General features: G+C 50.0%; 47 protein-coding genes and 1 pseudogene (2 of these 48 only partly in view). 29 read left to right on the forward strand and 19 right to left on the reverse strand.

The features are described 5' to 3' along the window. Together AC1S52_RS09105 and AC1S52_RS09110 are read right to left on the reverse strand one after the other, a co-directional pair. Nucleotides 1–2101 carry the 5' portion of a ComEC/Rec2 family competence protein gene (locus AC1S52_RS09105; protein WP_482028673.1) on the reverse strand. Its footprint begins 155 nt before the window's first position, so the window shows 2101 of its 2256 coding nt (coding positions 1–2101); its start codon is at nt 2099–2101; the stop codon falls past the left edge of the window. Between the two features lie 751 nt (nt 2102–2852). Beyond that, complete coding sequence (locus AC1S52_RS09110) at nt 2853–8513, reverse strand: trifunctional serine/threonine-protein kinase/ATP-binding protein/sensor histidine kinase (protein ID WP_482028674.1); 5661 nt, start codon at nt 8511–8513, stop codon at nt 2853–2855. 356 nt (nt 8514–8869) lie between these two features. Here AC1S52_RS09110 and AC1S52_RS09115 point away from each other — a divergent pair, with 356 nt between their 5' ends. Next, complete coding sequence (locus AC1S52_RS09115; RefSeq protein WP_482028675.1) at nt 8870–9808, forward strand: glycine betaine ABC transporter substrate-binding protein; 939 nt, start codon at nt 8870–8872, stop codon at nt 9806–9808. On the opposite strand, the gene AC1S52_RS09120 is transcribed toward AC1S52_RS09115, so the two are convergent. Both AC1S52_RS09120 and AC1S52_RS09125 read right to left on the reverse strand, forming a co-directional pair. Further along, nucleotides 9768–11588, reverse strand: a complete 1821-nt coding sequence (locus tag AC1S52_RS09120) for an alpha/beta hydrolase (protein ID WP_482028676.1) — start codon at nt 11586–11588, stop codon at nt 9768–9770. The genes AC1S52_RS09115 and AC1S52_RS09120 overlap by 41 nt on opposite strands. Before the next feature lie 253 nt (nt 11589–11841). Then, the gene (locus AC1S52_RS09125; protein WP_482028677.1) at nt 11842–12327 is read right to left on the reverse strand and encodes a DUF4168 domain-containing protein; all 486 of its coding nucleotides are present in this window, start codon (nt 12325–12327) and stop codon (nt 11842–11844) included. A gap of 227 nt (nt 12328–12554) precedes the next feature. On the opposite strand from AC1S52_RS09125, the gene AC1S52_RS09130 reads away from it, so the two are divergent. Both AC1S52_RS09130 and AC1S52_RS09135 read left to right on the forward strand, forming a co-directional pair. Continuing rightward, complete coding sequence (locus AC1S52_RS09130) at nt 12555–12686, forward strand: hypothetical protein (RefSeq protein WP_482028678.1); 132 nt, start codon at nt 12555–12557, stop codon at nt 12684–12686. 49 nt (nt 12687–12735) lie between these two features. After that, the gene (locus AC1S52_RS09135) at nt 12736–13293 is read left to right on the forward strand and encodes an NUDIX domain-containing protein (protein WP_482028679.1); all 558 of its coding nucleotides are present in this window, start codon (nt 12736–12738) and stop codon (nt 13291–13293) included. Nucleotides 13294–13458: 165 nt separating this feature from the next. Here AC1S52_RS09135 and AC1S52_RS09140 read toward each other — a convergent pair whose 3' ends face one another. Further along, complete coding sequence (locus AC1S52_RS09140; protein WP_482028680.1) at nt 13459–13917, reverse strand: YbhB/YbcL family Raf kinase inhibitor-like protein; 459 nt, start codon at nt 13915–13917, stop codon at nt 13459–13461. A 138-nt stretch (nt 13918–14055) separates the two neighbouring features. Here AC1S52_RS09140 and AC1S52_RS09145 point away from each other — a divergent pair, with 138 nt between their 5' ends. The 5 genes from AC1S52_RS09145 to AC1S52_RS09165 all read left to right on the forward strand — a co-directional run bounded on the left by AC1S52_RS09145 (nt 14056) and on the right by AC1S52_RS09165 (nt 20928). Further along, on the forward strand, nt 14056–15129 hold the full coding sequence (locus tag AC1S52_RS09145) for a glycosyltransferase family 2 protein (protein WP_482028681.1): 1074 nt from the start codon (nt 14056–14058) through the stop codon (nt 15127–15129). Nucleotides 15130–15172: 43 nt separating this feature from the next. Further along, a complete protein-coding gene (locus tag AC1S52_RS09150) occupies nt 15173–16750 on the forward strand; it encodes an NAD(P)/FAD-dependent oxidoreductase (protein ID WP_482028682.1) in 1578 nt (525 codons plus the stop codon). Between the two features lie 104 nt (nt 16751–16854). Continuing rightward, on the forward strand, nt 16855–18345 hold the full coding sequence (locus tag AC1S52_RS09155) for a lipopolysaccharide biosynthesis protein (protein ID WP_482028683.1): 1491 nt from the start codon (nt 16855–16857) through the stop codon (nt 18343–18345). Nucleotides 18346–18350: 5 nt separating this feature from the next. Beyond that, nucleotides 18351–19277, forward strand: coding sequence for a glycosyltransferase family 2 protein (locus AC1S52_RS09160; protein WP_482028684.1), 927 nt, complete (start codon nt 18351–18353; stop codon nt 19275–19277). 82 nt (nt 19278–19359) lie between these two features. Then, complete coding sequence (locus tag AC1S52_RS09165) at nt 19360–20928, forward strand: glycosyltransferase family 39 protein (protein WP_482028685.1); 1569 nt, start codon at nt 19360–19362, stop codon at nt 20926–20928. Between the two features lie 25 nt (nt 20929–20953). Here the strand turns inward: AC1S52_RS09165 and AC1S52_RS09170 are convergent, their stop codons facing one another. Further along, the gene (locus tag AC1S52_RS09170) at nt 20954–21391 is read right to left on the reverse strand and encodes a hypothetical protein (protein WP_482028686.1); all 438 of its coding nucleotides are present in this window, start codon (nt 21389–21391) and stop codon (nt 20954–20956) included. A 73-nt stretch (nt 21392–21464) separates the two neighbouring features. On the opposite strand from AC1S52_RS09170, the gene AC1S52_RS09175 reads away from it, so the two are divergent. Next, nucleotides 21465–22457 (forward strand): ligase-associated DNA damage response exonuclease, encoded by a 993-nt coding sequence (locus AC1S52_RS09175; protein WP_482028687.1) that lies wholly within the window; start codon nt 21465–21467, stop codon nt 22455–22457. Between the two features lie 28 nt (nt 22458–22485). Here AC1S52_RS09175 and AC1S52_RS09180 read toward each other — a convergent pair whose 3' ends face one another. Next, nucleotides 22486–22617: a hypothetical protein gene (locus tag AC1S52_RS09180; RefSeq protein WP_482028688.1), complete on the reverse strand. Its 132-nt coding sequence runs from the start codon at nt 22615–22617 to the stop codon at nt 22486–22488. 490 nt (nt 22618–23107) lie between these two features. Between AC1S52_RS09180 and AC1S52_RS09185 the strand changes: the two genes are divergently transcribed. From AC1S52_RS09185 to AC1S52_RS09200, 4 genes are all read left to right on the forward strand, one after another. Further along, nucleotides 23108–23566, forward strand: a complete 459-nt coding sequence (locus AC1S52_RS09185) for a gas vesicle protein K (RefSeq protein WP_482028689.1) — start codon at nt 23108–23110, stop codon at nt 23564–23566. A gap of 194 nt (nt 23567–23760) precedes the next feature. Next, nucleotides 23761–24498: a gas vesicle protein GvpF gene (gene gvpF / locus AC1S52_RS09190; protein ID WP_482028690.1), complete on the forward strand. Its 738-nt coding sequence runs from the start codon at nt 23761–23763 to the stop codon at nt 24496–24498. Between the two features lie 122 nt (nt 24499–24620). After that, nucleotides 24621–24875: a gas vesicle protein GvpG gene (locus AC1S52_RS09195; RefSeq protein WP_482028691.1), complete on the forward strand. Its 255-nt coding sequence runs from the start codon at nt 24621–24623 to the stop codon at nt 24873–24875. Nucleotides 24876–25160: 285 nt separating this feature from the next. Continuing rightward, on the forward strand, nt 25161–26489 hold the full coding sequence (locus AC1S52_RS09200; protein WP_482028692.1) for a hemolysin family protein: 1329 nt from the start codon (nt 25161–25163) through the stop codon (nt 26487–26489). On the opposite strand, the gene AC1S52_RS09205 is transcribed toward AC1S52_RS09200, so the two are convergent. Together AC1S52_RS09205 and AC1S52_RS09210 are read right to left on the reverse strand one after the other, a co-directional pair. Further along, nucleotides 26486–26608: a hypothetical protein gene (locus AC1S52_RS09205; RefSeq protein WP_482028693.1), complete on the reverse strand. Its 123-nt coding sequence runs from the start codon at nt 26606–26608 to the stop codon at nt 26486–26488. The genes AC1S52_RS09200 and AC1S52_RS09205 overlap by 4 nt on opposite strands. Nucleotides 26609–26620: 12 nt before the next feature. After that, on the reverse strand, nt 26621–28063 hold the full coding sequence (locus AC1S52_RS09210; RefSeq protein WP_482028694.1) for a sensor histidine kinase: 1443 nt from the start codon (nt 28061–28063) through the stop codon (nt 26621–26623). A gap of 362 nt (nt 28064–28425) precedes the next feature. Between AC1S52_RS09210 and AC1S52_RS09215 the strand changes: the two genes are divergently transcribed. Continuing rightward, a complete protein-coding gene (locus tag AC1S52_RS09215) occupies nt 28426–29898 on the forward strand; it encodes a TldD/PmbA family protein (RefSeq protein WP_482028695.1) in 1473 nt (490 codons plus the stop codon). Nucleotides 29899–30208: 310 nt separating this feature from the next. On the opposite strand, the gene trpB is transcribed toward AC1S52_RS09215, so the two are convergent. Next, on the reverse strand, nt 30209–31462 hold the full coding sequence (trpB, locus tag AC1S52_RS09220) for a tryptophan synthase subunit beta (RefSeq protein WP_482028696.1): 1254 nt from the start codon (nt 31460–31462) through the stop codon (nt 30209–30211). Nucleotides 31463–31642: 180 nt separating this feature from the next. Between trpB and AC1S52_RS09225 the strand changes: the two genes are divergently transcribed. Beyond that, nucleotides 31643–31834 carry a hypothetical protein gene (locus tag AC1S52_RS09225; RefSeq protein WP_482028697.1) on the forward strand — a complete coding sequence of 64 codons (192 nt, stop codon included), beginning with the start codon at nt 31643–31645 and terminating at the stop codon, nt 31832–31834. 427 nt (nt 31835–32261) lie between these two features. On the opposite strand, the gene upp is transcribed toward AC1S52_RS09225, so the two are convergent. The 3 genes from upp to nfi form a co-directional block, all read right to left on the reverse strand. Then, a complete protein-coding gene (gene upp, locus AC1S52_RS09230) occupies nt 32262–32897 on the reverse strand; it encodes a uracil phosphoribosyltransferase (protein WP_482028698.1) in 636 nt (211 codons plus the stop codon). A 289-nt stretch (nt 32898–33186) separates the two neighbouring features. Continuing rightward, nucleotides 33187–33624 carry a DUF4079 domain-containing protein gene (locus tag AC1S52_RS09235; RefSeq protein ID WP_482028699.1) on the reverse strand — a complete coding sequence of 146 codons (438 nt, stop codon included), beginning with the start codon at nt 33622–33624 and terminating at the stop codon, nt 33187–33189. An 8-nt stretch (nt 33625–33632) separates the two neighbouring features. Beyond that, nucleotides 33633–34346, reverse strand: a complete 714-nt coding sequence (nfi, locus tag AC1S52_RS09240; RefSeq protein ID WP_482028700.1) for a deoxyribonuclease V — start codon at nt 34344–34346, stop codon at nt 33633–33635. A gap of 387 nt (nt 34347–34733) precedes the next feature. Between nfi and AC1S52_RS09245 the strand changes: the two genes are divergently transcribed. The 5 genes from AC1S52_RS09245 (at nt 34734) to AC1S52_RS09265 (ending at nt 39128) form a co-directional block, all read left to right on the forward strand. Further along, entirely contained in the window at nt 34734–35714 is a 981-nt protein-coding gene (locus tag AC1S52_RS09245; RefSeq protein ID WP_482028701.1) for a COX15/CtaA family protein, read from the forward strand. Between the two features lie 35 nt (nt 35715–35749). Beyond that, entirely contained in the window at nt 35750–36748 is a 999-nt protein-coding gene (locus AC1S52_RS09250; protein ID WP_482028702.1) for a heme o synthase, read from the forward strand. A gap of 32 nt (nt 36749–36780) precedes the next feature. After that, nucleotides 36781–36912, forward strand: coding sequence for a hypothetical protein (locus AC1S52_RS09255; protein WP_482028703.1), 132 nt, complete (start codon nt 36781–36783; stop codon nt 36910–36912). 260 nt (nt 36913–37172) lie between these two features. Then, on the forward strand, nt 37173–38192 hold the full coding sequence (locus AC1S52_RS09260; RefSeq protein WP_482028704.1) for an ABC transporter ATP-binding protein: 1020 nt from the start codon (nt 37173–37175) through the stop codon (nt 38190–38192). 54 nt (nt 38193–38246) lie between these two features. Continuing rightward, nucleotides 38247–39128, forward strand: coding sequence for an ABC transporter permease (locus AC1S52_RS09265; protein WP_482028705.1), 882 nt, complete (start codon nt 38247–38249; stop codon nt 39126–39128). Between the two features lie 118 nt (nt 39129–39246). Here AC1S52_RS09265 and AC1S52_RS09270 read toward each other — a convergent pair whose 3' ends face one another. Further along, on the reverse strand, nt 39247–39477 hold the full coding sequence (locus tag AC1S52_RS09270) for a hypothetical protein (RefSeq protein ID WP_482028706.1): 231 nt from the start codon (nt 39475–39477) through the stop codon (nt 39247–39249). 388 nt (nt 39478–39865) lie between these two features. On the opposite strand from AC1S52_RS09270, the gene AC1S52_RS09275 reads away from it, so the two are divergent. The 4 genes and pseudogenes from AC1S52_RS09275 (at nt 39866) to AC1S52_RS09290 (ending at nt 45711) form a co-directional block, all read left to right on the forward strand. After that, nucleotides 39866–40228 (forward strand): hypothetical protein, encoded by a 363-nt coding sequence (locus tag AC1S52_RS09275; protein WP_482028707.1) that lies wholly within the window; start codon nt 39866–39868, stop codon nt 40226–40228. A gap of 411 nt (nt 40229–40639) precedes the next feature. Next, a complete protein-coding gene (locus tag AC1S52_RS09280) occupies nt 40640–42553 on the forward strand; it encodes an alpha-amylase family glycosyl hydrolase (RefSeq protein ID WP_482028708.1) in 1914 nt (637 codons plus the stop codon). Nucleotides 42554–42906: 353 nt separating this feature from the next. Then, a pseudogene (locus AC1S52_RS09285) lies at nt 42907–44271 on the forward strand (TrkH family potassium uptake protein); the annotation flags it as partial. A gap of 174 nt (nt 44272–44445) precedes the next feature. Next, a complete protein-coding gene (locus AC1S52_RS09290; protein ID WP_482028709.1) occupies nt 44446–45711 on the forward strand; it encodes a metallophosphoesterase family protein in 1266 nt (421 codons plus the stop codon). 70 nt (nt 45712–45781) lie between these two features. Here AC1S52_RS09290 and AC1S52_RS09295 read toward each other — a convergent pair whose 3' ends face one another. Further along, nucleotides 45782–47200, reverse strand: a complete 1419-nt coding sequence (locus AC1S52_RS09295) for a hypothetical protein (RefSeq protein ID WP_482028710.1) — start codon at nt 47198–47200, stop codon at nt 45782–45784. 403 nt (nt 47201–47603) lie between these two features. On the opposite strand from AC1S52_RS09295, the gene AC1S52_RS09300 reads away from it, so the two are divergent. Continuing rightward, nucleotides 47604–49259: a FecR domain-containing protein gene (locus tag AC1S52_RS09300; protein WP_482028711.1), complete on the forward strand. Its 1656-nt coding sequence runs from the start codon at nt 47604–47606 to the stop codon at nt 49257–49259. A 413-nt stretch (nt 49260–49672) separates the two neighbouring features. Here AC1S52_RS09300 and AC1S52_RS09305 read toward each other — a convergent pair whose 3' ends face one another. After that, nucleotides 49673–50176, reverse strand: coding sequence for a Tic20 family protein (locus AC1S52_RS09305; RefSeq protein ID WP_482028712.1), 504 nt, complete (start codon nt 50174–50176; stop codon nt 49673–49675). 291 nt (nt 50177–50467) lie between these two features. Here AC1S52_RS09305 and AC1S52_RS09310 point away from each other — a divergent pair, with 291 nt between their 5' ends. Both AC1S52_RS09310 and AC1S52_RS09315 read left to right on the forward strand, forming a co-directional pair. Next, on the forward strand, nt 50468–50647 hold the full coding sequence (locus tag AC1S52_RS09310) for a hypothetical protein (RefSeq protein WP_482028713.1): 180 nt from the start codon (nt 50468–50470) through the stop codon (nt 50645–50647). A gap of 267 nt (nt 50648–50914) precedes the next feature. Then, nucleotides 50915–51184, forward strand: a complete 270-nt coding sequence (locus AC1S52_RS09315; RefSeq protein ID WP_482028714.1) for a hypothetical protein — start codon at nt 50915–50917, stop codon at nt 51182–51184. 198 nt (nt 51185–51382) lie between these two features. Here AC1S52_RS09315 and AC1S52_RS09320 read toward each other — a convergent pair whose 3' ends face one another. Together AC1S52_RS09320 and AC1S52_RS09325 are read right to left on the reverse strand one after the other, a co-directional pair. Beyond that, complete coding sequence (locus AC1S52_RS09320; RefSeq protein WP_482028715.1) at nt 51383–52885, reverse strand: serine/threonine protein kinase; 1503 nt, start codon at nt 52883–52885, stop codon at nt 51383–51385. Nucleotides 52886–53026: 141 nt separating this feature from the next. Next, nucleotides 53027–56035, reverse strand: a complete 3009-nt coding sequence (locus tag AC1S52_RS09325) for a CBS domain-containing protein (protein WP_482028716.1) — start codon at nt 56033–56035, stop codon at nt 53027–53029. A gap of 351 nt (nt 56036–56386) precedes the next feature. On the opposite strand from AC1S52_RS09325, the gene psbZ reads away from it, so the two are divergent. Together psbZ and ribH are read left to right on the forward strand one after the other, a co-directional pair. Beyond that, the gene (gene psbZ, locus AC1S52_RS09330) at nt 56387–56575 is read left to right on the forward strand and encodes a photosystem II reaction center protein PsbZ (protein ID WP_482028717.1); all 189 of its coding nucleotides are present in this window, start codon (nt 56387–56389) and stop codon (nt 56573–56575) included. 228 nt (nt 56576–56803) lie between these two features. Next, nucleotides 56804–57385: a 6,7-dimethyl-8-ribityllumazine synthase gene (ribH, locus tag AC1S52_RS09335; protein ID WP_482028718.1), complete on the forward strand. Its 582-nt coding sequence runs from the start codon at nt 56804–56806 to the stop codon at nt 57383–57385. A gap of 131 nt (nt 57386–57516) precedes the next feature. On the opposite strand, the gene gloB is transcribed toward ribH, so the two are convergent. Continuing rightward, nucleotides 57517–57671, reverse strand: the end of a protein-coding gene (gene gloB / locus AC1S52_RS09340; RefSeq protein WP_482028719.1) for a hydroxyacylglutathione hydrolase. Its footprint extends 619 nt past the window's final position; only the last 155 of its 774 coding nucleotides appear in the window; its start codon lies off the right edge, out of view; the stop codon is at nt 57517–57519.

The following is a 57671-nucleotide window of genomic DNA, read 5'->3' on the forward strand; positions in this document are numbered from 1 at the left end:
AGGCGATCGCCACTTCTGGCTTCAACGCTGCAAGCAACTTTGGATTGAGAACTTTTCCGTTCCACCAGAGTACCTGGATTTTAGGGAGAGTGCCTGCGATTAGCCAGGACTCCTGTTGCTCTGCCGAAGCCGCACCTAACCAAAGCCATCTCTGATTTTTTATCTGTAACTCAAGGATGAGGGGAACCTGGCTAACCTGACGAAACTGAACTGCTCCAATTTGGGCAGGCTGTTGGGATGGGATAGGCTGTGGCTCTAATTGGGCAGCACTTGTGCTTTTTGAGTCCTTTGGACGAGATGGGATAGCGTAGAATTCCCTGACTGGAATCCGATTTGCGATCGCCCCATTGAGTGGACTGGTTTGAGGTTGGGTCAATACTGCCCCCTTGAGTTCATTGACCCCCTCCTTTTGCAAAAACGGCAGGACACTAAAGCGGGTTGTGGATTGATCTGCACCGCTAACCAGGGCAGTTTGCCCTCCATCCTGAATTACCATTACTGGTTGCCCAGTCGTTGCCAGAACAGTCACCCGAGACAACGCTATCCTTGCCTGCCAAGCTGGAACCACTATCAGCCCCACTCCTAGCAACAGTGCCAGCCACCACTTTCGCCGCCACCAGGGTTGCAGCCAGGTTAGCCCCAGTAGAGCATAAAGGGAGATCGCCGTCAGTGCTGAAATAGTGCCTACTGCATAGGCATTTCCAGGTAACTGGCTAAACCCATCCGCGATCGCAACTAGTGCCTGAGCCGGATACTTCAGGAGCCATGCTAGAGCACTCCCTGCTGGAGACCAGATCAAAGCTGCCATCCCGCTTACCATTCCGCCCAGACTCAACACAGAGATCAGAGGAGTCGTTATCAGGTTGACTAGAATACTGTAGGGCGACAGTACTCCAAAGGCGTAAAGTTGAACGGGCAGGGTCCATAGATAAGCCGCAATCGGAACCGCAATCAGAGGAGTGATCACACTGGGCATCCAATCCAGTTGTTTTGTCAGGGGAGGTACCGTTACCATTAACCCCATCGTTGCTAGAAAGCTAAGTTGAAATCCCAGGTTCCAGATCCAGAGCGGATTGTAAATTAGTAGCAGGGTTGCAACAACTAGCAGCGACCCTAGGGGTTTGATCTTACGCTGGAGCAACAGTGCTCCTAACCCTCCAAAACCCATTAAGGCTGCCCGTAACACCGAAGGCTGCAATCCAGTCAGCCCAACAAAAATGATTAAAGCCAGCGTTCCCAGAATAAATTGGATGCGTCCTGGGAAACGACGAGTCAGGGCAAGCACAACTCCCAAAATCAGGGATGTTTGGAAACCGGAAGCCGCCAGGGCATGGGCTAATCCAACCTGGGTGAACTGGTCTTTTAAGTCATAGGGTAAGTCTACCCCCCGACTACCCAGCACCATTGAACTGACCAGGGGACCTTCAGGGCTACCTAACCAGCGCATTTGCGATCGCACAATCTGCTGCTGCACTCTCCACCATCCCCAGCCAGTCGTCTTCTTTGGCAGGTCAACCTGCTTCCCTCGCAAGCCTGCAAAACACTCTTCCTGAGCCAGATAATTGGCAAAATCAAATCCACTGGGATTGCTTGCAGGCTTGGGTTTGTAAAGAGAACCCATGACGCTAATCCGCTGTCCCGGGTAAATGCCAGTTGCCTGCAAACTGGGAACCGTGACATAAAGCTTTCCTGTCTGAGGTTTGCCAGGATCCCCCGCCGCCCTGCCGCGAAGCACATCTACCTTTTGCACCTGAAACCAGAACTGAGCTTTTTGGCTACGGGTCAGGCGAGGCAAACTCTCCACTTGTCCCTGAACCTTGACCACCAGTTCTTGCCCATTCCCTTCCGCCGAAATTAGCCTGCTGATATCATTAGCCGCAGGCTGAGGGACTCTGAACTGAAAGTACAAACTTGCAACTAACCCCACAACACCCGCAATCAGCCACACCCTTGAGCGAGGTGCCATCCTCCAATAGCGGGGAATTACCCATGCACACCCAATTCCCAATCCCAGAACAACCCAGTTTCCCCCTGCTACGCCTGTCGAGAATAAACCCAAAATGTATGCCAGACAACAAATGACCCCATGTGCCAGACCCATAATGCACCCTGCTTTGCCCCAAAAAGCCCCATTAAAGAAGCCTCAAGTCATCCTTGAAGCTCAACTAAGAGTGCCCATTACCCAAATTATTTTCACTGGGAGAAGAAGAACTCATTAGAACTCAAGCCGCGAAAACTCAATGGGGGAGGTTGAGCGGAGTCCAAGCCCGACCAATCACGCCATGATTCAACTGCAAAGCGGTTAGTTCAGCAAGACGGAAGTTTGGCAACCGTAGGGCAGGCATCTTGCCTAGATTTATGTCACAGACTGTTAAGTTGCTTGCGTCCCCGGTGGATGCGGTATTGACAAGTTACCTGTATGTAGTGACATATTCTGTGGAATTGCTATCTTGGAGTTATTTTTAGTGGCTTAAGCAAATTGACCCAGTTCTAGGATTTTATAGAAAGACATCTAGGTGACTGCATGGTTGGAAATAGAACAGCTCAGATTGCAAGCATTATTGAAAAAAGGCAACCTCTCGCAACAAAAGTTGAAGAGGTGGAAAATAATCTTCAAGCTCGCAGGAAATCAACCTCACAACAATCCAAAGCGAAATCAATACTGAATTAGCTGCATTAAGTAAGCTGAAGACTCGTTTTTCACGTAAGACCTTGAATATGGTCGTGTAAGGCTTGTTCTTATTCAGGAGTCATGGTGGTGTGAGGAATTAACCCTCTTATTCTCCCTATAACCCTAGACTTTTGCAAAAGTGACATGCTCCCCACCAGCAACTTGAGTTAGTAGTCGCTTGCTATAAAGGAATCGAAATTAAAAATTCAGATCCTTGACCTAATTCAGATGCCACGGAAAGCTGTCCCCCGTGCTTTTCCACAATTGAATAGCTAATTGATAAGCCCAAACCCGTTCCCTTACCGACTGACTTTGTAGTGAAGAATGGGTCAAACAAACGCTGCCTCACCTCGTCTGACATACCAGGACCGTTATCTGCAATCTGAATCGCTACGGTATTGGCATCTGTCAACTGAGTCCGAATCCAAATCGTTGGTGCCTGTTCTTGGGCATTGACTTCATTACCAATCATTTTTTCATCCAGTGCATCAATCGCATTGTTCAGAATATTCATAAACACTTGGTTTAACTGACTGGCAAAGCAGGTTACGAGGGGCAACTGGCTATACTCTTTAACTATTTTGAGCGCAGGGTGTCCGGGTTTCTCCTTGAGACGATGTTGCAAGATCAGTAAGGTGCTATCGATGCCTTCGTGAATATCAACCGGCTTCATTTCTGCCTCATCTAAGCGGGAGAAATTGCGCAGGGAAAGTACTAGTTGACGAATCCGATCAGCTCCCACTCGCATCGATTGAAACAATTTCTTCAAATCATCTCTGAGAAATTCAAAGTCCATCTCTTCCATTTCCTGCTGAATAGTAAAGACGGGTTGAGGATAGTAATGCTGGTACTGATTAATCAGATGCAGTAGGTTTTTGCAATACTCATCAGCATGATTCAGGTTGCCATAAATAAAATTAATTGGGTTATTTATCTCATGGGCAACCCCGGCAACCATTTGCCCCAGGGACGACATTTTTTCAGTCTGAATTAGTTGAGTTTGAGTTTGCTTCAGCTCACTTAGAGTTTCAGAAAGATCCTGGTTTTTTTGGTTAAGTTCCTGGGTTCGCTGTTCTACTTTCTGCTCTAGTGTGTTGTAAAGCATGGCATTCTGTAGGGAAATAGCCGCCTGGGTTGTCAACAATTTGAGGACTTCCAGGCGATCGCGAGTAAACGCTCTGATCGTCAAATTATTTTCCAGATATAGAATGCCAATCATCCGCCCCTGGTTATGAATGGGAGTACATAAAATACTTTTGGGTTGTTGAGCGAGAATATAAGGATCGGTAATAAAACCTGTTTCAGTCCTTGCATCATCCAGGACTAAGGTTTCTGAGGTTCGGATGACATAGTTAATGATGGATTGGGGTACTGCTTGACCAGAATGGGTTAATTCTGTTTGTAAAATGGTGTGGTCAATGGCTTGACTAATGACAACCCATCGACCATTTTCTGGTAAAATCAGCTTGCATTGGTTCGCTCCAGCATTTTCAACTACTACCTGGATTAAGGTTGCAAGCAATTGCTCAAACTGAATTTTTTCAGATAGGGCTTGCGAAGCTTTGAGTACAGCAGCAAGGTCTAATGCCTGGAAAAGATTGCTACTACTGCTGGCAAGAGATGTGGAGAGTGACATCGGAACACTATCCACTTGATAGCTCAGTTTTTCAGGATTTAGGATAGAACTTAACAGTTGAGGATAGCGGGTTTCTAAATCGTAAGTTTTGGCGATCGCTCCCCAGTGGGCATAGCTATAGTAGGCATCTATCAAATAAACCTGAGCAATTTTTTCCTTACCCCATGCCAGATAAAACTTAGCTGTCAGTTCATAAATTAAGGCTTTGTCATTGGGATAGCCATTGTTTTCAACTTCAGCGATGGCGCGATCGTAGCACTCAATTGCCTCAATCTTTTGTCCTAGAATTCGGTAACGCTCAGCCTCAACCAGATAGAATTTGTGCAAGTAATTCATCGGAGCATGGTGTGCCCAATGTTGTAATTTATGCTGATTCTCTGCTACCTGGTCGAGCAATTTATGGTCAAGATTACTCTCAGATTGAGCCGCCAAATGGGCAAGTGAATCATAAAAGTAAAAGATTGGAACGGTGGCAAAGCCAGTTCCTCCTGCCAGAAATTCCTTTGTTTTCTGGGCATTGACTACTGCCTCGTCAATATGGCCAAAAATGTAAGATAGAATCAGGCGATGCAGGTAGAAATAATGAAGCCCGGTAATATCATTTGCTGCCAGAAGTTGAGATAGGGACTGCGCTTCATTCAAAGCTTCCCCCGTTAACGGGCAGGTATCGGATGGGTTGCCTAACAGGGTCAGAACGGCTTGCCAGTAAATTTGACAATAGTTCAAGGTTGTTACCTGTTTCAGAGATGCCAAAACCTGACTGTAGGTTCTAATTTCTTTCTCTAAAACAGGCAATTCTCGACCAGACAGATAGGAATATTGACAAATATCTTTGACACAGTAACCAACAAATTCCAGGTTGCCTGCTTCCAGTCCGGCTTGATAGCCTTCTATCAGAAAAGGAAGCGTTTCTTTGAGATGGGATTTGCCATGAATAATAAAGGCTCCCAACACAAAATAGGTGCGAGTTTTGATTTCTTTGCAGTCAGATTGGGAGACTAAACTAAGCCCAAGTTGACCAAACTGATCGGCGGCTGCAATATCTTGCAGAATGTTGGCTAGAAGAATGCTGTAACTGGCGTAAAAGAACGCAGACTGGGGAGCATTGCCAAATTGAATTGATGCGTTGACTTGAGACAGTATGACCAGGGGAAACAGCGTGGGTGCCGCCAGGAAAATAGCTGGAATAGCCGTGGAAACCAGCCCCATCACGGCTAGTTTGGCAGCATCTGTCATCGGCGGCAGATGGCTCAGATCTGCAACCTCTCGTCTGGCAACCAGCGTTGCGGTTTCCAGGAGTGCTGGTTGAATGTGCTCAGGTCCAGGTTGATCAGGAAACTGAATGCCAAACTGTTGAAGTGCCTGACGAGCGATCGCAATGGCATCCAACAGTCGGTTCTGTGATGTATACGCCTGGATCTTGACCTGATAAATTTTGACTTGATCCAGCAACGTATGGGCTTTCTGCAATAGAATGGCTGACCACTGTTCCATCTGCTCCAGGTCGCCGCACAGGTAAGCGGCTTCTGTGGCAGACTCATGCAGCGCCAGGGTTTGCTCGTACTGAGTTTGCCAGCAGTCAACCCGCAGCAGTTTAATCCCGGTGGTTAAATACTCTAGAGCGGTTGCATAAGCCGTAGCGGCTTTGGCTTTCTGTCCTGCGTGTAAGTTCAGGTGAGCCAGTTCATCCTGTTCTGCTTCAGTCAACCCTTGAAATTGGACAGTTTTGCCTTTAGGAGTGCTGCCCTGAGAACTTCTACCCTGGGAGGGTTTTCCATCCATCAGGGAGTGCGCTTCGGTTTGACCCGTCAATCCTGCACCATAGTTCAACTGGTTTACGATCTCAAAAATTTTCTCCTCTCGCTCTGCTTCAGGCGTGTTGGCTAACAGTTGCCGACCAATTTGCAGGTGGGTGGACTGTTTTTGTACGTCTGGAATCAAGCCATAGGCTGCTTGCTGGACGCGATCATGGAGAAACTTATAGCTGGGTGTGGGGTGTGGGGTGTGAGGTGTGGGGTATTCTGTGGTTGTCTGGGACTTTGTGCGGGTCTTTTCTACAGCTTGAAACAGTTTATAGCCTTCACCCTGCGGTAGAATTAGCCCTTCTTTGACCGCTTCCCAGAGGTCAGAAGCGGTTTCGGCTTTTGATTTGCCATAGACGATCGCCAGGGTTGCCAGGTCAAACTGATTACCGATACAGGCAGCCAGTTTTAATACAGATTGGGTACTGGGAGCCAATTTCTGCAATTGCTCTCCCATGAATTCCATCACATCATCCGTGAAAGACTGTGCCTTAATTCGATTCAGGTTGTACTGCCAGCAGCCAGCCAGGGGATCAAAGGAAATCAGGCGTTCTTCGTAGAGGGATTTGAGAAACTGACTGGTAAAGAATGGATTCCCTTTGGTTTTCTGACAGATCAGTTCAGAGAGGGCATGGGTTTGGTCAGGTAAGCAATGAAGGGTATCGGCAATCAGGTGATTCAGATCGGTTAGCTGGAGGGGTGCCAGGGCGATCGCGCTAACGGGTATTCCTGTTTGACAAATTTCATCAATCGTTAACATGAATGGATGGGCAGCCGAAACTTCATTGTCCCGGTACGCCCCGATCAGCAGGAGATGGCGGCTCTCAGTATCCCCCATCAACAGATGCATTAGCTTTAACGAGGCAGAATCTGCCCATTGGAGGTCATCCAGAAAAATAACGAGGGGATGATCGATGGCGGCAAAGACTTGAATGAACTTTTGAAACAGCAGGTTAAATCGATTTTGCGCGGCTGCGCCTAGTAACTCTGGTGCAGCGGGTTGGGGACCCAAAATCGTTTCCAGTTCTGGGATGACATCGATCAAAACCTGCCCGTTTTCACCCAAAACCCTCAGAATTTTTAATTTCCATCGCTCAATTTGGGCATCACTTTCGGTTAATAGTTGTCCCATCAAATCTCGAAAGGCTTGCACAAAAGCAGACAGCGGTACCCCGCGCTGAAGCTGATCAAACTTGCCTCGAATAAAGTAACCCCGCCGCAGGGCGATCGGCTTGTGAACTTCATTTACAACCGCTGTTTTACCAACCCCCGAGAATCCGGCAACCAGCAAGAGTTCACTGCGGGAGGAGGGAGGAGAGGGCAGGGGAAGGGGGGAAATAGAGGAATGGGGAGAGGGGAGAGGGGAGAGGGGCGCGTTATCTTCGTGCTGTTCTCTTTTCCTGTAGTCTCTACTCTTGCCTCCCGGCTCCTCTCCGGCTACTCGATCAAAGGCTGCCAGCAATGCTGCAATTTCCTGTTCACGTCCGTAGAGTTTCTCAGAGACGGCAAAGCGATCGGAAATATCTTTTTGCCCCAGTTTAAAGGGAGGGATGGTGCCGGTTTTGCCCCACTGATACCAGCATATTTCTAAGTCGTGTCGTAGCCCAAGGACACTCTGATAGCGGTCTTCTGCATTCTTTGCCATCAATTTGCTGACGATGTCAGACAGCGGCGCAGGAACGCTGGGATTGAGGCTATGAACCGCAGGAGGCTGTTTGGCGATGTGGCAGTGAACCAGTTCTACGGGATCTTCAGACTGGAAAGGAAGTTGCCCGGTCAACAGTTCAAAGAAAGTAACTCCCAGAGAATAATAGTCTGCCCGGTAGTCAATCCCCCGGTTCATTCGCCCGGTCTGCTCTGGTGACAGGTACGCCAGCGTGCCTTCCAGAACGTTGGGATTGGTCAGAGTTTGGGTTTCTTTGGGCAGCAGAGACGCGATGCTAAAGTCAGCCAGTTTGACCTGTTGAGTGGTGGGGTTAATCAAAATATTGGCGGGTTTGATGTCTTTGTGGATAACCCCGTGCTGATACAGACCTTCCAGGATGGTGGTGAGTTGAAGCGCGATCGCTAGAAATTCCGTCAGTTCTAATTGATGCGTCTGGCGATAGTCCCTTAGGGAAACGCCCCCAAAATCTTCCATGACTAACAGGTAGCCGTTACGAAAACTCTCCAGGCTGTAGGGCTTGACAATACCCGGCAAATCTAGAGTTTTGGCAATGGTGTACTGGTTGCGGAATTGAACCAGGTCACTGATGGTAGGATACTCTGCCTTGAGCAGTTTAATGACAACAGGTTTGCGATCGTCATCCTGAACTGCCTGGTATACAACGGTTCTAGAACTAATATAGAGGCGGTTAGTAATACGATAGCCTGGAATCAAAGTCGTCAACTCAACCAGATTCATCAGTGTCATCCTACAATCAACATAGTTTTAATCAGAATGCCCAGCGATTGTTTACACTACCCTGGGGACAATGCCCAAACTCAACGATTCGACACGTTCATTGCCCAGTAAATGTACGGTTGCTTCTGAAATTAGCCAGGTAAATTACCTAGATCTCCGACTTTTCAAACTTACTCAGATTCCTTACTTTGTCAATCAGTCGCGGTTCTGAAAGCCATCTATAGCAATTCTCAGCTTTGTGAGGTACATTTTTGGTCGTTCTTGGTCATTGGTCATTGGTTGCCCATAAAGGACTAATGACTAATGACTCATAACAAACCACCAGCTTAGTATTACATCAGCATGAGAACCGCTGTATGATCCCCTCCTTGAAGCGTTTTTTTGCCCTTTTTCTGATCAGTTTTGTACTGACAACAGGTATTGCCAGTTGCTTTTCTGGTAGCCAGATCAGTGGTGGTGGGGATATTATCCTGGCTTCTAAGGATTTCACAGAACAGGATATTTTAGGGGAATTGCTGGCGCAGCAAATTGAAGCTAAAACCGGACTCAGGGTTGATCGCCGTCCCCGGTTGGGAGGGTCCTTTGTCTGTCATCAGGCAATTACCAGCGGCAAGATTGATGTTTACATCGAATACACGGGCACTGCATTTACCGGCATCCTGAAGCAAAAACCGATCGCCGATGCTGGGGAAGTTCACAAACAGTTGAAACAGTTATATAACAACCAGTTCAACTTAGAAGTGATGCCTTCTCTAGGGTTTGAAAACACGTTTGCAATGATTGTTCGCGGTGAGGATGCCCAACGATACAACCTTAAAACGCTTTCGCAAGCAGCTCAGTATACTCCCCAGTGGCGGGGTGGATTTGGCTATGAATTTCTGGAGCGGGAGGATGGCTTTCCTGGGCTTGCCAGGGCTTACAACCTGGAGTTTTCCAGACCGCCCCAAATTATGGATCTGGGTTTAATTTACCGAGCGCTGATCCAGAAACAGGTCGATCTGATTGCTGGAAATTCCACGGATGGACAGATTGCCCGTCTGGGTCTGGTGGTGCTGAAGGACGATAAACACTACTTTCCACCCTATGAGGCGGCTCCCATTGTGCGTCAGGAAACGCTGAACCAATATCCCCAGTTACGGGATGCAATCAATTCCCTGGCAGGCAAAATTTCAGCCGATGAAATGCAGCGGATGAACTATCTGGTAGAAGGGGAGTTGGGCGATATCAAAGAAGTAGTACGGGAATTTTTGCAGGCTAAGGGACTGAGGTTTGCGATCGCCGGTTCCCCTCCGTGACCTCCGTTATTTGCTCTGCCCCCAGCGACCGCACCAGGCTCAACGGCATAAAAGGCTCACTCAGAAACCGACCATAGGTGGCGCTCAAAAAAGGGCGGTAGGCAGGCTGATTGCCAATGTAGGTCTTAAAAAAAGCCAGACTGAGGGCACTGACATACCGACGGGCGATCGCAGGGTTGGCACCCACAACTTCCTGGGGAAGCGCCACAACCCCTGTGGCGAGATCCGCACCGCTCAGGGCTGAAAAGTGAGTACCGCCATCAATCATAGCCAGATATTTATTGGGGGTTTTCAGCCAGGTAAATGGCTTGATTTGCTCTAGTAAGGCTGGTGCAACCGTATCCGCATTGCCGCTGACCAGCATAGTGGGCACCTGGATCTGGCTCAGTCCCTCCTGTCCAAATACGGCGCTGGTGATCGCATTCAGCGCAATGACTGCCTTCACCCGGTTGTCTTGTAGATTTGTCTGCCTCTGGTCCAGGAAAAGTGATTCAGCCCGACACTGAAGCAATAAGGATAAATTAAAAGTATTTTCCAGATCGCGGCAGTCGGTTTGCAACTGTTTAACATTGATGGATGCCCCACCTAGAGCCAGGGCAGTATACCCCCCCAGGGATTGACCAATCACCCCCACGTTTTGCAAATTTAACCGATCTTTCAAGACCACATCACCCGCTGTCTGCCGCCCAATCTCGTTCAGCATGTAAGTGATATCAAGCGGACGGTCTACAAACTCACTGGGTTCTGCTACCTCACTGACAATGCCACGAATTAACGCTTCTAGCTGCTTTGAGTTACTGCCAGGGTGTTCTGGGATCAAAACGGCAAAGCCGTGGGAAGCCAGATGTCGGGCAATGTACGCGAAGGTGGTGCGGTCCGAACCCAAGCCGTGGGAAATGACCACAACCGGAGCCAGTTTCATGGCTTCAGGAAGGATGCTTTCTGGCAGATAAATATCTACAGGAATGACCCGCCCAATTGCCCCGGTTTGAGGCGGACGGTTTTGGGCAGCACTGGTTTCCGGCGGGTTTGCCACACTTTTGCGACTGGCATCTATCAGCGTAATGCTCAGTTTTTTAGGTATGAAGGGTCCGGGAACACGCGGGTCGTCCAGTCCACCGAGGGCGATCGCCCCATCCGTCTGCTGCTCTATTCCTGCCTGTTGAGTCACTATCGTCGTTGCCCGCTTAGTCTGGTTGACCAATCTTTCCAGAGTGGCAGCAATCCCCAATCCCTGTTTAATGTTGACTCGCAACCCTTTACTGGGAAACTTACGCAGAAAATTCAGGACGGTCAACCCTTCAGGATCAGTCGCTGCCAGCAACGCGGCTGCCCGGATGAATTGCTGACCAGACTCCCGCGACTCAGGCTGAATCACCTGTCCAACTCGCTTCAGCAACTCTTCCCCCTGGGGGCTGTAGAGAAACTGAGCAAGGGCGATCGGACTCAAGTCTGCCCGCGATTTCAACACATTCCGAATCTGCTCAAGCTCTGCCGCATCGCCATACTGGGCATAAACGGCAATGTTCTCATCCATCGTGCCATCTCTGGCATAAGCCTCCAGCGCAGATACGGAAACGGAACGCTCTAAAATGCCATAGGTCACGTAAATTTTTTCCGCTGCACAGACGGGATCTGCAATAGAGGCTAACAGGCAGCCTGCTGCAACTCCCCACCATTTCAGCCGATAGAGACTAAATGGAAAAACCCGATTGATTAGAGAGAACGAACCTGAGTTAAAAGAAATCCTTGTCTCAAGAGCAAGCCGCAAATCACGCATAAACCTCATCCACGTTGAGAACTGGAGATTTTTCCCAGGAACAACTACGGGTTTCTAAGTTGGTGAGGTTTAACTGTCTCAACCCCACTGATTTAACCCCACTGAGGAGGAGCAATGTAAATTCCCTTGTTCCTACATACTCAATTGCCTCTATTCTGGCTCAACCGGGCGATCGCTAACAATCGGTAGGCGTTATGGGGTGGGTACAGGGTATCAGGAGTCACCCATCATATCCCGTACCCTGTCTTGCCTCCTACTGCTGAATCAGCTTCCTGACCTCCTGTTGCAGTGAGGGATCTTTCTGTACAAGAGCGAGAATTTGGTTAAACCGCTCAACATTCATCCCTTCAGCCTGAACCGCTTTTTCCATCTTGGACTGGGTACTTTTCTCAATCTCAACGAGTTGAGAAAATGCCTGCTTATAGCTCTGCTCTTCCTTAGAAGTCACCTGCTGGGTTGGTTTTTTAGCTGGATCTTGCCGTGACTGATGAATTTCGTTGAACCGCTCCTCAGTCAATCCTTGTTTTTGGACTGCCTGCACCATCTCGCTATCTCTCTCTTGCATAATCACCAGCGCTTTTTTGAGGGCACCCGTAAACTTTTGCAATTCTTCGGTACTAACCTTGGCTGGAGCCGTTGTTTGAGCTGGAGCAGGGGATGGGTTTTGCGCCTGGACTGGTAAGCTACTAACTCCTAACAGCAAAAGAAGTGAGCAGCCTGCCAAAATGTGTTTCACCATAAGTTAATTCCTGAATCAGTACAGTGGATTCTCAACTGTTTACTCTGCAATGAGAGGAAGTCGCATTGTCCGGGCATCAGCACGAACCCATCCCTAGTTTAATCAGGTCAGAAATTTCTGCAATTTACAAGATTACTTCTTGACCAGAAGCAATCCTGCAAATAGCACCAGCAGGACTGCTACAAATCCCAAAAGTCCATAGATGGTTTGTCGCTGCGCTGCGGTGAATGCAAAGGTATCAATGGCTTTTCACCCAACTCGGTCAGATTGGCGTAATGAATGATCGCTCTGTAGGCAATGATGAAGGCAACAATTCTCAGGTATATGCCCATCCAGGGATGTTCTGGGATTTGTCGTAATGCAATAGCGTAGTAAGTTTCTTGAACTGACTTGGATAGAAGGTGCTATATGCCACAGCCGATGCCGCAACCTGATGTTCCCCATTTTGAAGAAGAAGGGCGATTGCATTTCATCCAACCGGGCGACAAAATGCCCGCTCAAGAATACGCCACAGCCTTAGACTATATTGTTTTTACCTGTGTAGACCTTGCCTTTACTTGCAAAAAGCAGGTTCTATTGGCAAAGCGCAATCGACAGCCCAGACAATCCTGGTGGATTGTGGGTGGCAGAATGATGGCAGGAGAAAGCCCCCTGAATGCTGCCAGAAGAAAAGCAGCGGAGGAAGCTCAGTTAGAGGATTTATCGCCGGAGCGTTTTCGGTACATCGGAGCCTACTCCACTTGTTTTGCCCTGCGGCATCAGGAGCCTGTTGAAAATGGCTCCCACAGCGTTAACTTAACCTACCAGATTGACCTATCAGAAATTGAAAAGGAGCACTTGGTACTCAATCAGGAAGAGTTTGATTCTGAATGGAAATGGGTTGAGTTCAATCAAGTCCAGCCGTTACTAGAGTCCCACCAAGTTCTTGATCAGTGCTTGCTACATATCGTTCAAAGCCTCGAATAGAGATCGCAGGTGATTGGGGATGTGCCCCAAAATAAAGTACCCGCTAGACAAGCTGCTCCACGATGGATTCCCGCCTGCGCGGGAATGACGTTGGGACTTTATTAATTTGCGAGTCCCTTAGGAAGTCGTGGCTATAATTCTTCGGTTAATTCAGGTACACCTCAGCTATCTCTGGCGGGCATAGCGCCCCATCAATTCAGCGGTATCCAATACATGACCGTCCATTGCTTTTAACAGATCCCTTTTGGTTGCGCCTGGGGGCAAATTTAATGCCTGACTGAGTGCAAATAGTTTGAAGAAGTAGCGATGGGTACCGCTGGGTGGACAGGGACCTCCAAAGCCCAGGTTGCCAAAGTCGTTTTTACCCTGTACAGCATCCCTCAGTAAATTGGAGGCTTTAGCAATATTTTCTGGTAGCTCACTGCATTCAGCCGACAGGTTGTACAGGATCCAATGGGTAAAGGTTCGGTTGGGTGCGTCCGGATCTTCGACCACCAGAGCAAAGCTCTTGGTTCCTGGTGGTGATGCATCCCATTGCAATGGCGGCGAAATGTCCTCTCCATCGCAAGTGTACTGAGTAGGAATTAGATTGCCGCTTAAAAAAGCAGGACTTTTAACTTCCATATTGCCTCCCAGATAAGAAATTATCTCCGTCTGTGCTGATTGAGTATTCCTGGCACCTGGCACCTGGCACCAGATACCTTTAGGGACAGAAGGCTGTAGTGTTGTATTTAGCCCAAAAAGCATAAATACCCAGTCCCTATGCAGTCCTCTTCAGAGAATCGTGTCAAGCATGATGAATCAATCAACCCTGGGCAGTCAGCCCCATCTGCACCGACTCTTTCTATCGTAGTTCCGGTACACAATGGGGGTGAGTATTTTCGTCAATGTTTGCATAGCCTATCTGCTGTAGTTTCTAAGGTGTTAGAGATCATCGTGGTGGATGATGGAGGCACTGACGATTCCAGCCTTTTAGCGGAGCAGTTGGGCGCAAAGGTAATCAAGTTGCCCTCAGCCGGGGGACCCGCCCGTGCCCGAAACCGAGGTGCCCAGGTTGCCAGAGGAGATATTTTGCTTTTCGTCGATGCGGATGTCACCCTTACGGTGGATACCATTGACCAGGTCATTGCAACCTTTCGTGATCGCCCCACTCTGGCTGCCCTGATTGGTTCCTATGATGATGCGCCCGGATCGCCCAATTTTTTGTCCCAGTACAAAAATCTATTCCATCACTATACCCACCAAACGGGATGGGAAGAGGCTTCGACCTTTTGGGGAGCCTGTGGAGCGATTCGGCGTGAGGTATTTTGGGCAGTGGGGGGCTTTGATGAGGGCTACCGCTATCCCTCCGTGGAAGATATTGAGCTTGGCTACCGTTTGAAGCGGGCGGGCTATCCGATCCAACTGTGTAAGCGGGTGCAGGTGAAGCACCTGAAGCGCTGGGAGGTTGTTTCGCTGCTACGGGCAGAATTTTTTTATCGTGCCCTGCCCTGGACGGAACTGCTCTGGCGCGATCGCCAGTTCAACAATGATCTCAATCTGCGCCAATCCAGTCGCGTCAGCCTGATTTTGACCTACACGTTAGTCGCCTGTCTAATTGGGGGTTGGTGGTGGGTACCGGCATGGCTGGTCGGTATTGGCGTTATGCTTATCCTGCTGGGGCTAAATTTGCCACTGTACCGATTTTTTTATCAAAAGCGGGGGTTATTATTTACGCTTCAGGTGATTCCCTGGCATTGGCTGTACTTCCTCTATGGGGGTTTAGCGTTTGTGATTGGCACAATCCGTTATCACCTGTACCATAAGCTCAAAAGGAGTTCAGTTCATGAATTCTAAATTTGGTCGCTGACTTTAGGCAAGCTAAATTGAGGGGTGAGAAGTGGAACATTGTCCCGTTGTGGTTATTGGCGCTGGTCCTGCGGGATTAACAGCCGCTTACGAGTTGATGAAGCGAGGGACACGCTCGATTGTCCTGGAACATGCTGATAAGGTCGGTGGCATTTCACGTACAGAGGTTTATAAGGGCTATCGCTTCGACATTGGTGGCCATCGATTTTTCACCAAGGTCGATCAGGTTCAGCAGCTTTGGAAGGAGATTTTGGGGGACGACTTCATCAAAGTTCCCCGGTTGTCACGCATCTACTACCAGGGCAAGTTTTATAACTATCCTCTGTCTCTCCTCAATACCCTATCCAATCTTGGTGTCGCTCCCAGTGCCCTGATTTTAATGAGCTATTTGCAGGTACGCTTGAAAGCGAAGTTGAATCCTGGGCAAGAGGCAGAAACCTTTGAGGAATGGGTGACTGAGCGATTTGGGGAGCGGCTCTATCGCATGTTCTTTAAAACCTATACAGAAAAGGTCTGGGGGATTCCATGCAGCAAAATTCGAGCAGACTGGGCAGTCCAGCGGATCCAGGGGATGTCGCTCAAGAGTGCGGTGATTAACGCGCTGTTTGGTAGCCAGAATGCGAAAAGCCTAATCAAGGAGTTTGACTATCCCAGGTTGGGACCGGGCATGATGTGGGAACGCTGCCAGGAAAAGCTGGAGCAAAAGGGTACCCCGGTTCATTTGAATGCAACCGTGACACGAATTGAACGAGCCGGAATGCGAATTAAGCGGGTCACTGTGCAACAGGGCGATCGCACCTTTCACTTAAGTGCTGATCATTTTGTCTCAACCATGCCTGTCACTGCTTTGCTACGTTGCCTTGACCCGTTGCCTCCCCCGGAAGTGATGCAAGCAGCACAGGGGCTTAAGTATCGAGATTTCTTGATCGTGTCCCTGATTGTCAACCGGGAGCATCTCTTCCCCGATAACTGGATTTACATCCACAATCCAGAGTTTAAGGTGGGACGAATTCAGAACTTTAAAAACTGGAGCGCTGAAATGGTGCCCGACCCCAGCAAAACCTGTTTGGGGATGGAGTATTTTTGTAGCCAGGGCGATCCACTCTGGGAAATGAATGAGTCCGAGTTGATTGAACTGGCAAGCCGGGAGGCGATCGCCCTGGGTTTAGGTGTACGGGAGGGCGATGTAGAAGATGGCGTAGTGATTCGTCAGCGGAAAGCCTATCCGGTTTATGACGATGAGTATCGCCAGCATCTCCAGGTGATTCAAGACTATCTGGAAACGTTTGACAACCTGCAAACCGTTGGGCGGAATGGAATGCACCGCTACAACAACCAGGATCACTCGATGTTGACGGCAATTCTAGCGGTTCGTAATATCTTTGGCGAAAAGCACGACCTCTGGGCGGTGAATACCGAGCGTTCTTACCATGAAGAGTTCACAGTTCGGGATACACCATCCAAGCCAGTCGTGGTTGAGTTGCGTCCGCCTGTGCGTGTGATAGCATCCGATCCTTCTCCCGCCTCCGTTCCCAAGTTTCTATCCGAGGATGAGAGTCAGACCGTGCCAGTCATGGCTCCTTCTCATAGAAGTGAACAGGTTCATTAATGAGGATTGGGGGTTGGGGGTTTGAGGTTGGCTGTCTTCTAACAACCAACAACCAACAACTCTCCTTACTCCTCACCCCCTCACTCCTCACCCCTCACCTCCCCATGACTTCTGCCTCCCAAAAGAATTCTGTTCCCTCTGGGAGCCAGATGGCAAGCGGAACGATTCAGGTTTTCCTGGCGGAGGCGCTCCTGTTGCCGACTGGGCTGTTAACGGCTGCTTTTTTGACGCGGCAGTTGGGTCCCGATGGCTATGGCTTGCTGATGCTGGCAACCACCCTAGTTTCCTGGATTGGTTGGAGCATTACGTCTGCTTTTACCCGCACGACCATTAAGTTTGTAGGTGAAACTGAGAACTGGGAGACAGTGGCAACCACGGTTATCCAATTACATTTGCTATTGGGAATGGTTGCCGTGGCAGTGGTCTGGGCGATCGCCGATCCCCTAGCCAATGCCCTGGGTGAACCGACGCTGGCAAACTACCTGCGGCTTTTCATTTTAGAAGTGCCCATTTTTTGCCTGACCTATGCCCATCGCAGCGTGTTGGTGGGTCTGGGCAGGTTTTCCCAGCGGGCGATCGCTACAGCGATTCGGTGGATTGCCCGTGCCCTGTTGATGGTGGCGTTGGTTGCCGCCGGACTATCACTTTGGGGGGCAATCCTTGGCAGTCTGAGTGCTGCCCTGGTTGAACTACTGGTCTGTCGGTTGTTTGTCCATCCCCCGTTTATCAGTCGCGCTCGTTTCCCAATGCAGAAATTATGGGGATACGCAGTGCCCCTGTTTTTGCTGGCACTCAGTCTGCGGTTCTATGACAAGCTCGACCTGTTGATGCTAAAGCTGTTGGGTGGAACAGCAGCAGAGGCAGGGTTTTACGGCACGGCACAAAATCTGTCCCTGATTCCCAGTCTGTTTACGCTGTCGTTTGTGCCCCTGCTGCTGGCGACCCTGACGCGCACCATCAGTGCTGGAGGGGTCGCTAAAGCTAAACAGTTCAGTCGGGATGCGATGCGTCTGGTGCTGATGCTATTACCTTTTGCAGGCTTGGGGGCGGGGGCAGCCGAGGAGATCATCCAGTTGGTTTTTAGCCCCACCTTTTTACCCGCTGCTCCGCTGTTTGCTGTGCTAATTTTTGCGGCGATCGCAATGGCGATGATTGCTGTCACCACCTGTATTATGACCGCTGCCAGTAAACCAAACTGGACGATCGCCCTGACAGGTCCCATGGTGCCTGTGGCGATCGTAGCTCATCTATGGGTGATTCCCCGCTTTGGTTCGTTGGGAGCCGCCCTCGTTACCACCACCGTTGCCAGTGTGGATGCTCTGGCAACGGTGGTGGCAGTCTACTCCCTGTGGAAAATCATTCCCCCCCTCTCCTCCCTGGGGCGAAGCTTGCTGCTGGCAGGGGGGGCGTATGGGGTTGCCAGTTTGTGGGGCACCCCGGGTTGGTTAATTGTCCTAAAGCTTTCGCTTGTAAGCTTACTAATTCCGTTAGGATTTCTAGTCCTGGGCGAATTTAGCGATCGCGAGATCGAGCGGATTCAAGCAATGGTTCGCTCAGCTTACGGATATCTTGTCAGGAAACACCGCCCCAGCTAACGTGCATGACTCAACCACTGCCTTTTGTTTCAGTCATTATTCCTGTCTTTAACGATGCCATTGGGTTAAAGCGGTGTTTGGAGGCACTGGAACAACAAACCTATCCCAGACCCTTGTATGAAGTCATCGTGGTAGACAATGGCTCCTATGTAGATCAGGATATCGCTGGCGTGGTTGCTTCCTATGAGCAAGCGGTGTTAGCCAATGAAAGCCAGCCTGGTTCCTATGCGGCTCGTAATCAAGGGATTGCTCTGGCAAAAGGAAATATACTTGCGTTTACGGATGCAGACTGTATCCCTGCTGCTGATTGGGTCGAGCAGGGTGTTCAGACGCTGGGACAAAATCCTGACTGTGGGTTTGTGGCTGGCAATATTCAAATTTCCTTTCAAGACCAGAATCAACCGACGGCGATCGAACTCTATGAAAGTCTGTGGTACCCCCTCCCCCAAGCAGAATTTGCTGAGAAGCATCATTTTGGTGCTACAGCCAATATATTTACCTTTGCCCAGATTATGGGGCAGGTAGGAGTTTTTGATAGTACGTTAAAGTCCAACGGGGACAGGGAATGGGGGCAGCGTGTCTATGCAGCAGGGTACCGACCGTTGTATGCAGAAACGGTATGTGTTACCCATCCAGCGCGGCATTCTCTACGCCAGCTTTATGCCAGAGCCAGACGAATTATGGGGGGGCGCTATGATTTACAGCAAAAAAGTGAGCCTTCTTACTTAAAACGAAATGGCATTTTTGTTATCAACTTAATCAAATACAGTATTGCGCCGATCCTGATGCTAGGATTCAATCTTTTTCTAGACAGACGGTTAAAGACCTTTAATCAAAGAGTGCAGGTGTCTCTAATCATGTTTTTTGTTTCTTATGTTTATGTTTGGGAGATGCTACGCCTTAAAGCGGGAAAAGCATCCTATCGGGGTTGAGTTTAAAAGTATTCACACGATGCAAGCCTGTGGTAAAGTCATTCCTGTATAAAAACGGCACAAGCGAAAAACCCTGAATCACGTGTTTATCCAAGTCAAAGAGCCTGAAAGCTATCAAGGAAAGAGCCATCAAGAAAAGAGCTATCAAGAAAATTCCTTTCGCTTTCTTGATACCCTATCTAAACTGATTATTCTGTTTGGTATTTTTATTCGTCTGAGTCAGTATTTGAGCAATCGTTCCCTCTGGGGAGATGAAGCAGGCATTACGCTAAATATTGTCAATCGTTCCTACTTGGAACTGCTGCAACCGCTGGATCATAATCAAGCAGCCCCACCAGGATTTCTTTGGGCTGAGAAGCTGGCTGTTCAGCTATTTGGACAGAGTGAATATTCTCTGCGCCTGTTTCCATTAATTGCTGGCATTGTTTCTTTGATTGCGCTCTACCAATTAGGCAAATGGAGTGTATCTGCGATCGCCCTACCGATTGCGTTAACGCTAATGGCTTGCTTAAAATATCCCCTTTACTACGCTACGGAGGTGAAACAATACTCCAGTGATGTCATGGTGGCATCGCTGCTCTGTTTAGTCCTGGTTTCACTACGAGACAAAATTCTGGGAAGAAAAGGGATTGTTTTGCTGGCGCTCTCTGGCATCGCTGCCATCTGGTTCTCGCACCCTGCCATTTTTGTATTGGGGGGAATTGAACTTGCAAACCTGGTTACGGTTTCTGGTAAACGACGAAAAGCTATTTTGATTAACCGTTTACCTGTCTATGTGATTTGGGCGGTTAGCTTTGTCAGCCTCTACTTCTTAGTAACCGCAACCTTAATGAAAAATACGGCTCTCAAAAGTGCGTGGAGTCCTGAGTATCCAAAATCTATCTTTGATGTGGTTTGGTTACTAGACTCGTTGGGCAGATTTTTCTACCGACCGCTAGGCTTTCTCAATGATATGGATGCGATCGCGGTTTTTGCCTTCATTATTGGCTGTGTTGTTTTTCTAAGACGAAATAAGATAAAACTATTGATTTTAATCTCTCCAATCATTGCAACCTTAATCGCCAGTTATCTTCACAAATATCCTTTCCGTTCTCGTCTAATCCTGTTTCTGATCCCATTTTTTATTCTAATTCTTGCAGAAGGAACCGCCTTTCTGCTGTCTCATTTTAATCAGAAGAAACATCGGTCTTTTGCCGTGGTAGGAGTACTCGTTACCTGTTTACTTCTCTTACCCCCGCTATTTCGAGCCAGCAGCTTTGTGTTTTATCCAGAAACCCGGCAGGAACTTCGACCCGTGATGGAATATATCAATGCCCATCAAAGTCCAGCGGATGCCATTTATGTCGGTGGCGAAACCTCTGACGACCAGTTCAAATATTACGCCACCCTACACGGATACTCGGCAGCAGATTATGTGTTTGGCTATCCAGGATTCTTCAGCCCACAGGGTTTTTCCGAACAAGCCTGGAAAACCTTCTGGAGCGAATCAAGCGTACTGAAGAACAAAAAGCGGGTATGGTTTGTTTTCTCCGGGCTAAAGCGGCCCCCCAAACTTCAGGTCAAGCCTTATCTGGATCAGATGGGGCAGGAAATTGATTTCTTCAGTCAACCAGGTGCCTTCACCTATCTCTATCAGATTTCCCCCACCTGACCTCTGGCAGATGCTTGTCAATGCCTCAATAGACCCTCACCCATCCATCAAAGTTGAACTGAACCCAACCATCGCCCCTTGCTGAACGCTCACTTGGGCGTAGTTCTATCTGAAAAGTTGTAGCATTTGGTTTAGTGACCACCGCTTGCAGCGATCGCGCCGCCATACTCCAGAAAGCAAAGGAAAAATCATCAGGCACACCGCCTGCCTTGGCCCAGTTGAATTGAGTTTGCTGTCCTGGACGCAAAGAGATATAACCGGAGCTAATGGAAGATTGAAGCGTAATGTCATTAGGGGTTCGGTTAATTACCCGCAAGAGAAGCCGTTGCCCAGGGGTATACCTCACAGTCCGGCGTCCGCCAAATTCATCCCGTGTCTGGGCAGCCACTTGAGGGGGATAGCCACTCTGCCCACCGCCCAACAGAAACGTAAGGGTTGCACAAGCTATAAGGGGTTTCAGCAATTTTTAACCTTAACTCTTCACATTTATTCTTCCCACACCCTTTATACAGTGACCATAGGATAAAGATAAACCTATGCCATTAATTACAGTTTTGCCAGAAGGACTTTACTGCCAACCTGGAAACTTTTTTATTGACCCCTGGAAAGCAGTCGATGTTGCCCTGATAACCCATGCTCACTCTGATCACGCCCGCTCTGGCTCCAGCCTTTACCTTGCCACCCAAATTTCAGAAGGGATCCTGAGAAAACGCCTGGGAGAATCCGTTAACCTGCAAGACGTTGAGTATGGCGAGAAGATTAAGCTTGGCGATACCTGGATCTCCTTTCATCCTGCCGGACATGTTTTGGGATCTGCTCAGATTCGGATCGAACATCGAGATGAAGTTTGGGTTGTTTCTGGTGACTATAAGCGCTGCGCCGATCCCACCTGTAGCCCTTTTGAGGTTGTCCCCTGCGATACCTTCATTACCGAGGCAACCTTTGGTTTACCCATCTACCAATGGGACTCTGGCGCAGAAATCTGCCGCACAATCTATAACTGGTGGCAAGGTGATTTAGACAGACCCTCCCTTTTGTTTTGCTATGCCTTCGGTAAAGCACAGCGAGTTTTAGGCGAACTGCGAAAATTCACCGATCAGCCTATTTATGTTCACGGTGCCATTCATGGACTCACGGAGATCTATCGTGGGGTTGGAGTAGAAATGGTGCCAACAATCCCCGCGTCTGAGATGCCCCGGAGCTACAAATTTAAAGGAGATTTAGTCCTGGCTCCTCCCTCAGGGCACCGTTCCAGTTGGATGAAGCGCTTCCAGCAGCCCCAAACCGCTTTTGCCTCTGGTTGGATGGCGGTTCGCGGTGCCCGTCGTCATCGGGGGTATGAGCGAGGATTTGCCCTGTCTGACCATGCCGACTGGCAAGGTCTGGTGAATACGGTTTTGCAAACAGGCGCTAAAACCGTCTATGTCACCCACGGACAAAGTGAAGTTCTGTCTCGTTACCTGAGCGAAGTTCACAGACTGAATGCATTGCCTTTGAAGACCCTGTTTGAAGGAGAAGGGGATATCTAGAAGACTGGAATTTTTACACCAGGCGCTCTTAGCGATCGCCCTTGGGCGCGTTATAAATCCAGAAATCCAACTCCCGGCGAATCGCTTCCCGGTCGGATCCTGGATTGCTGTAGTAAAGTTGGTGGCGAAGTTCACGAATGATGGCTGCTCGATTTCTCATGGCTTGTCATTCCCATAGTGGAATGTAGACGGTTTGTTTATATATTCATAGTAGCTAAATGTCGGCAGGCAATCTTCACCAGATTGAATGAACCCTATCAGGTGAGAGGGAGACTCTAGCCATACAGCTACCCAAGCGTCAGAGTAATAAGCACAGGACTAGTGTTCCGTCAGGAAATTTTGATGGGTTGCAGATCCTCAAAACTTAACCCTCACTGACTTCCTGGAAATTCTCTACCCGTCAAATTCAATTTGACACTGCACTGGTCATAGGGAATGGTGATTGGGAGGGTCTCCTCCTTGAAGATCACTTCCAGGTCATATATGCCAAGCTATAGTAGACGGCGGTATGCTAATGAGGGAATCGCCTCAACTTGACAGCCATTTCCACTTGACGTAGCCACACCCATGACCGGTTACCCATGACCAAAAACCGTGGCTTATCTCCTTTGAAAATTGCTCAGAATAAACCATTCTGAATCGATGAATCTGTGACATCTAACCACCCCCTCCAGACAATTCCTGATTCCCCAAAATCTAGCAAAGAAGCTGGGCTGGCTCCTCTGCTGCTAACGGTTGTTGAATTGGTGCGACAGTTGATGGAAGCACAGGTCATTCGTCGGATGGAGGTAGGAGAACTGAGTGATGAAGAACTCGATCGCGCCGCTGAGAGCTTACGCAAGTTAGAAGAACAGGTCATTGAAACCTGTAAAATTTTTGACGTTGACCCGGCTGATTTGAATATTGACCTTGGTGAAGTGGGGACACTCCTGCCCAAATCCGGCGGCTACTACCCCGGTGCAACTTCCTCCAGTCCCACCATCCTCGAACTGCTCGATCGCCTGCTCAATACTGGTGTTGTAGTTCAAGGTGAAGTCGATCTGGGTCTGGCAGACATTGACCTGATTCATGCCAAACTGCAACTAGTACTTACCTCAAAACCGATTTGATGAAGGGAGAAGTTGAAAGTTGGGAGTTTTGAAGATAATGCGAATTGTCATTCGTCATTTTTCATTCGTAAATATTTATGGCCAACGACCAATGACCAATGACCAATGACCAATGACCTCTTTCAGCAAGAGATTCTGCAAAATTTAGGGGAACTCTAAGCCTAGATTCAAGTAATCTTCATCTCACTGCCCCTATGAGCAACGGACTTTATCTGTACGGAATTTTTCCCGCCCCCGGTCCCCAGGGCTTGGTACTCGAAGGTTTAGATAAGCAGCCTGTTTTGAATCAACTCGTGGATGGTTTTGTTTTCCTCTACTCTGAGGCACAGCAAGAACGTTATCTGGCAAGCCGGAAGAACCTGCTTGGGCATGAACGAGTACTAGAACAGGCAATGCAGGCAGGCTACCCAACGTTGCTCCCCCTCCAGTTTGGGCTAATTATTCAAGACTGGAGCACTGTGACACAGCAGTTGACCGCTCCGCATGGGGAAAGCATGAAAAAGCTGTTTGCCAAGCTGGAAGGGCAACGGGAAGTTGGCATCAAACTATTTTGGACCCAGGACACTGAACTACAAATGCTGCTGGATGAGAATCAAGACCTCAAAGCTAAACGCGATGGACTGGAAGGAAAAAATTTGAGCATGGATGAGGTGGTTTCAATTGGGCAGGCGATCGAACGGGCAATGGAAAACCGAAAGCAGGATATCATCACAGCATTCCGTGAAACTCTCAACCCCCTTGCCACCGAAGTCGTTGAAAACGATACGTTGACTGAGTCCATGATTTACAACGCAGCATACCTGATTCCCTGGGATGCAGAACCGATCTTTAGTAACCAGGTACAAAGCCTGGATCACGACTTCGACGAACGGTTAAAGATTCGCTACAACAACCTGACCGCCCCTTACAACTTTACCCAGCTAGTAGATTAGGTGGTAAGGAAGTAGGTGTCAGGTCAGGCATCAGGTGTCAGGGGAAGTAGGCGGTAGGCAGCCAGTATCCTTCATCCTTCTCCATAAACTGCAAAACTTAAAACTCTTAACTCTTAACTCCTATGGTTTTCCGTCTTCTTTTTACTCCCGTTACAGGACTCGCCTGGATTGCTGAACAAATCCAGGAACGAGCGGATACAGAACTGGATGACAAGGAAAATTTACACAAGCGGCTGCTCACTCTGCAACTTGCTTTTGATATGGGTGAGATGTCGGAAGAAGAGTTTGAAGAGCAAGAGGAAGCTTTGCTGTTGGCAATTCAGGCGGTTGAGGATGCTGAGCGAGCCGAGGCTGAACAAGCCGAAGCTGAAGACTGATTTGTAGTGGTTTCAACTCGCCTATAAGCCTATCCGAAAACTTTCTGAGTCTAGTACTGCGCTTTGGCAGTTAATGCTTTTCGATAGGCTTTAAATGCAATTCATCGGCAAAAGCGCTCAACTGTGCCGCTAGTTGTTGCTGTCTATAGGCAAAGTTGGTGATTTACCTGAGAAACAGTCTGGTTTTTGCGGTGTTTTCATAGGCAGGGTTTTGAGCCTTGGTAAACAATCCAGGCTAACTGGCTCTTGATTGTTAAAATATTAGTTTGTTTTCAATAAGCCAACATGTCTTCGATCTCGGTTGAAATTCTGCTGATCCTGCTGCTAATCATTGCCAATGGAATCTTTTCAGGTTCAGAAATTGCAGTGGTTTCTGTCCGCAAAGTCCGGTTAGAGCAGTTAGCAGAGCGGGGCAACCGTAAGGCACGAGTTGCACTGACGATGGCAAATGCTCCAAATGATTTTCTCTCAACGGTGCAAATTGGTATTACGCTGATTGGCATTCTAAGTGGTGCGGTGGGCGGTGCCACCCTTGCTCAACGATTAAAGCCCGTATTTGACGGTATTCCTGCTTTACAGCCTTATAGCGAGGGCATCAGTGTTGCGATTGTCGTGACAATCATCACTTATCTATCGCTGGTGATTGGCGAATTGGTACCAAAACGGATTGCTCTTAACGATCCAGAACAGATTGCCTGTACCGTTGCCCAACCGATGCGGTTTCTTTCCCGCCTGACGGCACCGATTGTTTATATTCTGGGGATTTCAACGGATGCCTTGCTCAAGCTACTAGGGATTAGAGCTTCGGACGAACCCGATATTACCGAGGAAGAAATCAGAGTGCTGATTCGGCAAGGGGCGGAATCTGGGATGTTTGAGGAAGCAGAGCAGGCAATGGTTGAGCGGGTTTTCCGGTTGGGAGATCGCCCGATCAAAGCAATCATGACTCCTCGAACTGAAATTGATTGGTTAGATATAGAGTCCTCTTTAGAGGAAAATTTGCAAGAGGTCATGGGGAGTAACCACTCTCGCTTTCCGGTTGGGCAGGGTAGCTTGGATAAATGCATTGGAGTCGTTCGTGGTAGCAGTTTGTTAACTGCTCAATTGTCTGGTCAATCTGTCAACCTGGAGGCAATGATTCAAGCACCCCTGTATGTGACAGAAAGCGCCCGTGCCCTGAATGTAATTGAACAGTTCAAACAAACAGGCGTTCATATTGCTTTAGTGACGGATGAATATGGTGGAATTGAGGGCTTGGTGACCCTGAATGACTTGATGGAGGCGATCGTGGGTGATTTGCCTTCCCTGGAAGACCAGGATGATCCCCTAATTATTCAACGCGAGGATGGCTCCTGGCTTGTAGATGGTTCGCTGGACATTAATGATTTGAAAGACTTGGTTGAGAAGGAGTCATTGCCGGACGAAACAACAGGTAGTTTCCACACGCTGGGTGGGTTTGTGATGCATTTTCTGGAACATGTCCCTCGATCTGGCGAGCATTTTGAGTGGAGTGGGCTGCGCTTTGAAGTTGTCGATATGGATGGGATACGGGTCGATAAGATCCTAGTCACGCCACTGGCTTCAGAGAGTACGATATCTGAAGATCCCTTTTAATTGATTTCAGCTTCAATGCCCTCCCGATGTCGCATTGCGGCAGCAACCGCTCCTTCTACATCACCTGTGGCAATGTAGTCGAGAATTTCACTGTGCTCATCTTTCGTGCAGACGGGCATAGCTTTTAACTCTCAACTACTTGGCAAAGTAATCTCAAATACCGTTCCCTCCCCTGGTTTCGATCGCACCGTAATGGTGCCATTCATGCCCTCTACCAACGTTTTGACAATCGCTAATCCTAAACCATGCCCGCCTGTTGAACGGGCACGGGCTTCATCGACCCGGTAAAAGCGTTCAAAAATGCGACTCTGATCCTGAAGGGGAATACCAACTCCGCGATCGCTGACCTGAATCACGGCTTGCTGATCAACCCGTTCGACGGTTAACTCAATCGGCTGGTCAAATTCTGAATATTTAACCGCATTATCAATCAAGTTAATCAACACCTGCTTCAGGCGATCGCGGTCTATGATGGCTTCCACTTCTTCTCCTGCCTCAACGCTAATAAGGCGATGACTAAATTTTTCTGCCATACCTGCCACTTCAGCCATCAGATCATTCAAAACGATCGGCTCCAGATGGTAATGCATATAACCGCTATCTGCCCGTGCCAGGTCTAGTAAATCCTGAAGCAAACGCACCGTGCGATCGGCTTCTGATGCCGCCGTTTCCAGTGCCTCTTGCTGATAGGCATTCAGGTTGTTGCTGCGCCGTAATAGACTTTGCAAATAGCCTACTACAACAGTCAACGGGGTGCGTAACTCATGGGAAACATTGCTAACAAACTGACGCTGTTGTTCCCAGGCATCCGAAAGGCGGGACAGCATCATATTAAAGGTTTGAGCCAGTTCCTTCACTTCGCTTGGCGCATGGCTCAGGTGTAGCTTTGCCTGATCCAGATCGTCCGCTGAAATTGCCCCTGCCATCTGACTCATATCCTCTAAAGGCTGGAGCGATCGCCGGATCCGCAGGGCGATCGCAACTAGAGTAAACGTGATTGCCAGAATGCAAACAGCCGCTAAACTCTGGATGGCAGTGACGAGTTGCTGCTGATCCTCGGTCACGTCCTGCGCTATGTAAACCTTACCTAGCACCTTTCCATGCACCGTTACCGAATTCTCACATAAAATCAGGTATCGATTACCCACCTCATAGACTTGCGGTTTGAGCGGCATCTCTGTAATTAACATCAGCTTCTCTGTTACAGACAATGACGAGTCCATCGCACCGGATTGCGCTAGAAACTTTTGACCGTCCGTGCTTTTGACCCAGATGACTAAACCCGGCACAGAGACTTTATCAATCGTCTTTTGCAACCCTGTTTTAACCGGCAACATTTCACTGTAAAGTTCTACGTCCCGGGAAAAGCGGGTTGCCAGATATTCAATTCCCTGGGTATGAGTTGCAATCAAAATCTGCTGCATCTTCCAACTGGTCCAGATGGCGACACTACCCAGGCATAAAACTAGAAGCGCAGCAATTTCAGCCGTGAGACGAAACTGGAGCGATGCGGGGTCGAAATGCCTCTGCCTGACTTGACGAATCGTCCCCTTGAGTTTGTGAATCAGTTGCATTAGTCCGTTCCAATCAAGGGATCCCAGGAGTCAAGGGAATCAAGCAGCAGCGGTTCAAGAAAGAAAGGCAACTACATCTAACTAACAATGTAGTCGAAGTACTTTTCTAGGAATGATGGGGTTCTAACGAAAACATTAGTTTTTGCTGAGAAGTCCTCATCTTCAAACCCCAGTAGTGCTGGGATGAAATTTGACTTTCTGACAAACGTTTGACAAGCCTTCTAGAATGGAATTCTTGAGGGGTTAATTTCGGGGTAGATGGAGACAACAGCCCAAATGTTTTCATGATCCCTGAATTAAAATCCCTTCTATAGTTGAGAAAGTAACCGGCTTCGCTGCGATCGCTACTCAGGAAAAACCCAATGCTTGCAACCCCTCTCCTCCGTTCTAAAGAACTACCTACCCTGCAATACACCTCCACGCCTGACCAGTTTGACCGAACCTGGGAGTCTCCCCTATCTACCCTACTGGGCTTGGGACGCGCTGCCGGAGCAGACTTTGTCGAGTTCTTTCTAGAACGGGTTAATTACATTAGCTGTCTGGCAGAAGATGACTCGATTACCAGTATCTCTCCTCGCCTTTCCACAGGAGCAGGGGTGCGCGTCTTTCGGGGGCACGCCGATTGTTACGTCAGCACCAACAACCTGACTTTCTCTGGGTTGAAGGCAGCGTTAGAAAAAGGGCTATCGATCCTGGGTTTACAACTTCCTGCCCCCGGTGCATTTGTCCCTGAAATCAACCTGGAACCATTACGAGACTATGCCACCCTGCGGGGCAAAGAGTCCTGGTTGACCCAGTGCAGTTCCATGCGCGAGATGGGAGAAGTGTTACTGGATGCGAACGCCCGTCTGGACCAGAAAGCTAGCCATGTCCAGTCCCGCCGTGTCGTCTATTTCCGGGATTGGCAGGAAGTGATGGTTGCTTCCAGTGACGGCACCTTCGCCAGAGATATTCGCCTTACTCAGTCCGTGGGCTACAACCTCCTGTGTGCCGATGGTGCCCACCGTTCTTCCATTTCTGAACGGTCAGGAAACACAGGCGACCCCAACTTCCTCCGGAGTTGGGACTTCCCATCGGCGGCTGAGGGAATTGCGGAATCCGCTGGCAAAATGCTCTACGCCGACTATGTCGAATCGGGCACTTACCCAATCATCATGGCGAACAAATTCGGTGGGGTCATCTTCCACGAAGCCTGCGGGCACCTGTTGGAGACGACTCAGATCGAGAAGCGCGTCACCCCCTTCCTGGACAAGAAGGGAGAAAAGATTGCCCACGAAAGCCTGACTGCCTGGGATGAAGGGCTGACTTCAGACGCTTTTGGCACGATTGACATGGACGATGAGGGGATGCCCGCCCAGCGTACCCTCCTGATTGAAAAAGGTGTACTGAAAAACTTCCTGGCAGACCGGGCAGGCTCCGCTCGCACGGGGCACCCCCGTACCGGCAGTGGTCGGCGGCAAAACTATACCTATGCTGCTGCCTCTCGGATGCGGAATACCTACATTGCTCCCGGAGACCACTCCCTGGATGAGTTATTTGCCTCCATTGACAGGGGCATTTATTGCAAGAAGATGGGTGGCGGCAGTGTGGGTGCAACGGGGCAGTTCAACTTTGCGGTGGATGAGGCGTACCTGATTGAAAATGGCAAACTGACCAAACCGCTCAAGGGCGCGACCTTAATTGGCGAAGCAAAGGAAATTATGAACAAAATTTCCATGTGCTCCAACGACCTGGATTTAGCCGCCGGGTTCTGCGGTTCCGTCAGCGGCAGTGTCTATGTCACTGTAGGGCAACCCCACATCAAGGTGGATGCCATCACCGTTGGTGGACGGTAGAAGTCGATTCAAGTGAGATCAGACCTCCGATTTTTTCAAAAAAATCGGAGGTCTTTTAGAAGGCGCGATGGTGAAGTTGTGCGGCAAATCATGAGGTGGGGTATGGCAGTACTGCGAGAGTTGCCCTGGTATCAAGATATCTTGCGAGAAGGAGAACGTCAGGGTGAGCATAAGGGGTAGTACTAAAACCTGTAGTTGGGCGATCTGATCGTGCGGATAGACCTGCGAGGTTTTTGAAAACCTCGCAGGTCTGGAGTGGTCTGAAATTTGAATTGGCTAAAGTCGAGTCCAAAAAGCTGGGAACCTGGTTTTAGTCTGAATTCAAAAACCTGGCAACCGTCTGCACATCTTTGTCGCCGCGACCAGAGCAGTTGATTACAATGCGTGGATTGCCTGCCAATTGGGAACACAGGGTTTCCAGGTAAGCGATCGCATGGGCAGTTTCCAGGGCTGGAATAATCCCTTCCAGTTGGGAAAGCTTCTGGAACGCGACGAGGGCTTCCTGGTCAGTGATGCCGTAGTACTCAGCCCGCTCACTGTCTTTCAAAAAGCTGTGTTCTGGTCCCACACCGGGGTAGTCCAGACCAGCGCTGATTGAGTGCGGCTCAATGACCTGTCCGTCTTCGTCTTGCAATAGGTAGCTCATGGCTCCATGCAGCACACCTACCCTTCCACGGGTCAGGGTGGCAGCATGTTTTTCCGTATCCACCCCTTCACCCGCTGCCTCAATCCCAATCATGCGAACAGAGGGGTCATTCACAAACTCGTGGAACAGTCCCATCGCGTTGGAACCCCCACCCACACAAGCCAGCAAAATGTCAGGCAAGCCGCCCCACTTCTCCTGACATTGGGCACGGGTTTCCTGTCCAATGATTGCCTGAAAGTCCCGTACCAGCATGGGATAGGGGTGAGGTCCCGCAACGGAACCGAGAATATAGTGGGTGGTTTCCACATTCGTCACCCAGTCCCGAATTGCTTCGGAAGTTGCATCCTTCAAAGTGCCTGTGCCTGCCTCAACGGGGGATACCTCTGCCCCCATCAGCCGCATCCGAAACACGTTGAGTGCCTGCCGCTCCATGTCATGCACGCCCATGTAAATGATGCATTGCAAACCAAAGCGGGCACAGACTGTGGCGGTGGCAACGCCATGCTGTCCGGCTCCAGTCTCGGCAATAATTCGCTGCTTGCCCATCCGCTTTGCCAGCAACACCTGTGCCAGCGCATTATTGATTTTGTGCGCTCCCGTATGGTTGAGGTCTTCCCGTTTCAGGTAAATCTGCGGTCCCGTTCCATCGGGGCGAGTGTAATGAGCGGTGAGCCGTTCAGCAAAATAGAGAGGGCTGGGCCGCCCGACATAATCCCGCAGAAGTCCTTGAAGCTCGGTTTGAAAGTCCGGGTCATTTCTGTACTGGTAAAAAGCCGTTTCTAACTCTGCCAGTGCAGGCATCAGGGTTTCGGGCACATACTTCCCACCAAACTTGCCAAAGCGTCCCAGGGCATCGGGACGCTGAGCAGAGGGGTTAGGGGTTGACGAAAGGTTGGAAGGAAGGGGTGTTGTGGTCACAGAACTGGCTGAATGGAAGGACTCCCCACATTATAATAAAGCGCGATCGCTTCTTCCATTGCTTGAGCCGGTTGAGGTAGCACCTCTTCGGCTTCATACTCACCAATTGCTGAATCAGTTTTGCTACCAGCCTAGTCCACCCCGTTTGATGACTGCTCCTATTCCAGCTCCATTGTCACCGTGGAACTCTTCGTAGAACCCAACCATCGATCGCCCCTTCATTTCAATCTGCTGATCGTCTGGACAAATGCAGCCTATTGTAATCAAAACCATCTTGCTCACTTCACAGAGCGATCGCAAAGAATAATCGGCGATCGCTCAAATAATTTCCCAGCGCCGCCAGTGAGTGTGGTGAGTCAGCGCTTCTTCTAACCGAATTTATTCTTGAGTACGAGTTGTCACAGTAAGTCTTACCTTGTGAAGAAATCAGGGCTTGTATACAGCGGTTCTCATGCTGGTGCGGTGCAAACTAGTGGTTTGTTATGAGTCATTAGTCATTCGTCCTTTGTGGGCGACCAATGACCAATGACCAATGACCAATAATCAATGACCAATGACCACCAAAAACGTACCTCACAAAGCTGAGAATTGCTATAGATCAATTCACTGCTTAGAGTATTGAATTCGTGCCCTAAAGGGGGTTGAGACGTTGATTAAAAACGAATGAGAAAATAACCAATTGGGTAATTAACGATTGTCAAATTTTTCGTTGATCATTTGTATAGCCTTTCCCTCAGCCATCAATTCCACGAACTGCGACCAACATACCCAATCCAACATACCTAATTCCTGACATCTACTACTGGGTCCCAAACAGGCGATCGCCCGCATCCCCCAGTCCCGGAATAATATAGCCATGCTCATCCAGCCCTTCATCGATCGCAGCCGTATAGATGGGCACATCGGGATGCTGTTCATGGAAATTGATAATTCCCTCTGGTGCTGCCAGCAGACATACCAGCTTCAAAGATCTGGGATTCGTTTCCTTCAACCGTTGAACCGCTGCCGATGCTGAGTTTCCCGTTGCTACCATCGGATCGACCACCAGCATATCCCGCTCCTCAGTATCGTGAGGCAGCTTGAAATAGTATTCAACCGGAATTAGGGTCGAGGGTTCCCGATATAGCCCAATATGACCTACTCTGGCTGACGGCATCAGTTGCAACATACCATCCAAAATCCCCTGCCCCGCCCGCATAATTGTCACAATCACCAGCTTTTTGTCAGGAGCCAGGACTGGGGCGTGCATACTTGCCAGCGGCGTTTTGATCGGCTCATATTTAATCGGCAAATCCCGCGTCACCTCATATGCCAGCAACATACTGATTTCTGTCATCAGCGATCGAAATTTTGCCGTACTCGTCTCTACCCGACGCATCAGCGTTAGCTTGTGCTGAATCAGCGGGTGATCAATCACAATGACATTGCCAGACATGAAGGCTCCTTGTAGATGCAGGGAAGGGACGGTGGTAGGGGTCAGGTAGTCGGGTTAACAGTAGGAGTTGAGAGTTAAGAGTAAGAGTTGAGGGTTAGAGGGTAGGTCATGGGTCAGGGTCATCGGTCATTGGGGACTAAACCTCACCAACTCAGAACCCCGTATTTTTTCCGGGAAAAATCTCCAGTTCTCAACTTGGCTGAGGTTTAGGGGGCGGTTGCTAGAGTGACCCTCTAATCATTCAAAACTCAAAACTCAAAACTCTTAACTGCTCCCCTCCCCTCCCCTTTCATGGAAGATACTTTTGTACCACGCTCCAGCCGGTGAGGGAAACCAAAATGAAGGCGATGCACAGAACCGCATTGGTGCCAATGTGGAGCCACCGTGCCCAAGGACGTTCTGGACTGATTTGCACCGCGCTCCAGACAGACAAAAACACCAGGTCCACCACAGCCAGCCCAGCGGGTAAATGAAGGGAATGCCCCAAACTGCCGAAGTGTCCAAAGGTGCCGACAATGCCAATGCCCAACAGCAACAACACCAACCCGACCATGACCAACCCAACCAAGTAATGGGATGGGCGTAGCCACTGGGGACGAGGTTGCCGTCTTTGCCGGGTGAAAAACATCCACCCGCCAGATATTGCCAGCAGCAGATAAGCGAAAACAGCGAAGCCCATTGACCAGGCAGCCGTTTTCCAGAGCCAGAGAAAGGTGGGAAGATGCATGGGAGGATTCAAAACAAAGACATCTGCTCAGACGACGCTTGCTCAGGAAGCTGGTCGATCGCGGGACCAGATGCCAGATTATGGGCAAACCGGGTGGTTTCGGGGAGACGGTATTTGGTGGTGCAGCGCATGACGTAGGCGATCGCAGTGTTTAAGCTGACCCGGTGCCCACTGGAGATGTAAAGGGGTTTGGTGCCGGGGCGGGTTCGGAGGGCGGCTCCGATGGTGTCTCCTTTGTGGGTGAGGGGAACCCAACTGCCGCGATCGTTGGGGACCTCATCATGTTTACCGACTAGCAGAGATTTAGCAACGCCAATGGAGGGTAGATTGGTGAGCAGTCCCAAGTGACAGGCAATTCCAAACCGGCGGGGATGGGCGATTCCCTGCCCGTCGCACAACAGCAGATCGGGGAGAAGGGTCAACTTTTGTAGCGCATCCAGAACAGCAGGCACTTCTCGAAAGGAAAGGAAACCGGGGATGTAGGGAAAGGTGGTAGGGCGGCGGGCGATCGCCCGGTCTTGCAGTTTCAGGTCATCCAGGCGCAGCACGGCAACCGCAGCACGGGTAATGGTGCCTTCAGCCTCAAATCCCACGTCAACTCCAGCAATGAATTGAATCTCACCCAACTGATCCGTAGTGATAATTTCACCCCGCAGCGATTGCTGAATGGCGATCGCCTCTTCCGCTGTCAGGCACCATTCGTGACGGTGTTCAATCTTCATGAATGTCTAAATCACCCTCGCATACCAACTAAGAGGAAAAACTTCAACTAATAAAAAGGTTTGTTTAAGCATTTTTAGTCATTTCTTTGGGATCATTCATTTCTGGCAGCATTTCGGAAAAAATGCTTCTCTTAAGCTAGAAGGTCAGCTTTGAAACCAACATCTACCTGAATATTGAAACTTTCAAAAAAATTAAGAATTTATGCAAAGTATGATACTGCGGATAACGCCTAATCCAAAGAAATTCCTAAAGGAAGTAGCTTCCAATGGCACTGTCATTAAAGTAATAGCTAGGATCAAGATAAGTTGATCAATGGATTGCATTGTGGTGAGTCAGGACTCAGGATTGGTTGAAGTTTGATGTTTGTTTTTTGAAGGTTTTTTTGAATGACGGATATATTTTTTCATCCATCGACCGATGAAACCTCCCGCCCCCAAAAACAAATTCGGAACCTTGTGTTTGGGATGACAGGCGAAACTCTGATTCTGTTGGCAATTGGGAGTGCCACTCGCGTCATGAATGCTGGGCTTGCCTGCCCCGATTGGCCCCTCTGCTACGGGGTGCTTTATCCCAGGCAGCAAATGAACCTGCAAGTCTTTTTAGAGTGGTTTCATCGTCTGGCAGCTTCCTCCATGGGGTTGTTTGCGATCGCTCTGGTAGCGATGACCTGGTGGTACCGGCGATCGGTTCCCGGTTGGCTTCCCTGGGCATCCGTCCTGGCATTAGGACTGATTGTTTTTCAAGGAGTTCTGGGCGGGTTGACTGTCACGGAGCTGCTGCGGTTTGATATTGTCACCGCTCACCTGGCAGTCGGCTTTCTGTTCTTCATTACATTGCTGTCGATTGGATGCGCTCTGCTGCCCTACCAGGGAACCGGAAATGCCAGCAAACTTCGCTGGGTGGGTCTGGCGGCAGCGGTTTTCGTCTATATCCAGAGCATCCTAGGGGCATTGGTCGCCTCCCAATGGGCATTACATCAATGCTTGAGTACCTCTACTCTCTGCCGGGTGATGAACAGCCATATCGTGGGAGTGCTTCCAGCTACCCTGGCAACCCTGGGACTGGTTGTCATGGCATGGCGAACGCCGGCCCTTCATCCTCACCTGCGCCGGTTAGCCAATCTGGCTGGTGGGTTGGTGGTGCTTCAGATTGTTCTGGGCATTGCCACGTTTAAGCTGCGGCTCCAGGTCGAGCCTTTAACCGTTGGACACCATGCGATGGGAGCCATACTGCTAGGGACTTTGGTTGCCTTCACGGTCCTGGCGTGGCGCGATTTGCCCGCCCCTGCTTTAAGCACAAAAGCTACCCCTCAAGCCCTGGACTCATCATCTCTCCAGGATCACAGTGCTGAAAGCCAGCCTGCTTAACGGTTCTATTACCTTTGTTTGTAGGAAACGAGCGAATGCAAGAAACATCCTTAGCGGGTTTTTCCCGCCACCATGAAAACCTTTTTCAAGTCATTCAAAGCTACTGGCAACTGACTAAGCCCCGCATCATTCTCTTGTTGCTGATTACAACGGCAGGGGGGATGTGGATAGCCGCAGAAGGGCAGGTCAACCCCGTGCTGCTGCTGGTGACGCTGATCAGTGGAGCCTGTGCAGCGGGGGCAGCCAATACCATTAACTGCCTCTACGATCGCGACATTGACTACATTATGGAGCGCACCCGCCACCGTCCTTTACCTTCGGGACGGGTGCAGCCACGGGATGCCCTGCTGTTTGCGATCGCTCTCACGCTCCTTTCCTTTTCGCTGCTGGCGGTGTTTGCAAATCTACTGAGTGCCTGCCTTGCGATGTCCGGGATTGTGGTTTACGTTCTGGTTTACACCCACTGGCTAAAGCGCCACAGCACGCAAAACATTGTGATTGGTGGAGCGGCGGGGGCAATTCCACCCCTGGTTGGTTGGGCAGCGGTGACTGGTGATCTCAGTTGGGCTGCCTGGGTACTATTTGCCATCATCTTTCTCTGGACACCCCCCCACTTCTGGGCATTGGCAGTGATGATCCGGGAGGACTATGCCAAGGTGGGAGTACCCATGCTGCCTGTAGTTGAGGGAACCGAATCCACCGCACGCCAGATTTTTTACTACACCCTGGCGCTGATTCCGGTAACGCTGCTGCTGGTCTACCCCCTGAATGTGATGGGAGCAATTTACGCTGCGATCGCCCTGTTGCTGGGTGGCATCTTTGTCAAAAAAGCATGGCAGTTGATGCAAGCGCCCTCCGACCTTCATGTGGCACGTTCTGTCTTCAAGTACTCCATCCTTTACCTGATGATGCTATGTGCTGGCATGGCATTAGACAGCCTGCCGCTGACCCACCAGTTCACAAATCTGATTGCCAGTCACTGGCAGACCTGGGTTCACACGGTTACTGCGATCGCTCCCGCTGGAATTCGCTAAGATTCAGCCAGAGCTTCTCAGGCAAATCACCCATGCTGCACTATGACCCACGCCATTGTCTTCCCTCGGCAGCAGAGTTGCCCGATTCGGATGACACGCCTGTGGATAACGAGTTACAAAACCTGATCCCCAATTTGCTAGAAGCCATCCTGGCGATCGCCTGAGCAGATCGTCAGGATTGGTTTATTGGGATTGACATGGGCATTTACTATGCACCTGAAGTGCCCCCCCTGGTGCCCGATGGGTTTCTCAATCTCCAGAAGAACTAGCAGAACGGCAACGCCAGCGGGCGGAGAAAGCAGAGCAGGCACTACAAGCACTACAGGCACAACTACAAAGGAAAGGGATCGATCTAGAGTCGTGAATGCGATCGCCCCGCTACAATGAAGGTTGAGATTTGTATCGATTTTGATAGGGAGTATCTATGGCTCCTGCTGTTTTGATTGAAAAGCTGCAAAAGGGCTACGGCGCTGTCGAAGCTGTCAAGGACGTTTCATTCCAAATTGAACCGGGAGAAATCTTTGGTCTGCTGGGACCCAACGGTGCCGGTAAGACCACAACCCTCCGCTGCCTCTGCACGCTGGCGGAGCCAGATGCTGGGAAAATTGAGGTTTCCGGCATCTCAGTGATTGATCATCCTAAACTGGCAAGGCAACGTCTGGGCTATGTTGCCCAGGAGGTCGCTTTAGACAAAGTGCTGACTGGACGAGAACTGCTGCAACTGCAAGCGGCGCTCTATCATTTGCCCCGCTCGATTAGCTCAGACCAAATTGACAGCGTTCTCAGTCTTCTGGGCTTACAGAACTATGCCGATCAAAAAACGGGCACCTATTCAGGTGGCTTGAAAAAGCGCCTCGACCTGGCAGCCGGGTTGTTACATCAGCCCGACGTCCTGGTACTGGACGAACCGACCGTTGGGTTAGACATTGAGAGCCGGATGGCAGTCTGGGACTTTTTACGCAGCCTGCGAGAACAGGGGACAACGGTGCTGCTGACCAGTCACTATCTGGAAGAAGTGGATGCCCTGGCAGACCGGGTCGCCATTATTGACCAGGGAGTCGTGATTGCTTGCGGTCAGCCTTCTGAGTTGAAGGATAAGGTGGGGGGCGATCGCATTACCCTGCGTATCCGTGAGTTTGCGCCCCTGGATGAAGCCGAAAAAGCCAGAGCGTTGCTCCAGAAGGTGCCGACGGTTCAGGAGGTCATTATCAATGGTGCCCAGGGCAACTCGCTTAACCTGGTTGTCTCTCCCCACAGCGATGCCCTGCTGACCGTGCAGAAAGTCCTCCAGGAAGCAGGCATGCCGACCTTTGGCATTGCCCAGTCGCGCCCCAGCTTAGATGATGTTTACCTGGCAGCGACTGGACGCACGCTGTTGGATGCCGAAATCGCTGCCTCTGGTAGTCGGGACGAGAAGGCAGAGCGGAAGAAAAACATGAGATAGCCGGATTAGCTTACAGGTTATAAACCCTAGATTGGGAGGATTGTGAGAGCATCGATGAGTAGCACAATAACACCGCCAACTCTCAATGGAAAAGTGACCGTTCCTCAAAACCCGTCTTCCTCCAGCCCATTCAGCGATTTTCTTCAGGAAACCCTTGCCCTTACCCGGCGTCTGTTTATTCAGCTTCAGCGACGACCTTCAACTCTCATTGCAGGTATCATTCAGCCGCTGATGTGGCTCGTTTTGTTTGGGGCGTTGTTCCAGAACGCACCTCAAGGACTGTTTGGGGACCAGGTAAACTATGGACAGTTTTTGGGGGCGGGAGTCATTGTCTTTACCGCTTTTGGGGGCGCGTTGAATGCCGGACTGCCGGTAATGTTTGACCGGGAGTTTGGCTTCCTTAATCGGCTGCTAGTCGCGCCCCTGTCGTCGCGCTATTCGATTGTGGCGGCATCTGCGATTTTTATTACGGTGATGAGTTTGGTTCAGACCGCGGCGATCATCGCCATGAGTGCGGTTTTAGGAGCGGGGTTACCCGATGCCTTGGGGCTGGGACTGGTAGCGCTGATTGTGCTGATGCTGGTGGTCGGAGTGACTGCCCTCAGTCTGGGGCTTGCTTTTTCCTTGCCCGGTCACATTGAGTTGATTGCAGTGATTTTTGTGACTAATCTGCCGCTGCTGTTTGCCAGCACAGCACTGGTTCCCCTGTCCTTTATGCCCAAATGGCTGCAATGGGTCGCTACGTTAAATCCCCTCAGTTACGCGATCGAACCGATTCGTTATATCTACCTCCACGATGACTGGTCTTTAAGTAGTATCGTGATGCGGGCACCCTGGGGCGAGGTGACCCTGGGAGGCGCTCTGTTAGTTCTGTTTAGCTTTGCGGCGGTTATTCTACTCAGCATTCAACCGAGGCTGCGACGTGCCCTAACCTGAAGCTGTCCTCGTTTACTAAGGAGATTTCCAGGTAAGAATTTACCCCCACCTCGTAGGATGGGTTACGCTACGCTAACCCATCCTGTCCGATGTTGGTATTTTCTTTTACAGAAATCTCTTAAGTACCCTTGGATGGGCGATCGCCTATCCTGGCATGAATTTGCTGCCAAACAGCGTGCAGAAAATCCTGCTGATAGCCCCACTGTTGAGCCAGGTCAGTGACTTTGCCTGAGTCTCCTTGCTCAAACAGTGTGGACAACACTGCCATTTCATAGCTAGTAATTAACATCTCTGGAACCAGCTTTTCTGAGCCAGAAGTTTCCCACTTAACCGAGTTGGATGAATGCATAATCAATTTGTAACGTAAGTGCTACAGAAATCAAAAAGATTCCCCTGCCCGCAATCGGACATCGCTTGACGAAACAGAAACTCCAGCCGGTCAGCTTTAAAGCCTATCGAAAACGCCTTCACTGCCAAAGCTCAGCCATTAAATCCAGAAAGTTTGTGAGATAGGCTTTCAAATCAGTATACTGACTGAGTTGTTTTTACGAAAATGATTTCTCAGCAAAAGTCTCCAGTACAAAATAGAGGCAATGCTAGAATGTACGGTGATTAATTCAGGAGCAAAGTTGCAGAAAACTGCGTCTTTGTTAAGGAAAGCCCCGTAGTCTTGCTAGATGTCTCGTAAATTGGGCTAGAGGAGTTTTAAGAAAATGTTCCAACCTTCCCTGTCATTCATGAAAAAACAAAGATTGATAGTTCTGGGTCTTCTGGCATTTACAGGTTTAGCGGCTAGTAATACGGCACCTGCCTTTGCCCAAACTACACCTGCTCAACCCTTTGACAACCCGCAAAGTGCAGAACGGAGCGACATCTTCTCGAACCGGGGTGGCAATCAGAGCGGCGGCATGATGGACATTATCCATCGGGCAATTCAGGGTCAGGGACGTAGCTTTGAAGAATTCAACGAAGGACAGCAAGAAAATTTGGACACTGCCGCCCAAGAATTTCTCAAACTGCGGCAACAGCGTCTCAGTAATCCATCCGTGACAGATCCAGCCCACACTCCTATCCCTGATTCGGCTACCCCTACTAATTAGTTGTCTGCGGTATAGTGCTTCGCTGGTTAAGCAGATCCAGATTTACCCACCATACACCGGGGTTATTTTTTATCGAGAAATAACCCTAATTGACTGGCAAAACTCCTCGAATGGCGAAAACTCCTAGATGGGCAAAGACGAGTTGGTGACCATCGGAGGTTAAGTATGAACATATTTATTAGTTAGGACATCTGATGTCGTTCGACTGAGCACCCTTGGGACTTCGACGTAATCTCAGTCAAACGCTTGAGTGCTCAGGTCGAAAGTTTGTGGCGAAACCTGACACTCGCTTGAAAACCCCAGGAATATCCATTACTCGGTTCTGATGTAATCAATTACTGGGTGTAAGGCTCAATTTCATGGGCAGTTCGATATAGAATCCTGACAGACAATCAGCAGGATCCCCACTTTATGGAGCCGCAACTCCCCGTTACACCCCTTGCTACAGGAACCGCTGTTGCGGTTGAAAAGGCAGAGCCGACCAGCGAGTTTGAGTTTCTGTTCACTCGCGATATCGAATTTCGTCAGGAAACCATTTATTTCATTGTCGTAGACCGCTTTTATGATGGCGACCCTAGCAACAACAGCGGCTTCAACGCTGAACTCTACGACCCCACCCATGAGGACTGGTGGAAGTATTGGGGTGGTGATCTGCAAGGAGTTATTGACAAACTCGACTATTTGAAGGATTTGGGCGTGACTGCAATCTGGCTCACACCGTTGTTTGAGCAGGTGGAGCAGCTCGTGTTTGAGAAATACGCAGCAATTCATGGCTATTGGGCAAAAGACTTCAAGCGAATCAATCCTCGCTACATCGGTAAAGATGAAAATCCTTCCCTGTTTCAGGAAAAGGAAACGGTTTTTGACCGCTTAATTGCGGCTCTCCATGATCGCGGCATGAAGCTGATTCTGGATATTGTCTGTAACCACAGCAGTCCAGATGCAGGCGGTTTGAAAGGGCAACTCTACGATGACGGCAAGCTAATTGCCGACTTCAACGAAGATGTCAATCACTGGTACCACCACTACGGCGATGTGATCGACTGGGAAGATGAATGGCAGGTGCAAAACTGTGAGTTGGCGGGCTTGGCAAGCTTCAATGAAAGTAATCCCGATTACCGGGAATACATTAAAACCGCCATCAAGCTCTGGCTCGATCGCGGTGTCGATGCCCTGCGGGTCGATACAGTAAAACACATGCCCATCTGGTTCTGGCAAGAATTTAACGCCGATATCCAGACCCATAAACCTGACATCTTTACGTTTGGTGAATGGATTTACAACAGCCCAGATGATGATCGCTCCGTCAACTTTGCCAACAACTCTGGCATGACCCTGCTCGACTTTGGGCTATGTATGGCAGTTCGGCAAGCGCTGGGAACAATGGATGAAGGAGGGTTTCACCTGGTTCAGGATGTACTGGACAAAGATTACCGCTACGATGGTGCAACGGAGTTGGTGACTTTCATCGACAACCATGACATGCATCGCTTCCAGACGATTAACCCCGATCCTGATCTGCTGCGGATTGCCGTCAATATGCTGATGACCACACGCGGGATTCCCTGTCTCTTTTATGGAACAGAGCAATACCTCCATGACGACACTAACGGGGATGCCAACATCTATGGCAACAACGATCCCTATAACCGCCCAATGATGGAAACCTGGGACACCGATACTCCCCTTTATCAAGATATTCGGTTATTGTCTGGGCTGCGCCGCCTCAATCCAGCCGTGTCTCTGGGCAGTCAGTGGCAAAAGTATCTAACTCCCGATATTTACTGCTATGTCCGTCGTTACCGGGGTTCTCGCTGCTTTGTGGCACTTAACCGGGGAGAAACCGTAACTTTAGAGCAGGTAGACACCGAACTCCCCGATCGCGAACATACCTGTGTCCTCAGTCGCCGCAAGTTTGAAGTCAAAGACGGCAAAATTTATAATCTAGAACTGGGTGCCAAGGAAGCTATCATTCTCAGCCATGTCGAGGAGCGGGTTAGGGAGCAAGCGATTGTAAGAGTGCAGCTCAACGGCTTGGCAACCCAACCTGGGGAAGCCGTCGTAGTCACCGGAGACTGCCCTGAGTTAGGCAATTGGAATATCGATAACGCTTACCCGCTGGAATACATCAACTCCAATACCTGGTTTGGTGAAATTCCGTTTAACGAAAGTGCAGGTAAGGCGATCGCCTATAAGTATGCGATCGTCTACAAAGATGCCGAAGGTCACGATACCCACATTCCCCTGCGCGAAAATCTCGTCTGTCGCCGCTGGCTCGTGGCAGAAGAAGGACTTGTCAAATGGAGAGATACCTGGGCAGCCTAGGGGCAGGGAGGCAAGGTAGCCATTTAGAGTGAAAAATGAAGCAATGAATATAGCGATTCTCAGACGAGTGCGGTACTAATTAATACCAAAGCCCCTTACTGAATCAGCAATTTGACCGTATACACAAATGGGAATTGCTATAGCTATCACGCAAAACTCCTAAACTTAAAACCCTTAAATCTCAAGCCATGTTAAGAACCGTAGGTTTGACCCTCACTTCTTGTATGCCGAAGGCTTTAAATCTAACTCCCCTTCTCCCTGGAGAGAAGAGGGCTGGGGGATGAGGGCATCAGAGAAACACCAGGTTTCAAGTTGGATGCAATTTAACTCAAAACTCTCAACTCAAAACTCTCAACTCAAAACTTCCCACCCCCTCCATGACCGTTTCTCGAACCATTTGCCTGGGATTTCTAGCCGTCATTGCCATCGGCACCCTCCTCCTCCTCCTCCCTTTTGCTACCAGTAGTGGTATCTGGAGTTGGGAGAACGTGATCGTTGCACTGTTTACAGCAACCTCAGCCGTGTGTGTCACGGGTCATATTGTCGTAGATACGGGTACCTACTTTTCACCCTTTGGGCAATTGGTCATCCTGGCACTGATTCAGATTGGTGGTCTGGGTTATATGACGGCAACCACCTTTCTGTTTTTGGTGGTTGGGCGTAAGTTTGGCTTACGGGATAAAGTTGCTTTGCAACAGGCACTCGATCGCACCGGCATTCATGGAGCCGCCCAGGTGATTCGGTCGATCATCGCTACCACGATGATCTTTGAGATTACTGGGGCATTTCTGCTGATGACAGAGTTTAGTCCTCGATACGGGATCGATCGCAGCCTGTGGCTCTCCATTTTTCACAGTGTTAGCGCCTTTAATAATGCTGGTTTTAGTCTATTTTCAGACAACTTAATGGGGTTTCAGTCTTCGTTACTGATTAACCTGGTCATTCCAGGGTTGATTATCTTTGGTGGGATTGGGTATGAAACTATTTTTGAGCTGTATCTCTGGCTGTGTGCACGATTTAGGAGAAGACCTGAACAGATTATTTTATCCCTCAACTTTAAGGTGGCAGTCAGTACCACACTGACCCTGCTTATCCTGGGAACGATCGCCTTTCTGCTGGTCGAACTGCGTAACCCCAATACGTTCGGCTCAGTAGACTTTTCCACCCAGCTAATGGCAGCCTGGTTTCAGTCTGCAACCACCAGAACGGCTGGATTTAACACCGTTGACATTGGCAGTATGACCACTGCTGGGTTGTTTTTGACCGTTGCGTTTATGTTTATCGGTGGCAGTCCGGGCGGAACCGCAGGGGGGATCAAAACCACAACGCTAAGAGTAATGACCAGTTGCACCAAAGCGATTTTGCGTGGCAGAGAAGAGGTGACGCTCTACGGGCGGCAGGTCCCCATCAACCTGATCTTGAAAGCGATGGCGGTTGTTGTGGGGTCGTTTGGCACCTTAATTATTATGACCACCCTGATCTCTCTCACCGACCCAGATGTCAACTTTATTCAGCTTCTGTTTGAAGTGGTGTCTGCCTTTGCTACAGTCGGGCTTTCAACCGGCATTACAGCGGGGCTGAGCACCTTTGCCAAACTAGTTCTGATTGCCACCATGTATATTGGGCGGGTAGGGGTGCTGCTGCTGATGGCTGCCCTTATAGGCGATCCGAAACCCAGCTTTGTTCATTATCCAGAGGAGAACCTGCTGGTGGGATGACGAAGAGAAGGGGGAGGGAAAGGAATTTTGAGTTGAGAGTTTTGAGTTGAGAATTAGCCTACTGAACCCTGACACCATTCGGCTGAGCGCTCACGTCAAAACCTGACACCCAAATCATTTACCAAACTTGAGTTCTTGACTACTACACTGAATCTAAAATCGAACATTTGATCTATGCCACGCTTTCTTCATCTGGCAGATATTCATCTTGGGTTTGATCGCTACGACAATAAAGAGCGATCGCTGGATTTCTACCATGCCTTTCGCGATGCGTTAGAAAAGTTTGCGATCGCCCCCCAGGTTGACTTTGTTTTGATTGCGGGAGATTTATTTGAGCATCGTTCTATTCAACCCAATGTGTTGAACCAGGCGCAGCTTTGCCTGCGAGAACTGAAGCAAGCCGGGATTCCAGTGCTGGCAATTGAAGGTAATCACGATAATCGACCCTACGGAACCAAAACAAGCTGGCTCCGCTACCTGTCCGATTGGGAACTGTTGATTCTGCTGGAACCCGACAATGCAGCCACTGGTGAGGTGATCTATGAACCCTGGAATCCAGAAACGAAACGGGGTGGGTATATTGATCTGGACTGTGGGGTGCGCGTGTTGGGTTCCTACTGGTATGGGGCTTCTGCTCCCAGGGCGATCGCCGCGCTGGCTACTGCGATTCAGCAACTTCCTGCCGCTCCCCAACATTCCGTTATGATGTTTCACCACGGGCTGGAAGGGCAGATTGCCCGCTATCAGGGGGCGCTTCGCTATACGGATCTGCTGCCGCTCAAGGAGGTCGGAATTGATTATCTGGCACTGGGGCATATTCACAAAAACTACGCTGTGGAAGGCTGGGTTTTTAATCCTGGCTCCCTGGAGGCAAACAATATCGAAGAAAGCCAGTTTGAGCGAGGAGTTTACCTCGTTGATCTGGAGCCATCCGGCATTCAGGCTACTCTAAAGCAGGATTATGACCAGCGGGCGATCGCCCGTTTAAGGGTCACTGCCCAGGGGCAAGAAAGTGCAGAAGCTCTGGAGGAGATGGCTATCACTACCGTTCAGCAGGCAATTCAGTCAGGCAAGATTAACCCCGACCAGGCTCCGATGGTGGAACTGCGGATTGAGGGTCAGGTTGGGTTCGATCGCCTGGAACTGGATACCCGCAAACTCCAACAGCAGTTGAAACAGATCAGTGGAGCATTAATCTTTCTGCTGAAATACAACGTCGATGCCGTTGCCTATGCCTCCCCCATTGCAGAGGAAGCCAGTCGGCTTCAGGTTGAGCAAGAAGTATTTACCGATCTCCTGGCAGCCAATAACACCTACAAAAAACGGGCAGTGGAATTGGCACAGGGATTGATTGACTTGAAAGATCGACAGCTTCAGGGGCAATCAGAAGAAATCCTCTATCAAGTTGCCCGGAATCTTTTGACAATGGAACCTGAATAACCCAGGGAAAGGTTAGTAATGGGTGAAGCTGACACCTGGCACCTGACACCTGACACCTGACACCTGATCCCTAAAACAACCCCAAACTCGTGCTGAGGCTGATGCCAAAAACAAACCCGTTAAAATCAATCAGGGGAGCGTTCGATCGCCCAAAGCTGTACCCAGCAAACAGATAAAGCTGGGTATTGCGGAACACGGTGTATGCCAGATGGGCACCAACCTGTTGAAACTGATCTTCTCTCGATTGCTGGGTGAATGTAATCAAGGCAAATTGATAGTCCAGCCCAATTTGCAGATTAGGCTGGAGGTCATAGTTTAAAGAGGCAATGAATGAATTGATCGTCCGCGATCGATCTTTAGGATTGGCAAAACCTACCCGTAGTTGGTAAAAGGTGTTGAGGTAGAGGCGACTTGTGATCTGATCGCGGCGGCTTAGTTCAAACCGGATTGCGTGTTCATCCAGAAACCGACTCCCCCTGGGCAACCCAAAAATGTCATCGCTGGCAATGTGGAGCCGCTGATTCGCCCAGCCTAGTCTGCCAAACATCGTAGGAGACAATACCTGGAAAATACTGGCTTCAAACAGCAGCTCGTTGTAGTTAATTTGGGTTTGTGTGTTGTAACGGACGAGGTTGCCGGTTACAGAAGCGGTCAGAAAAGTGGATGGTCCCAAACGGGGCGCTGCATAAAGCGTCAGTCCTGGTCTGGCTAACCCGTCATCAATGGGGTCGATCGCCGAGTAGATATTAGTGCTTCTAAAGTAATCAAACCTTGCTATGAGATAGACCGTGGGCTGGCGAGATGGGGTTGGCGACGCAGGTACAAGGTAGATACAGCCAATGTCTGTATCTCGGACACTGCCATCTGGACAAAGACCCTGGCTTTGCGGGGTTTGCTGGTCAGAGGAATCCGGCAAATCCTGATTTTGAGGCGCATTGACGGGTTGAGAACCACTGGGAGTTGATTGCAGTTTGAGTACACCCAGATCTGGGTCTTCAGCCGAACTTACGAGATTGGTATTGCTGATGGGAAAGGAGAGCGGATCAAGCTTGGAATCAGGCTGCAAGCTGTCAAGGTGGCGAAAGGTGACGGGAAGTGGTAAGCCAGGGGGTGGGGTCAAGAGCGTCTCTGCGCTAAAGGCGTGGGTAGGGCGAACCAAATGAGACTTAAAGCTATCTGGTTGAGATATAACTGTTGACCTTGCCTGCACCTGGACTGGAATTGGTTGAGCCGAGCTACCCAGTCCCAGGTGAATGTCTAGGGGTTGAGGCGGTGGCTGAGGCGAAGATTGCTTAGTTTCAGGGGGTTGAACCGAGATCTGACCTTCCAGGGGCGGTTCAGGCTCAGAAAGTGAAGCCGGAACCCAGGCAGGAGTCGCCCCCACTGGACCGCATAAAATTAAACTTATCCACGCTAATAGGTACTGCCAGAGACCAAAGCGTGCCAAACAACGAAATTCAGGAGGTAAAGGGGTAGAACGAATCCGCAAAGCAAAAACCGTGGAATTACTGAACCAGCCTGATTGCCTAATCTAAAAGATTTGATGAAGTTAAGAAAAGTAAACCCTTCAATCTAGCTATCTGTTTGGATAGCTTATGCCATTAACGGGGTTAAGCCTATTCACCAACATCCCCCAAAATTGGGATTCTCAGAGTTCCTAGTGACAATTCAGTCAGAGGTAATTAAACTGAGTAATCGAAAGACTATAGAAATACTACTGAATAGATGCAATGACTGGCGTGCCAGTCTCCATAAGAGAAAACACGGAAGTTGCTATGAACTCCGGATATATCTTAATTCGAGAATTATTGATTCGAGAATTTTTTAATTGGGTGCCTGAGCAGAACTAGCCCCAGTGCGATCGTTTCAAGTAAACCCCCTGGAACCCTGTTATGTGCCTTAAATTCCTGCCAATCGTCACCTTGAGTTTATGGAGTGCCGGAACTCTATTTTTGTCCGGTGTTGCAAGCGCAGAGGTCAAGCTTACCAATGCCACCATCCAAAAGATGCAAAACCAGGTGGAGTTTCTGCCCTCCGGTCAACGCTGGCGCGGGGCATCAAAAGGGATGACGATGCAGCCGTTAGATGCCCTGAAGACATCGGTTAAGTCCTGGGCAGAGTTACGTTTCAACGATCGCTCCCTGGCACGGGTTGGCGAACGGGCACTGTTTCAGTTTTTACCCAACACCCGCACCTTCAATCTTCAGAATGGAACGGTGCTGCTTCTGATTCCTCCCGGACAGGGAAGAACCCAGTTACAAACGCCCAATGCAATCACGGGGATCCGGGGTTCAGCCCTGTTTGTCCGTTACAATCCGAACACTCAGACCACCCTGGTGGGGGCGCTCACCAACAGCGAAATTGAAGTCAGTCTCAATATAGAGGGCAATCAACCAGTCACCCTTAAGGCAGGGCAAATCGCTGTTCTGGTCCAGAATCAGGGGCTTCAAATCTTTAATTTTGATTTAAAATCCTTCTACGAAACCAGTGAGCTTGTCAAAGATCTGGATTTGTCGCGTCAGAGCCAGGAACCCAGCGCAGATGAGGCGATCGCTGCCGTTCAGTCGGAAACTGCCGAAGCACTTCAAGCCCAAACCCCAATAGCCGCCAATTCCAACGTGTCTGTCAATCCTGCTTGGATTTCTCTTGGCACGCCTCCAGCAGAAAACAACCCCAGCGTGTTGTCAACAGGCATCAATATATTTAGGCGAGAAAATATAGGTCCTATAGTAGATATTAATGTTACTGACCTGCTACTACCTGGTCCACCACCTAGTGGCACTGGTTCTTCAGTATCGACTGTTTCTGATGGGATCAACCCCTCCCCTGGTACTGTCGTCGTCCCTCCTGATCCGCTGCGACCTGTACCTACCCCCGATTCAAATGTAACTCCCCAACGTCCAATTCCTACATCGGATCCAATTACTCCAGCGTCCGCACCTGTTGCGACCCCTCAGCCACCACCGCCTACAGCTCCAATTGGCACTCAACCCCCTGCCGCCCCCGTTACCCAGCAGCCACCTGTCACGCCTCAACCCCCAGTCACGCCTCAACCTCCAGCCATCCCTCAACCTACTACGCCTGACCCGGTAAGGCCCCAACCTCTTCCCATTAATCCAACTCCAGTGGTCACGGCACCACCGGCTCCCACTCCCGTGGTACAACCGCCACCTGTAGCGGCTCCATCTCCTCCGCCTGTGCAGGTTACACGCCCCGTCCCAACCCCAGCGCCTGTGACACCAGCACCCGTAGTTAATCCCCCCACAACTGCTCCTCCGGTGGTGACTTCACCTCCAACGGTCACTCCAACTCCCATCGGGGCGGCGGTTCCTCCGGCGATCGCCCCCACAGCCCCTCCTGCGGTGACACCAGTCCCTCCGACAGTAGAACTGGTACCTCAAGCCACTTCCCTCACCGCACCAAATTTGACACCGGCTAATGTTGTTTCGCCCCCCCCTCCGGCTCCAGCCGCAACGCCTGCTTCGACCCCTACAGTGCAACCAGAAACGCCTACGGCAGTCAGCCAACCTCCCGTATCTACTCCTTAGGAAAAGTTCATTTCAGCGAACTTGTTGTTGACTGTAGCAGTTGTCATCGAGGGCTTTTGCCGCTATCGCCAGCAAATCTATTGATAGAGCGATCGCCAGGTTAGACGATTAGCATGTTGAATTTCATCAAGTTCAACTTAGCCTACTGCTCAGCAACAGCGAAGGGAACAGCAGGGAGGGGTAAATGGAATTATCACCTCAACAAAGAAGAGAAGCACAAACTTACTTTCAACAATCCGTTAGGAATGAGAATTAAATAACACTGGCTTTTGTAGGTTGGGTTGAGCTTACGAAACCCAACATCTATTAGGAACTCAGGTTATATGCGCGAACCAGGCTACCTGCTATTGCTAGCGCTAAGCGCAACGCTAACGCGAACAACCAACCTGCACCAGTTAATTGATCCTGAATCCTTAGTAGCGAGTCTGGGCGTAAGCAGCTTCAGACAGAACCGGGATCTCGGCGTAGCGTCCTCTGATGCATTGAATGATGGAGAAAATTACAATCCCCAATACAGCCAAAAAGATTGTGCTGAAGATAATAGTAAAAGGTAGGAAGGTTGCTCCAACAAGACCCCCGATACCTAGAAGCTGTAAGAGGGTGCTGATTAAGGAAACTGCAATTCCGGTAATCAGAGCCTGCATCGTATTGAAGCGGAGAAAGTGGCTCAGGCGATCGTTGCGGACAATCAGCAGGTAAAGGGCAAAGAAAATGACAAACCCTCCAAACCCTCCTAGCAGACTATTCAGGAGACTATAAATGAAGACAAATGGCGTAAAAGGAAGCAGGATATACGCTAATACTGGAAACTGGCTCATCAAAGCGATACCAAATCCCATCGACTCAACCATCGGAAAAGCGTAAGGGAAACACGCAAAAATCCTGTCCTGAATTGATGTTGACCCACGCCAAGCCATGTTGATTTCTCCAGATTGAGTGTTTCAATAAACAGTCTGTTTAATTAACCTGCATTATGCACAGGATAGCGTAGTTAACCAAGAATGCCCAGATTTGGAGGTGAGGTGGTAGAGGAGAAATGTTGGGTGGTAGGAGTTTTATGAGGCTCCACTGAACAAGAGGCTTATGGAAGTTGAATAATAAAGCGGGTAATAATTAGGAGGCATCGTTGAGCGTTAAGTGAGTCCCAATGATGAGCCGCCGTTCGATTCAACTGCAACTGAGCGCTGAGCAACAGCAAGCCTTGGAAAATGAATGTTTGTGATCGTGCCCCGCAAGCGTACTTGCGAGAACGGGCTGCCGCCGTGCTGAAAATTGCAGCGGGAGCAAGTGGGTTGCAAGTGGCAAAGAGCGGATTGCTGAAGCGACGCAAAGCCGATAGGTATACGAGTGGGTGCATCGCTACGACAAAGATGGGATTCGAGGTCTGATGCTACGGGACGGACGTGGGCGCAAGCCTGCTTTTTTTCCCTCAGCACGAGAGCGCCCAAGCGGCTAAGCAATCGGTGCTCAATGGGCTGCGACATGCGCCGCAAACCTTTGAACATGAGCAAGCACGCTGGCGGTTGCAAGACTTGTTGGAGCCGTGCCCGAGTTTAGGTCTCAAGAGCAGATCAGGATTGAGCAAATTGTTGTCCCGGTTCGACATTGGCTACAAACGAGGGCGACCGTATGTTCACAGTCCTGACCCTGACTAGGTGGGCAAATGCGACCAGATTGAACTGGCGTGTTTACGTGCCAAGTACGCGCCAGACAAGTACGTTGTGGTTTTCTTCGATGAAGTCACCTTCTACCGACAACTCACGGTAGCGAAAGATTGGGAGGAGCAAGTGTGGCGCTACCCACCCAAACTGCCGCAAAGTTGGCAACTCGTGAGTGCCACACCGGGCGACCCAAACGGACGGCCGATGGTGCTACTGAACTTGCCCACCTATGCCTCTTGGCTCAATCCGATTGAGAAACTCTAGCATTGGCTTAAGCAGGATCTGCTGCACATGCATCGTCTCAGCAGCCGGTCGGATAACCTCAAACAGAAAGTCGATCAGTTTCTAGATCGCTTTGATGCTCGCTCTATCCCCCTGCTGCGGTACGTTGGTTCATTACACGATTAAATCGTCAACTTCCATAAGTCTCAACTTTCAACTCCCGATACACTGACATCCATTTTAGTTCAACGACGGCGAGGGTTCTGGAGCAACCGAGGGAAGCGGGTTGGGCGCAGGCTGAGTAGAAAAGTTCAGTTGGGGAGTGGGTTCTGGCATAGGAGAGGGTATTGCTGAAGCAGCAGGATCGGGGGTAGGAGAAGCTTCAACGCTGGGTTCTGGCAATGGACTGGTTTCAGGTGAAGGCTCAGGAGCGGGAGCCACAGCTCTTGGGAGGGGCGAGGAAGGGGGGCTTTCCTGTAATGGAAGGACTTCAGGAAGCGGAGCCAGGGGTATCATTGCTGGTTCAGCGGTTAGGGGCCAATCCTGAAGCGGGGGAAAAGTTTGCTTGGTGTTAAAGATTTCAGGTCCAATACCGCTAACAGCACTTAGACGCAGGGTCAACCCCAGACCCAAACCACAGGAGGCAGCAATGACGGCGGCTACTGCCATAGCATGGGGTAGTCGGCTCCTATGGGGGACTGCTTGAGTGAACGTGCGTGAAGTTTGGGAGGGGGAGGCGGCTTTAGCCGTAGGCTGAACCTCAGAATGAAGGGCACGGGTGACCTCAGCCGTGCTAGATGGCTGAGGCTCCGAGGATGGCGGGGAAGTAGCACTCTGGAGTTTTCCGTTGATAGGCGCTGTTACATGAGCAAGCTGAACAGTTGCAGAAGAAGCCTCTGAACCATTGGAAAGTTGAACAGGAGTGAGCGGTGTACTTCCAGGCAGCAGCGAAAACCAGGCAGCGATCGTCTGAGGGCGTTTCTGAGGATTCAACTCCATGCCGCTTAAAATGGCTGCCTCCAGTTCCACACTCAGGTCAGGTTGAAGTTTGCGTGGAGAGGGAAGGAGTGACCTCGCTCTGTGATTGGCTGCCGTTGGTTGGCGACCTGTTACCAGGAAATAAAGGGTGGCTGCTAGCCCATAAATATCGGTTGCAGGGGTCAGTTTGGCAGGTGGCTGATACTGCTCGATCGCAGCAAAGCCTGTATTGGATAAAGCGGTTGGAGGCTCAGAAACGCCCAATCCTGCACGATGCAGAATTCTATAATCCACCAGAATCACAAAATCAGTGCCCGCAGGATGAATCAAATTCTTAGGCTTCACATCCTGATGAACTAGCCCATTTCGATGCAGGACAGTGAGGGCAGAACCCACCTGACGAATATGCTGAATTGCCTGAGCTTCAGACATCAGATGCTGGGGTTGAACCTGATCTGCCAGAGACTCCCCTGCAATGTAGTCCATCACAGCAAAGGGCACGCCAGACTCTTCAAACAGTTCCACCAGCCTGACTAAGCCGGGGTGTTGGCATTGAGCAAACCGCTGTGCCTCTTCCAGAAAGCGCTGCCTTAATTGGGTAAAATCCACCGGGACTTTTGGCGATGGCTTGATTGTTTTGAGTACCACCAACTGATTCAGGAGTGTCTGAGCCGCCTTCAGCGTAATTCCCAGGTCACCCTGCCCTAAGCCACTACTGAGAGCATATTTGCCGTTTTGTAAAGTGGTGCCAGTGGTTAGATTCATGGGTCTCCCTGCCAATCATTCCAACAAGTCATTCCAGATATGCTAACCCTTTCGGGGTGCGGAAGGGGAAGGGGAAAAGGTATCGAGTGATGAGTTGAGAGTTGAGAGTTAACTAAGGAGGCATTCATATCCTTCACCTGTTTACCTTACTCTCCTGCGCTCCTCTACCCCTCCGCGCCCTTTCCCCTCACATGGAAAGTGTTCTTGCAAAAATACCTCTGCTTCAGTTTGAGTTTTAGTCACACCGTCCAGGGTGGCTGCGGCGAGGGCGTTGAGCATTTCACGGAAGCGGGGTCCTGGTTTGTAGCCCAGCGTTTTGAGGTCGTTACCGTCCAAGAGAGGCTTGATATTAGACCAATGGGTGAGGTACTGCCAGATTGTATGACGAAGCGATCGCGGGCTACGAATAGCCATTAGCACCAGCAGGGTTATGTCATATTGCTCCAGTAATGCCACCACTTGACTGGGGTACTGGCAATGGGGGAGGGACTTACTCACTTCCTGTTGGGCAGACTCCAATTGCTGCATCCGTTCAATACTGTCTACCGATAGCTGAAGATTTTCGGCAACCAGGGCACGGTGTTCTGGAGCCAGATGGGCGAGTAATACTTCCAGGAGCAGCAGCCAGATGGGGAAGGCGGGGTGGGGTGGGTAGGTGGTGTTCGCCGCAAGCGTTTCCGTAGGATGGGAGAAGTCAATTTCTCCTCCGCTCTCTTGCTGCCCTGCTCCTCCATCTCCTACCTTCGGTCTACTGTTTTCTATCTCCTGCCGCTCTATCCGCTTCAGCCAGCGTTCTACCAACCGTAGCTGCCGCCATAATTCAGGGGTTAGATCGAGGGTGGGATGAATGCATTGGAGTGCCCCCAGATCGGCTAGTTGTTGAAGGGCTGGTTTCCAGTAACGGGATTGGAGGATGTATTTGAGTTCTGCTTTGAGGCGAGTTTGGAGGGCAGGGGCAGAAATGCGAGATCTGGAATCTTTACGGTCTTGAATTTGCTGGTAAATACCACTGGCGATCGCGTGTCGAATATAGCCCTCCGTTTGAGCATCAATCTGAAATCCTAACCGGACGGCAAAGCGGACTGCCCGGTAGATGCGAGTGGGGTCTTCAATAAAGCTATTGGCGTGCAAAACCCGAACTTGCTTTGCCTGAAGGTCTAGCAAGCCACCGAAAAAGTCGAGAATTTCTCCAGGGCGGGGCGTGGTGAGGCGAATTGCCAGGGCGTTAATCGTAAAATCTCGTCGGTAGAGGTCTTGCCGGATGGAACTGGCTTCCACTTCTGGGTTGGCAGCGGGATAGGGGTAAAATTCCGTGCGGGCGGTGGCAATGTCTACCCACAGAGAATCGAGGGCTGGGTCATTGTGCCACAAGAGGGCAGCGGTCTGGAACTTGCCGTGTACATCCAGGCGGGATTCAGGATAAAGAGCCTGGAGCGATCGCGCCAGTTCGACCCCTGCCCCGGAATCTGCCGCCCGGTGAAAGCCATCAACAACCAGATCGATGTCGTCAATCATCAGCGCTTGAGGCATCTCTGCCCCAAACCTCTCTACTCCCAGCAGCAAATCTCGGACTGCTCCACCTACCAGATAGAGATGCCAGCCCTGTTGCGCTGCATGGTGGGCTGCGGTGGTTAAAACTTCCCAGAGTTCAGGTTTGAGGCACTGTTTCAGTGTTTTCAGAAGGGCGGCTGGGTGACGGGGAATAGGAAGTAGGGAATGGATGACTGGATATTTGCCTTCTAATTCCTGACTCCTGCCTCCTGAGTCCTGACTCCTGCCCCCTGACTGCTGATTTCTGCCCCCTGCCCCCTGACTCCCCACTTCGGGCTGGTGCAACTGCCGCAAAACATCCGTCCGTGTCACGATTCCCACAAGTTGTCCGTTATCCAATACGGGCAGGCGACCAACATCATAAGTCACCATGATCGTTTCAATCTCTGGGAGCGGCGTTTCAGGGGTAATGGTTTTCAAGTTGGTCGTCATGTAGCCTTTGACAGGCGCATGGCTGAACCCATGATGCAAAGCAATATCCAAATCTCGCCGGGAAATGACTCCAATCAGTTGCCCTGTTGTATCTACCACTGACAGCCCAGAATGTCCGTAGCGAAGCAATATTCGCTGTGCCTCGTTGATGGTGGTTTCGGGACGGATGGTGCGAACGGGGGAAGACATCAATTCTCTGGCAACGGGAGGGTGAGGAATCTGTTCCTTAAACAGATCGACCAACCGAGCCAGGGTTTGCTCGGGGTTGACAGCATGGAGATTAACCGAAGCGGCACGGGGATGACCACCGCCACCCAGGGGTTTGAATAACTCATTCAGGTCGGTTGCTTCAATTTGCGATCGCCCAATGATCGTCAGTGCGTCACTTTCACTGCTGGAATCATTACGACAGGCAGATCCTCGGCAGTAGTGTGCTGCCAGCAGTAGGGCATCCATTTCAGTCAGATCGGTTAAGCGAGATGCCAGACTCGATAAACCGGGAACAAATTCTTCTACCTCTAGCAGCACCCAGGCAACCGCATATCCATGAATAATCTCTGTTTGTATATTATCCAAAGCTAGAGGCAGGAGTTCTTGCAGTCTAGGAGAAAGTCCAGGGTCAATGTAATCCGCGATCGCCCGCAAGCTGGCTCCTTGCTCCATCAACCACGCCAGCGCCCTGGCATCCCTTGCGGTTGTATGGTCAAACGTAAGGGATCCAGTATCTACGTGAATGCCTAATGCCATGACCGTTGCCTCTATAGGACTGGGTACCACCTGCTTGGCTTGAAGCTGTTCAGTTATCAACGTCGTGGTCGATCCAATCGCTTCTATCTGTTTCCAGGTTGCTGGAATGTCCGACTCTGTATCTAAATGGTGGTCATAGAGGGTAATTTCAATCCCAGGCAGGTCAAGCCACTCAGCCGCTTTACCGAGGCGATCACGCCGTTGCGTATCCACGACCCAAATTGAACGAATCTGGTCGGGATTAACCGCTCTACGCTCAATTAAAGGGTACTCATCCCGGTGCAGGGCTAGAAAATCCCGCACGGCTGGATGTGCCCCTCCTGCCAGTACAATTCGGGCACCTGGACAAATTCGCGTTAAGCCAACCGCTGCTCCCAGCGTGTCAAAATCCGCAGTTGTATGGCAAAGGATAAGGTCCATAGGTGGGGAAGGGGAGCAAGGGAAAGGGGAAGGAGTTGAAAGTTGAAAGTTGAGAGTGAGAAGGGGAAAAGAAAATCAGGAAAAGCACAAGGGAAACGCTGAAGCAGAAAGGGAAAAGACAAAAGGGGCGAGAGGTTGAATACCCCTGACACCTGCTTTCCTAACACCTGACACCTGACACCTGACACCTGACACCTCCCGCATCTCTCCCTTCCCGAAACAAAAAACTCAAATCCTTGCCTCAGATGGGGACACTTTTCTGATAGCTTACTAGTCATGGGCTGATTAACATCACCTGAATTAATAACCCTACTTGCCTAGTCTTATTGCCGCATTGGAGAAGCAGAAATTATGACTATTCTGTTCCAGTTAGTTCTGGCTCTTTTTGTAATCCTATCGTTTATCCTGGTGGTTGCCGTTCCAGTTGCGCTGGCATCGCCGCAAAATTGGGACCAATCCAAGCGATTGATTCTTCTAGCTTCTGGCGTTTGGGCAGGGCTGGTGATTGTGCTGGGTGTGCTAAATTTCCTGGTCGTTTAGTTAAACGCATGTGAGCATCGCACCCCCTAATCCCATCCTCATCGAAACCCCGATATAGCGTTTTTGAATCCAGTGAGGTACATGGATAGTCATAGAACTCTTGAGTCAAACAGATGAGATGTACCTCACCTAGAAAGGAAACGCTATAAGATGATCGTAGTCTGATCAGTGAGGAAGTCACCTAACGACTTCCTGAACTGATGGCGGGGTGTTTATACACAGGCAACCATGGCAGTTTTTGAAGGAACGTTCACTCAAGCAGACCAATTCCGGTTTGCGATAGTCATTGGTCGATTCAATGACTTAGTGACAGGCAAACTCCTGGAAGGTTGTCAGGATTGCCTGAAGCGCCACGGTATTGATGTCAATCCCGAAGGTACCCAGGTTGATTATGTCTGGGTACCTGGTAGCTTTGAGGTGCCATTGGTCGCTCGACAGCTTGCTTTAGCTAATCGGTATGATGCCATCATCTGCCTGGGGGCAGTGATTCGGGGGCAAACCCCCCATTTCGACTATGTGGCAGCAGAAGTGTCGAAGGGCATTGCTGCTGCCGGTTTCCAGACCGGAGTGCCAGTCGTCTTTGGCATTTTAACGACAGACACTATGCAACAGGCGCTAGAGCGGGCTGGCATTAAGAGTAATCTGGGTTGGAATTATGCCATGAGCGCTCTGGAGATGGCTAGTCTGATGCGTCAAGTTAAGGATCTGGGTGGAGCAGAGCACTATGGCAATAGCCTGAGTGGGACAACGACTCCCACTTTGCCTGCATCATTAAAGAGCGCAGCCACCGCTGAGCCAACACCGGATTAGGGATGGAGAATTTAGAATTTAAATTGAATCTAGTGATTCGGCGTTGCTGATTTTGGGTACGAATTGAGAGTTGTATGAATTAAAATTCCGTTCCAATTCATACTGCTATTCAGCACCAACTCTTTTTGTGACTAAAACTGATCCTTCATTCTCCGCAGGCGGGCAAAGGTCTGGATGCCATTTTTCGCCTTCATTGCCGACTGCAAAACTGGGTGATCCCAGCGTAGAAAGGGATTGGTTCGCTTTTCGATACCGATCGTAGAGGGAATGGTTGCCTCTGAACGAT

The organism is Kovacikia sp. CALU 1929, from assembly GCF_056784235.1.

Coding starts and splice junctions, on each gene's coding strand:
- AC1S52_RS09175 (WP_482028687.1), top strand. CDS start 21,465: ATGCCATTAATTACAGTTTTGCCAGAAGGACTTTACTGCCAACCTGGA.
- nfi (WP_482028700.1), bottom strand. CDS start 34,346: ATGAAGATTGAACACCGTCACGAATGGTGCCTGACAGCGGAAGAGGCG.
- AC1S52_RS09155 (WP_482028683.1), top strand. CDS start 16,855: ATGACTTCTGCCTCCCAAAAGAATTCTGTTCCCTCTGGGAGCCAGATG.
- AC1S52_RS09145 (WP_482028681.1), top strand. CDS start 14,056: ATGCAGTCCTCTTCAGAGAATCGTGTCAAGCATGATGAATCAATCAAC.
- AC1S52_RS09115 (WP_482028675.1), top strand. CDS start 8,870: ATGATCCCCTCCTTGAAGCGTTTTTTTGCCCTTTTTCTGATCAGTTTT.
- AC1S52_RS09125 (WP_482028677.1), bottom strand. CDS start 12,327: ATGGTGAAACACATTTTGGCAGGCTGCTCACTTCTTTTGCTGTTAGGA.
- upp (WP_482028698.1), bottom strand. CDS start 32,897: ATGTCTGGCAATGTCATTGTGATTGATCACCCGCTGATTCAGCACAAG.
- AC1S52_RS09290 (WP_482028709.1), top strand. CDS start 44,446: ATGCCACGCTTTCTTCATCTGGCAGATATTCATCTTGGGTTTGATCGC.
- AC1S52_RS09110 (WP_482028674.1), bottom strand. CDS start 8,513: ATGAATCTGGTTGAGTTGACGACTTTGATTCCAGGCTATCGTATTACT.
- AC1S52_RS09245 (WP_482028701.1), top strand. CDS start 34,734: ATGACGGATATATTTTTTCATCCATCGACCGATGAAACCTCCCGCCCC.
- AC1S52_RS09320 (WP_482028715.1), bottom strand. CDS start 52,885: ATGAATCTAACCACTGGCACCACTTTACAAAACGGCAAATATGCTCTC.
- ribH (WP_482028718.1), top strand. CDS start 56,804: ATGGCAGTTTTTGAAGGAACGTTCACTCAAGCAGACCAATTCCGGTTT.
- AC1S52_RS09205 (WP_482028693.1), bottom strand. CDS start 26,608: ATGCCCGTCTGCACGAAAGATGAGCACAGTGAAATTCTCGACTACATT.
- gvpF (WP_482028690.1), top strand. CDS start 23,761: ATGAGCAACGGACTTTATCTGTACGGAATTTTTCCCGCCCCCGGTCCC.
- AC1S52_RS09325 (WP_482028716.1), bottom strand. CDS start 56,035: ATGGACCTTATCCTTTGCCATACAACTGCGGATTTTGACACGCTGGGA.
- AC1S52_RS09305 (WP_482028712.1), bottom strand. CDS start 50,176: ATGGCTTGGCGTGGGTCAACATCAATTCAGGACAGGATTTTTGCGTGT.
- AC1S52_RS09210 (WP_482028694.1), bottom strand. CDS start 28,063: ATGCAACTGATTCACAAACTCAAGGGGACGATTCGTCAAGTCAGGCAG.
- AC1S52_RS09135 (WP_482028679.1), top strand. CDS start 12,736: ATGCCACAGCCGATGCCGCAACCTGATGTTCCCCATTTTGAAGAAGAA.
- AC1S52_RS09300 (WP_482028711.1), top strand. CDS start 47,604: ATGTGCCTTAAATTCCTGCCAATCGTCACCTTGAGTTTATGGAGTGCC.
- AC1S52_RS09120 (WP_482028676.1), bottom strand. CDS start 11,588: ATGCGTGATTTGCGGCTTGCTCTTGAGACAAGGATTTCTTTTAACTCA.
- AC1S52_RS09255 (WP_482028703.1), top strand. CDS start 36,781: ATGCTGCACTATGACCCACGCCATTGTCTTCCCTCGGCAGCAGAGTTG.
- AC1S52_RS09260 (WP_482028704.1), top strand. CDS start 37,173: ATGGCTCCTGCTGTTTTGATTGAAAAGCTGCAAAAGGGCTACGGCGCT.
- AC1S52_RS09130 (WP_482028678.1), top strand. CDS start 12,555: ATGCAAAGGTATCAATGGCTTTTCACCCAACTCGGTCAGATTGGCGTA.
- AC1S52_RS09235 (WP_482028699.1), bottom strand. CDS start 33,624: ATGCATCTTCCCACCTTTCTCTGGCTCTGGAAAACGGCTGCCTGGTCA.
- AC1S52_RS09275 (WP_482028707.1), top strand. CDS start 39,866: ATGAAAAAACAAAGATTGATAGTTCTGGGTCTTCTGGCATTTACAGGT.
- AC1S52_RS09310 (WP_482028713.1), top strand. CDS start 50,468: ATGAATGTTTGTGATCGTGCCCCGCAAGCGTACTTGCGAGAACGGGCT.
- psbZ (WP_482028717.1), top strand. CDS start 56,387: ATGACTATTCTGTTCCAGTTAGTTCTGGCTCTTTTTGTAATCCTATCG.
- AC1S52_RS09250 (WP_482028702.1), top strand. CDS start 35,750: ATGCAAGAAACATCCTTAGCGGGTTTTTCCCGCCACCATGAAAACCTT.
- AC1S52_RS09195 (WP_482028691.1), top strand. CDS start 24,621: ATGGTTTTCCGTCTTCTTTTTACTCCCGTTACAGGACTCGCCTGGATT.
- AC1S52_RS09140 (WP_482028680.1), bottom strand. CDS start 13,917: ATGGAAGTTAAAAGTCCTGCTTTTTTAAGCGGCAATCTAATTCCTACT.
- AC1S52_RS09160 (WP_482028684.1), top strand. CDS start 18,351: ATGACTCAACCACTGCCTTTTGTTTCAGTCATTATTCCTGTCTTTAAC.
- AC1S52_RS09270 (WP_482028706.1), bottom strand. CDS start 39,477: ATGCATTCATCCAACTCGGTTAAGTGGGAAACTTCTGGCTCAGAAAAG.
- AC1S52_RS09265 (WP_482028705.1), top strand. CDS start 38,247: ATGAGTAGCACAATAACACCGCCAACTCTCAATGGAAAAGTGACCGTT.
- AC1S52_RS09200 (WP_482028692.1), top strand. CDS start 25,161: ATGTCTTCGATCTCGGTTGAAATTCTGCTGATCCTGCTGCTAATCATT.
- AC1S52_RS09280 (WP_482028708.1), top strand. CDS start 40,640: ATGGAGCCGCAACTCCCCGTTACACCCCTTGCTACAGGAACCGCTGTT.
- AC1S52_RS09215 (WP_482028695.1), top strand. CDS start 28,426: ATGCTTGCAACCCCTCTCCTCCGTTCTAAAGAACTACCTACCCTGCAA.
- AC1S52_RS09180 (WP_482028688.1), bottom strand. CDS start 22,617: ATGAGAAATCGAGCAGCCATCATTCGTGAACTTCGCCACCAACTTTAC.